Origin of the sequence: Phenylobacterium sp. NIBR 498073 (assembly GCF_027286305.1) — a bacterium.
GTDB lineage: Bacteria > Pseudomonadota > Alphaproteobacteria > Caulobacterales > Caulobacteraceae > Phenylobacterium.
Map to the genome: position 1 here is coordinate 3,699,080 of NZ_CP114599.1, position 55,810 is coordinate 3,754,889.

The 55,810-nt window shown below is 69.6% G+C and carries 54 protein-coding genes (1 of these 54 only partly in view); 24 read left to right on the plus strand and 30 right to left on the minus strand.

What is annotated here, in order from left to right:
• The first annotated feature begins 95 nt into the window (after nucleotides 1-95).
• Nucleotides 96-428 carry an SMR family transporter gene (locus O4N75_RS18475; RefSeq protein ID WP_269626909.1) on the plus strand — a complete coding sequence of 111 codons (333 nt, stop codon included), beginning with the start codon at nucleotides 96-98 and terminating at the stop codon, nucleotides 426-428.
• A 3-nt stretch (nucleotides 429-431) separates the two neighbouring features.
• Here O4N75_RS18475 and O4N75_RS18480 read toward each other — a convergent pair whose 3' ends face one another.
• The 4 genes from O4N75_RS18480 to O4N75_RS18495 form a co-directional block, all read right to left on the minus strand.
• Entirely contained in the window at nucleotides 432-896 is a 465-nt protein-coding gene (locus O4N75_RS18480) for an SRPBCC family protein (protein ID WP_269626910.1), read from the minus strand.
• Complete coding sequence (locus O4N75_RS18485) at nucleotides 893-1,234, minus strand: metalloregulator ArsR/SmtB family transcription factor (protein WP_269626911.1); 342 nt, start codon at nucleotides 1,232-1,234, stop codon at nucleotides 893-895. Before O4N75_RS18485 ends, O4N75_RS18480 begins: the two co-directional genes overlap by 4 nt.
• Nucleotides 1,231-1,899: a glutathione S-transferase family protein gene (locus O4N75_RS18490; RefSeq protein WP_269626912.1), complete on the minus strand. Its 669-nt coding sequence runs from the start codon at nucleotides 1,897-1,899 to the stop codon at nucleotides 1,231-1,233. The genes O4N75_RS18485 and O4N75_RS18490 overlap by 4 nt, the downstream gene beginning before the upstream one ends.
• A gap of 248 nt (nucleotides 1,900-2,147) precedes the next feature.
• A complete protein-coding gene (locus tag O4N75_RS18495) occupies nucleotides 2,148-3,083 on the minus strand; it encodes a prolyl oligopeptidase family serine peptidase (RefSeq protein WP_269626913.1) in 936 nt (311 codons plus the stop codon).
• Nucleotides 3,084-3,228: 145 nt separating this feature from the next.
• On the opposite strand from O4N75_RS18495, the gene O4N75_RS18500 reads away from it, so the two are divergent.
• From O4N75_RS18500 to O4N75_RS18510, 3 genes are all read left to right on the plus strand, one after another.
• On the plus strand, nucleotides 3,229-3,993 hold the full coding sequence (locus tag O4N75_RS18500; RefSeq protein ID WP_269626914.1) for a LytTR family DNA-binding domain-containing protein: 765 nt from the start codon (nucleotides 3,229-3,231) through the stop codon (nucleotides 3,991-3,993).
• Between the two features lie 82 nt (nucleotides 3,994-4,075).
• Entirely contained in the window at nucleotides 4,076-5,509 is a 1,434-nt protein-coding gene (locus tag O4N75_RS18505; protein ID WP_269626915.1) for a serine hydrolase domain-containing protein, read from the plus strand.
• A 411-nt stretch (nucleotides 5,510-5,920) separates the two neighbouring features.
• Entirely contained in the window at nucleotides 5,921-6,358 is a 438-nt protein-coding gene (locus O4N75_RS18510) for a DUF4145 domain-containing protein (protein WP_269626916.1), read from the plus strand.
• A 73-nt stretch (nucleotides 6,359-6,431) separates the two neighbouring features.
• On the opposite strand, the gene O4N75_RS18515 is transcribed toward O4N75_RS18510, so the two are convergent.
• Entirely contained in the window at nucleotides 6,432-9,248 is a 2,817-nt protein-coding gene (locus O4N75_RS18515; protein WP_269626917.1) for an ATP-dependent DNA helicase, read from the minus strand.
• A 68-nt stretch (nucleotides 9,249-9,316) separates the two neighbouring features.
• The gene (locus tag O4N75_RS18520; protein WP_269626918.1) at nucleotides 9,317-9,745 is read right to left on the minus strand and encodes a GFA family protein; all 429 of its coding nucleotides are present in this window, start codon (nucleotides 9,743-9,745) and stop codon (nucleotides 9,317-9,319) included.
• A gap of 152 nt (nucleotides 9,746-9,897) precedes the next feature.
• Here O4N75_RS18520 and O4N75_RS18525 point away from each other — a divergent pair, with 152 nt between their 5' ends.
• From O4N75_RS18525 to pdeM, 3 genes are read left to right on the plus strand one after another with little or no spacing between them, the layout of a single operon-like run.
• Nucleotides 9,898-10,485, plus strand: coding sequence for a hypothetical protein (locus O4N75_RS18525; RefSeq protein ID WP_269626919.1), 588 nt, complete (start codon nucleotides 9,898-9,900; stop codon nucleotides 10,483-10,485).
• 42 nt (nucleotides 10,486-10,527) lie between these two features.
• Complete coding sequence (locus O4N75_RS18530; RefSeq protein WP_269626920.1) at nucleotides 10,528-12,999, plus strand: ligase-associated DNA damage response DEXH box helicase; 2,472 nt, start codon at nucleotides 10,528-10,530, stop codon at nucleotides 12,997-12,999.
• Nucleotides 12,996-13,724, plus strand: coding sequence for a ligase-associated DNA damage response endonuclease PdeM (pdeM, locus tag O4N75_RS18535; RefSeq protein ID WP_269626921.1), 729 nt, complete (start codon nucleotides 12,996-12,998; stop codon nucleotides 13,722-13,724). The genes O4N75_RS18530 and pdeM overlap by 4 nt, the downstream gene beginning before the upstream one ends.
• A 36-nt stretch (nucleotides 13,725-13,760) precedes the next feature.
• On the opposite strand, the gene O4N75_RS18540 is transcribed toward pdeM, so the two are convergent.
• From O4N75_RS18540 to O4N75_RS18555, 4 genes are read right to left on the minus strand one after another with little or no spacing between them, the layout of a single operon-like run.
• Entirely contained in the window at nucleotides 13,761-14,228 is a 468-nt protein-coding gene (locus O4N75_RS18540) for a DUF3429 domain-containing protein (RefSeq protein ID WP_269626922.1), read from the minus strand.
• Nucleotides 14,229-14,232: 4 nt separating this feature from the next.
• Nucleotides 14,233-15,015, minus strand: coding sequence for a TIGR02186 family protein (locus O4N75_RS18545; protein ID WP_269626923.1), 783 nt, complete (start codon nucleotides 15,013-15,015; stop codon nucleotides 14,233-14,235).
• A complete protein-coding gene (locus O4N75_RS18550) occupies nucleotides 15,015-15,935 on the minus strand; it encodes a sulfite exporter TauE/SafE family protein (RefSeq protein ID WP_183772806.1) in 921 nt (306 codons plus the stop codon). Before O4N75_RS18550 ends, O4N75_RS18545 begins: the two co-directional genes overlap by 1 nt.
• A 23-nt stretch (nucleotides 15,936-15,958) precedes the next feature.
• Nucleotides 15,959-19,144 carry a peptidoglycan-binding protein gene (locus O4N75_RS18555; RefSeq protein WP_269626924.1) on the minus strand — a complete coding sequence of 1,062 codons (3,186 nt, stop codon included), beginning with the start codon at nucleotides 19,142-19,144 and terminating at the stop codon, nucleotides 15,959-15,961.
• 213 nt (nucleotides 19,145-19,357) lie between these two features.
• On the opposite strand from O4N75_RS18555, the gene O4N75_RS18560 reads away from it, so the two are divergent.
• Nucleotides 19,358-19,561, plus strand: coding sequence for a hypothetical protein (locus O4N75_RS18560; protein ID WP_267233898.1), 204 nt, complete (start codon nucleotides 19,358-19,360; stop codon nucleotides 19,559-19,561).
• A 42-nt stretch (nucleotides 19,562-19,603) separates the two neighbouring features.
• Here the strand turns inward: O4N75_RS18560 and O4N75_RS18565 are convergent, their stop codons facing one another.
• Nucleotides 19,604-21,277, minus strand: a complete 1,674-nt coding sequence (locus O4N75_RS18565) for a bifunctional lysylphosphatidylglycerol flippase/synthetase MprF (protein ID WP_269626925.1) — start codon at nucleotides 21,275-21,277, stop codon at nucleotides 19,604-19,606.
• A 163-nt stretch (nucleotides 21,278-21,440) separates the two neighbouring features.
• Between O4N75_RS18565 and O4N75_RS18570 the strand changes: the two genes are divergently transcribed.
• From O4N75_RS18570 to O4N75_RS18600, 7 genes are all read left to right on the plus strand, one after another.
• Nucleotides 21,441-22,664 (plus strand): acyl-CoA dehydrogenase family protein, encoded by a 1,224-nt coding sequence (locus tag O4N75_RS18570; protein WP_269626926.1) that lies wholly within the window; start codon nucleotides 21,441-21,443, stop codon nucleotides 22,662-22,664.
• A gap of 76 nt (nucleotides 22,665-22,740) precedes the next feature.
• Nucleotides 22,741-23,952, plus strand: a complete 1,212-nt coding sequence (locus O4N75_RS18575; protein WP_269626927.1) for an acyl-CoA dehydrogenase family protein — start codon at nucleotides 22,741-22,743, stop codon at nucleotides 23,950-23,952.
• Between the two features lie 75 nt (nucleotides 23,953-24,027).
• On the plus strand, nucleotides 24,028-25,236 hold the full coding sequence (locus O4N75_RS18580) for an acyl-CoA dehydrogenase family protein (RefSeq protein ID WP_269626928.1): 1,209 nt from the start codon (nucleotides 24,028-24,030) through the stop codon (nucleotides 25,234-25,236).
• A 97-nt stretch (nucleotides 25,237-25,333) separates the two neighbouring features.
• Nucleotides 25,334-26,539 carry an acyl-CoA dehydrogenase family protein gene (locus tag O4N75_RS18585; RefSeq protein WP_269626929.1) on the plus strand — a complete coding sequence of 402 codons (1,206 nt, stop codon included), beginning with the start codon at nucleotides 25,334-25,336 and terminating at the stop codon, nucleotides 26,537-26,539.
• A 43-nt stretch (nucleotides 26,540-26,582) separates the two neighbouring features.
• On the plus strand, nucleotides 26,583-27,719 hold the full coding sequence (locus tag O4N75_RS18590; RefSeq protein ID WP_269626930.1) for an acyl-CoA dehydrogenase family protein: 1,137 nt from the start codon (nucleotides 26,583-26,585) through the stop codon (nucleotides 27,717-27,719).
• A 324-nt stretch (nucleotides 27,720-28,043) separates the two neighbouring features.
• Nucleotides 28,044-29,597: a hypothetical protein gene (locus O4N75_RS18595; RefSeq protein WP_269626931.1), complete on the plus strand. Its 1,554-nt coding sequence runs from the start codon at nucleotides 28,044-28,046 to the stop codon at nucleotides 29,595-29,597.
• 101 nt (nucleotides 29,598-29,698) lie between these two features.
• A complete protein-coding gene (locus tag O4N75_RS18600) occupies nucleotides 29,699-30,466 on the plus strand; it encodes a hypothetical protein (protein ID WP_269626932.1) in 768 nt (255 codons plus the stop codon).
• Nucleotides 30,467-30,638: 172 nt separating this feature from the next.
• On the opposite strand, the gene O4N75_RS18605 is transcribed toward O4N75_RS18600, so the two are convergent.
• The gene (locus O4N75_RS18605) at nucleotides 30,639-32,462 is read right to left on the minus strand and encodes an aspartyl protease family protein (RefSeq protein WP_269626933.1); all 1,824 of its coding nucleotides are present in this window, start codon (nucleotides 32,460-32,462) and stop codon (nucleotides 30,639-30,641) included.
• 198 nt (nucleotides 32,463-32,660) lie between these two features.
• Here O4N75_RS18605 and O4N75_RS18610 point away from each other — a divergent pair, with 198 nt between their 5' ends.
• Both O4N75_RS18610 and O4N75_RS18615 read left to right on the plus strand, forming a co-directional pair.
• A complete protein-coding gene (locus O4N75_RS18610; protein ID WP_269626934.1) occupies nucleotides 32,661-33,530 on the plus strand; it encodes an alpha/beta hydrolase in 870 nt (289 codons plus the stop codon).
• Between the two features lie 92 nt (nucleotides 33,531-33,622).
• Nucleotides 33,623-34,375 (plus strand): glycosyltransferase family A protein, encoded by a 753-nt coding sequence (locus O4N75_RS18615; RefSeq protein ID WP_269626935.1) that lies wholly within the window; start codon nucleotides 33,623-33,625, stop codon nucleotides 34,373-34,375.
• 4 nt (nucleotides 34,376-34,379) lie between these two features.
• Here O4N75_RS18615 and O4N75_RS18620 read toward each other — a convergent pair whose 3' ends face one another.
• From O4N75_RS18620 to O4N75_RS18630, 3 genes are all read right to left on the minus strand, one after another.
• Nucleotides 34,380-35,222 carry a hypothetical protein gene (locus tag O4N75_RS18620; RefSeq protein WP_269626936.1) on the minus strand — a complete coding sequence of 281 codons (843 nt, stop codon included), beginning with the start codon at nucleotides 35,220-35,222 and terminating at the stop codon, nucleotides 34,380-34,382.
• Nucleotides 35,223-35,326: 104 nt separating this feature from the next.
• Entirely contained in the window at nucleotides 35,327-35,989 is a 663-nt protein-coding gene (locus O4N75_RS18625) for a lysoplasmalogenase family protein (RefSeq protein WP_269626937.1), read from the minus strand.
• 52 nt (nucleotides 35,990-36,041) lie between these two features.
• Entirely contained in the window at nucleotides 36,042-36,707 is a 666-nt protein-coding gene (locus O4N75_RS18630) for a Type 1 glutamine amidotransferase-like domain-containing protein (protein WP_269626938.1), read from the minus strand.
• Between the two features lie 119 nt (nucleotides 36,708-36,826).
• On the opposite strand from O4N75_RS18630, the gene O4N75_RS18635 reads away from it, so the two are divergent.
• From O4N75_RS18635 to O4N75_RS18645, 3 genes are all read left to right on the plus strand, one after another.
• Entirely contained in the window at nucleotides 36,827-37,780 is a 954-nt protein-coding gene (locus tag O4N75_RS18635; RefSeq protein WP_269626939.1) for an amidohydrolase family protein, read from the plus strand.
• 101 nt (nucleotides 37,781-37,881) lie between these two features.
• Complete coding sequence (locus tag O4N75_RS18640; protein ID WP_269626940.1) at nucleotides 37,882-38,334, plus strand: DUF4440 domain-containing protein; 453 nt, start codon at nucleotides 37,882-37,884, stop codon at nucleotides 38,332-38,334.
• 63 nt (nucleotides 38,335-38,397) lie between these two features.
• A complete protein-coding gene (locus O4N75_RS18645) occupies nucleotides 38,398-39,063 on the plus strand; it encodes a hypothetical protein (protein WP_269626941.1) in 666 nt (221 codons plus the stop codon).
• Here the strand turns inward: O4N75_RS18645 and O4N75_RS18650 are convergent.
• Together O4N75_RS18650 and O4N75_RS18655 are read right to left on the minus strand one after the other, a co-directional pair.
• Complete coding sequence (locus O4N75_RS18650) at nucleotides 39,011-39,901, minus strand: hypothetical protein (RefSeq protein ID WP_269626942.1); 891 nt, start codon at nucleotides 39,899-39,901, stop codon at nucleotides 39,011-39,013. The two genes, O4N75_RS18645 and O4N75_RS18650, sit on opposite strands and share 53 nt — an antisense overlap.
• Nucleotides 39,902-40,036: 135 nt before the next feature.
• Nucleotides 40,037-41,539 (minus strand): NAD(P)/FAD-dependent oxidoreductase, encoded by a 1,503-nt coding sequence (locus O4N75_RS18655; protein WP_269626943.1) that lies wholly within the window; start codon nucleotides 41,537-41,539, stop codon nucleotides 40,037-40,039.
• Nucleotides 41,540-41,747: 208 nt separating this feature from the next.
• On the opposite strand from O4N75_RS18655, the gene O4N75_RS18660 reads away from it, so the two are divergent.
• Nucleotides 41,748-42,542: an SDR family oxidoreductase gene (locus tag O4N75_RS18660; protein ID WP_269626944.1), complete on the plus strand. Its 795-nt coding sequence runs from the start codon at nucleotides 41,748-41,750 to the stop codon at nucleotides 42,540-42,542.
• Nucleotides 42,543-42,547: 5 nt separating this feature from the next.
• Here the strand turns inward: O4N75_RS18660 and O4N75_RS18665 are convergent, their stop codons facing one another.
• Complete coding sequence (locus O4N75_RS18665) at nucleotides 42,548-42,934, minus strand: group III truncated hemoglobin (RefSeq protein ID WP_269626945.1); 387 nt, start codon at nucleotides 42,932-42,934, stop codon at nucleotides 42,548-42,550.
• A gap of 396 nt (nucleotides 42,935-43,330) precedes the next feature.
• Between O4N75_RS18665 and O4N75_RS18670 the strand changes: the two genes are divergently transcribed.
• The gene (locus O4N75_RS18670; RefSeq protein ID WP_269626946.1) at nucleotides 43,331-44,128 is read left to right on the plus strand and encodes an outer membrane beta-barrel protein; all 798 of its coding nucleotides are present in this window, start codon (nucleotides 43,331-43,333) and stop codon (nucleotides 44,126-44,128) included.
• A 58-nt stretch (nucleotides 44,129-44,186) separates the two neighbouring features.
• Here O4N75_RS18670 and O4N75_RS18675 read toward each other — a convergent pair whose 3' ends face one another.
• From O4N75_RS18675 to O4N75_RS18685, 3 genes are all read right to left on the minus strand, one after another.
• A complete protein-coding gene (locus tag O4N75_RS18675; protein ID WP_269626947.1) occupies nucleotides 44,187-45,311 on the minus strand; it encodes a hypothetical protein in 1,125 nt (374 codons plus the stop codon).
• A gap of 105 nt (nucleotides 45,312-45,416) precedes the next feature.
• Nucleotides 45,417-45,605, minus strand: coding sequence for a hypothetical protein (locus tag O4N75_RS18680; RefSeq protein ID WP_267234189.1), 189 nt, complete (start codon nucleotides 45,603-45,605; stop codon nucleotides 45,417-45,419).
• Between the two features lie 217 nt (nucleotides 45,606-45,822).
• The gene (locus O4N75_RS18685) at nucleotides 45,823-46,587 is read right to left on the minus strand and encodes a hypothetical protein (protein ID WP_269626948.1); all 765 of its coding nucleotides are present in this window, start codon (nucleotides 46,585-46,587) and stop codon (nucleotides 45,823-45,825) included.
• Nucleotides 46,588-46,774: 187 nt separating this feature from the next.
• Between O4N75_RS18685 and O4N75_RS18690 the strand changes: the two genes are divergently transcribed.
• Nucleotides 46,775-47,266: a pyridoxamine 5'-phosphate oxidase family protein gene (locus O4N75_RS18690; RefSeq protein ID WP_269626949.1), complete on the plus strand. Its 492-nt coding sequence runs from the start codon at nucleotides 46,775-46,777 to the stop codon at nucleotides 47,264-47,266.
• Between the two features lie 230 nt (nucleotides 47,267-47,496).
• Entirely contained in the window at nucleotides 47,497-48,210 is a 714-nt protein-coding gene (locus O4N75_RS18695) for a Crp/Fnr family transcriptional regulator (protein WP_269626950.1), read from the plus strand.
• On the opposite strand, the gene O4N75_RS18700 is transcribed toward O4N75_RS18695, so the two are convergent.
• From O4N75_RS18700 to cobO, 9 genes are all read right to left on the minus strand, one after another.
• The gene (locus tag O4N75_RS18700) at nucleotides 48,207-48,806 is read right to left on the minus strand and encodes a sensor histidine kinase (RefSeq protein ID WP_269626951.1); all 600 of its coding nucleotides are present in this window, start codon (nucleotides 48,804-48,806) and stop codon (nucleotides 48,207-48,209) included. The two genes, O4N75_RS18695 and O4N75_RS18700, sit on opposite strands and share 4 nt — an antisense overlap.
• Nucleotides 48,807-48,990: 184 nt before the next feature.
• The gene (cobS, locus tag O4N75_RS18705) at nucleotides 48,991-49,773 is read right to left on the minus strand and encodes an adenosylcobinamide-GDP ribazoletransferase (RefSeq protein ID WP_269626952.1); all 783 of its coding nucleotides are present in this window, start codon (nucleotides 49,771-49,773) and stop codon (nucleotides 48,991-48,993) included.
• A complete protein-coding gene (gene cobT, locus O4N75_RS18710; RefSeq protein WP_269626953.1) occupies nucleotides 49,770-50,798 on the minus strand; it encodes a nicotinate-nucleotide--dimethylbenzimidazole phosphoribosyltransferase in 1,029 nt (342 codons plus the stop codon). The genes cobS and cobT overlap by 4 nt, the downstream gene beginning before the upstream one ends.
• Nucleotides 50,795-52,261 carry a cobyric acid synthase gene (locus tag O4N75_RS18715; protein WP_269626954.1) on the minus strand — a complete coding sequence of 489 codons (1,467 nt, stop codon included), beginning with the start codon at nucleotides 52,259-52,261 and terminating at the stop codon, nucleotides 50,795-50,797. The genes cobT and O4N75_RS18715 overlap by 4 nt, the downstream gene beginning before the upstream one ends.
• Nucleotides 52,249-53,169, minus strand: coding sequence for an adenosylcobinamide-phosphate synthase CbiB (gene cbiB / locus O4N75_RS18720; RefSeq protein ID WP_269626955.1), 921 nt, complete (start codon nucleotides 53,167-53,169; stop codon nucleotides 52,249-52,251). The genes O4N75_RS18715 and cbiB overlap by 13 nt, the downstream gene beginning before the upstream one ends.
• The gene (locus O4N75_RS18725) at nucleotides 53,159-53,935 is read right to left on the minus strand and encodes an ABC transporter ATP-binding protein (RefSeq protein ID WP_269626956.1); all 777 of its coding nucleotides are present in this window, start codon (nucleotides 53,933-53,935) and stop codon (nucleotides 53,159-53,161) included. Before O4N75_RS18725 ends, cbiB begins: the two co-directional genes overlap by 11 nt.
• Complete coding sequence (locus O4N75_RS18730; protein ID WP_269626957.1) at nucleotides 53,932-54,909, minus strand: iron ABC transporter permease; 978 nt, start codon at nucleotides 54,907-54,909, stop codon at nucleotides 53,932-53,934. The genes O4N75_RS18725 and O4N75_RS18730 overlap by 4 nt, the downstream gene beginning before the upstream one ends.
• Complete coding sequence (locus tag O4N75_RS18735; protein ID WP_269626958.1) at nucleotides 54,906-55,757, minus strand: ABC transporter substrate-binding protein; 852 nt, start codon at nucleotides 55,755-55,757, stop codon at nucleotides 54,906-54,908. The genes O4N75_RS18730 and O4N75_RS18735 overlap by 4 nt, the downstream gene beginning before the upstream one ends.
• Nucleotides 55,758-55,762: 5 nt before the next feature.
• Nucleotides 55,763-55,810 carry the 3' end of a cob(I)yrinic acid a,c-diamide adenosyltransferase gene (cobO, locus tag O4N75_RS18740; protein ID WP_269626959.1) on the minus strand. The gene runs 570 nt beyond the window's last position, so the window shows 48 of its 618 coding nt (coding positions 571-618); its start codon lies off the right edge, out of view — the gene reads right to left on this strand; its stop codon occupies nucleotides 55,763-55,765.

Below are 55,810 nucleotides of genomic sequence, written 5' to 3' on the forward strand. Positions count from 1 at the left end.
CGCCTCTTGGGAGCGGGCGCTCGTGACCCCGACCGGCTATATGCTTCCACCCGCTTGGCGATCTGCACAAGCGCCGAGTTCGATGAGGAGCAGGGATGAACGGATACGCTTGGCTGGGCCTGGCCATCGTTGCGGAGGTGATCGCCACCAGCGCGCTGAAGGCGTCCGACAGTTTCACCCAGCTGGTCCCGTCGCTGATCACCGCAGTCGGCTACGGCGTCGCCTTCTACTGCCTGTCGCACTCGATGAAGACGGTGCCGGTCGGGATCGGCTACGCGATCTGGTCGGGCGTCGGCATCGTGCTGATCACCATCATCGCCTGGGTGCTGTTCAAGCAGCGGCTCGATCCGCCGGCCATGGTCGGCATGGGCCTGATCCTCGCCGGCGTGCTGGTGATCAACGTCTTCTCCAAGAGCTCGGCCCACTGATCCTCAGTGGGCGCCGCCCGCCTCGACCTCCAGCGCCAGCCGCTCGATCCCCTCGCGGGTGCCGTGGATGCGGTCCTCCAGGTCGTCGTGGCCGTCGAAATAGGCCAGCTGCTCGGTCATCCGCATGAAGGTCGCCTCGCCCTCGCCGGTGAACTCGACGGTCACCAGCGAGGCCGACAGCCGCCGGCCGCCGATCTCGACGTCGTAGGCGAAGACGATCCGCGCATCCTGCACGATGTCGAAGAACACCTTCTCGACCCGCTGGCTAACCCCGCTTGGCAGCTGCGCGCGATAGCTCTCGCGCCCGCCGGGCCGGAAGTCCATTGTCAGCTCGGTCTCGCCCTCGTCGACGTGGCAGTCCGACCAGCGCTTCTTGGCCTCCAGGTCGGCCCAGGCCCCGAACACCGCCGCCGGCGGGGCGGCGAACCGGCGCTCGATCACGAAACTGGTGTGGCTCGCCGAGGTCATCGGTCGTCTCTGCTCTTGGTCTGCGCCAGATAGGCGTCCAGCCGGTCGAACTGCGCGTTCCAGGCCCGCTTGCGCTGCGCCACCCAGGCCTCCAGCCCGGCGAAGGCGTCCGGCGCCAGGCGATAGGTCCGCACCCGCCCGGCCTTCTGCGAGGAGACCATGCCGCTCGCCTCCAGCACCGCCAGATGCTTCATCACCGACGGCAGCGCCAGGGTCGTCGGCGCCGCCAGCTCGCTGGCCGAGGCCGGGCCGCTGGCCAGCCGGTCGATCATCGCCCGCCGCCCCGGATCGGCCAGCGCCGTGAACACCCGGTCCAACCCCTCGCCGCCCCCGTTCACGCCTCCTCCAGGAAGCGCGCCGGCATCAGCTCGCGATAGGGGAAGTAGTCGAAGAACGGTTGCGCCTCGGCCAGCGTCCGCGCCACCGACGGCCGCGCAATCAGCCGCTCGAAATAGGCCCCCAGCTCGCCCCGCTCCTCGCCCCACGGCTCAACGATCCCGGCATAGAACAGCGCAGGGCTCGCCGCGCAGTCGGCCAGGCTGAAGGCCTCGCCCGCCGCCCAGGTCCGTCCGGCCATATGCCCGTCGATCAGGCCATAGGCCATCTGCAGCATGTCGCGGGCGTTCTCGACCCCGCGCGGGTCCTTCTCGCCGTCGGCCCGCATCCGGTCGGCAACGATCTTCTGCATCGGCGTCATCACGTACTGGTCGAACAATCGGTCCCACAGCCGCGCCTCCAGCCGCGCCTCAGGATCGGCCGGCAGCATCGGCGGGCCCGGATAGCGGGTGTCGAGATACTCCAGTTGGATGCTGGTCTCCGGCACCACCCGCTTGCCGTCGACCAGCAGCGGGATCTTCGCGGTCGGCCACAGCGCCGCGAACTCGCCCGCCGTCTGCGAAAGGTCGACCACCCGCGCCTCGAACGGCGTGCCGCGCTCATAGAGCCCGATCAGCACCTTGTGGCAGTAGGACGACAGCGGATGGAAGTGCAGCACCAGGCTCATCGGCTCGGCTCCAATTAGTTTCCGCACTAGCTAACTATCTGAGACCGCGCCTGGCAAGAAAAAGTTTCCGTAAAAGCTAAGTGTTACACCCCCGCTGTCATCCCGGTTTCGGCGCAGCCGAAGACCGGGACCCATAGACACCGGATGGACCAGGCCCCGGCTCGGCCGCGCCCCATTCTCCCGCTCCAGCGCGAATGGGTCCCGGACAAGCGCTGACGCGCCTTCCGGGATGACACCTCCGCCGGCCCTCAAAGCCGCGTCTTCAGGAACCGCACCACCTCCGCATTGAACCGCTCGTGAAACTTCGCCCGGTCGAACCCCGGGGTCGGCGCGCACACCGCCGGCGCGGCGGCCGCCAGCTGCGGCGTGCAGGGCCGCAGGAAGTCGAAATGCCCCGCCCCTTCGACCTGATGGAACTCCGGCGCGGTCGGCAGCGCCGCGCGGACCGGCTCGACATACCACGGCGCCGGCAGCACCTGGTCGCCGCCCGCCTGCCAGAGCTGGACCGGCTGCTTCACCCCGGCCAGACCCTCGCGGGTGAACGCAAAGCCCAGGGCGGGCGCTGCGACCACCGCCGCCTTGATCCGCGTATCGCGGGTCCATGCCGGGCTGCCTTCCGCCACCGGCCGCGCCGCGATCAGCCGGCAGTCATAGAAACCCGGGTTCGCCTGGCAGTGCTCGCCGATGCGCGAGACGTCCGCCTGCCCGCCCGCCGCCGTCAGCACGGTGAAGCCGCCGGCCGAGAACCCGAACGCGCCGACCCGCTGCGGATCGATCGCGACGCGCCCGGCCCAGCCGGTCAGCATGTAGTCGATCAGCACCGACAGCTGCCGCGGTCGGCCGGCCACGTCGGTGGCCCGGCTCTGGTCGCGCCAGTTGTCGCCGGTGTGCGTCAGCGCCGCGACCACGAAGCCGGCGGCGGCCAGGGCCTGGGCCGTGTCCTCATGGCTGCGGAAGTCGCCGCCGTTGCCGTGCGAGATCACCACCAGCGGCAGGCCGCGCCCTCCGCCGGGCGGCGTCCACACCCCCGCCTCGATCGCCAGCCCGTCGCCGTCGGGCACGGTCAGTCGCGAGAACGCCGCCGCGTCGGCGGGCCTCGTCGTGACCGCCGGCGCCTGCATTGGGGCGGCTTCCGGCGCAGCGGAGGCCAGGGCGAGGGCGGCGATCAGGGACAGCAGAGGCATGGGCGAGAACTCTCGAAGGGTACGTTGGGGGCCCAGCGATGCCTCCGATCTCGCCCTGCGCCAGTGGTTCTGCGTGAACGGGCGAACGGGTTCGCGGCCGGGCGACCCGGCTGCGGCTGCGGCCCTCCTTTGCTAGGGTCAGCCTATGGAATCGGCGGGCGGCGATCGGGCGAAATGGCGGACGGCGGCGACAGGCTTCGCCGCGGCGACCGCGCTCGGTCTCGTCCTCGGCGCCATCGGGCCGTTCGGCAGCTACCTCAACGACTCAGCGCCCGTGCGCATGGCCTACTGGGTCGCCAACCTTTGGGTCGGCTGGCTGGCCTTCGGGTTCAGCCTGCCGCGCCTCTCGGCCTGGGCCGCCCAGCGCGGCGTCCCGCTCTGGCTCTGGACGCCGCCGGCGGTCGCCCTGCTGGCCGCGCTCCCCGCCGTGGTCAGCCGCACCCTGGCCCTGCGTCTCTGGCCGGTCGTCGGTCAGGTCCATTGGCTCGAATGGTACGCCCAATGCCTGCTGATCAGCGCCTTGATCACCGCCGCCGTGCTCTGGGCGACCCGCCCGCGCGCCGCAGCCGGCGGACCGAACCCGGCCTCGGCCGACCCGCGCGAGCGCCTGCCGCCGCAACTGGGCCGCACGGTGCTCTGCCTGCAGATGGAGGACCACTACGTCCGCGTGCACACGCCCCAGGGCTCGGCCCTGGTGCTGATGTCGCTCTCCCAGGCGATGGAGGGCCTCAAGGACCTCGAAGGCGCCCAGACCCACCGCTCCTGGTGGGTCGCCCGCTCGGCCATTACAGGCGTCGTCGAGGACGGCCGCAACCTGCGTCTGAACCTCAAGGGCGGCCTGCAGGCCCCCGTCTCCCGCGCCCGCGTCGGCCGCCTGCGCGAAGACGGCTGGCTCGCGGGCGGCCAGTAGCCCGATACGCGACGGCGGCGCCGTTGACGCGCTCGCCCCAGCATTGCAACGATCCAGCTTCACCACCAAAACTGGAGACCTCATGCGGGGCCCTGCGATCGTCCTGGCCGCCACTCTCGCCGCCTCGGCGAGCTCTGCTGCGCCCGCGCCCGGCCAGGCGCAAGCCGACAGCTTCGCCCGGCTCTATGTCGATGCGGTCAACAGCGACGCGGGCTTCGAGCGCTTCATGCTGCGCGACGCCGAGCCCGTACCCCGCGAGGCGATTCAAGGCTTTTTCAAAGACCAACGCTGGATCAGCGGCGGCGGCGTCGATCTGATCGGCGCCCGGATGCGGCCGGGCGATCCGCGGCTGGTCGAGATCGCAGTGCGCAACCGCATCTATGGCGGCGTGCAGGGCGTCGAGCTGAGGCTCGACTCCGCCGCGACCCCGCGCGTCGCGGCCTTCGAGCCCACCCCGGCCCCGGCCTGGGCCCTCCCGCGGGCCAAGCCTCTGAGTCAGGCCGAATTCACGGCCCGGGCCTCGGGGCTGATCGACAAGGGCTGCGCGGCCGGCGTGTTCTCCGGCGCCGTCCTGATCGCCGCCGGCGAGAAGGTGCTGGTCGAGAAGGCCTGCGGCGAAGCCAGCCGCCGCTACCATGTCGCCAACACCACCTCGACCCGCTTCAACATCGGCTCGATGGACAAGATGTTCACGGTCGTGGCGGCGATGCAGCTGGTCGAGGCCGGCAAGCTCTCGCCGGACGCCACGCTCGACCGCTACCTCGACGCATCCTGGCTGGCGCCCGAGATCGCCCGCCAGGTCACCGTCTGGCAACTCATGACCCACACCAGCGGCCTGGTCCCGGACGTCGCCGATGAACTCGACACCAAGCCCCGCTTCCGCCTGCGCGAACTGGACCATTTCAAGCCGCTGGTCCGCGACTCGCGGCTCGCAACCAAGCCCGGCGAGACGTTCAACTACAGCAACACCGGCATGTTGCTGCTCGGCGCGGTGATCGCCCAGGCGTCGGGCGAGGACTACTACGCCTATGTCCAGCGCCACATCTTCGCGCCGGCCGGCATGACCGCGACCGCCAGCGACCTCATCGACGATCCGGTCGAGAATATCGCCATCGGCTATACCCGTGTCCCGGGCAGCGCCTACGGCTGGCGCGAGAACTCGATCCGCATCATGCGCCGCGGCATCCCGGCCGGCGGCGGGTACTCCACCGTCGGCGACCTCCACCGCTTCGCCCTGGCGCTGCAGTCGAACAAGCTGATCTCCCAGGCGTCCCTGCAACGCCTGTGGGCTGACGAAGATCGCGACAACTACGCCGCCGGGTTCGAGATCGGCCACGGCGCGGTCGGCGCCGCCGCCGGCCACTCCGGCCTCGACGCCGGCGTCAGCACCCGCATGCGGCTCTACCTGGATCGCGGCTACGTCGCCGTGCTGCTCGCCAACATCGACCGCGCCGCGCCGCCGCTGCTCGACGCCATCGAGGGCGAACTGGTCCGCGCGCCCACAGCGGCGCGATAACCTCCACCGTGTCATCCCGGTTTGCGCAGCAAGATCGCCGGATGGATCAGATCTCAGCCCGGCCGCGCCCCGCGAGCGTCCCCAGACAAGCGCTACACGCTTGCCGGACACCAAAGCCATGACGTCGTTCCCGCGTTGGCGAATGGCTGGCGGACGCGTCGAGGTCCTTTAGGATTATAAGATCGGCTCGAAGGAGATTCGTTCGTGGGGTTAATTCAACGCGACTGCCCGCACTGCCTTACGGCGCGTGTCGCCTTTAGCATTCCATACAGTTACTCCCGCAACGCCGAACAACATGAATTTGGCGCGATTGGCGTCTGCGCCGGCTGTCACAAGCCAATCTCATTTTTGGCCTCGAATAGAGTCAACGGCCTGTCACCCCAGCAGTTCAGCGGGAACATTGAGCCGACCATGAGTGTGCTTGATGTGTGGCCTTGCACGATCGCTTCCGAGGCTCCCCCGCACACTCCGCCAGCGGTCGCCAAGCGTTTCGTCGAGGGGGAAGACGCTTACCTGCGAGGCAGCTGGAACGCGGCCGTGGCGATGTATCGGTCTGCCCTCGACATTGCCACGAAGGCGGTGGATGGAATTCCGCGGGGAACTTTCTATGCCCGCCTGCAATGGTTGCACGAGCACCGGCTCATCACGCCCGACATGAAAGACTGGGCAGACCATGTCCGGGTCGAGGGCAACGATGCGCTTCACGATCCCGACGAGTTCACTGAGGATGACGCCAAGCCTCTTCGCCTCTTCAGCGAGATGTTCCTGCGCTACATGTTCGAATTGCCGGGGGAGGTCGCGGCGTTCCGCGGACGTACGGCTGAGGTTGCGGAGACCGCGGCGCAGTAAGGGTCAAGCGCATTGGCCTGAACCTTGGGGATCAGCCTGCTCTGATGGGGCAGGCGTCGCCTAAGCAGTATCCCTACTCGGCCGGGTCCGTCTCCACCCCCGGCCCCAGGAACTCCGTCACCGCCTCGATGACCTCGACCAGGCCCAGCCGGTCGACGCGCACGCCTTCGGGCAGGCCGGAGAACAGCCGCGTCGGGGCGGCGGCGTCCAGCATCACGAACACGCCCTTGTCGTCGGCGCGGCGGATCAGCCGGCCGAAGGCTTGGCTGATACGGGCGCGGGCGACGTTGTCGTCATAGACCTTGCCGCCGAACCGGGCGCGGCGGGCCTTGTGCAGGATGTCGGGCCGCGGCCACGGCACCCGGTCGAAAGCCAGCAGCCGCAGCGAACGGCCGGGCACGTCGACCCCGTCGCGCACCGCATCGGTGCCCAACAGGCAGGAGTCTTCCTCAGCCCGGAAGATGTCGACCAGCGCGCCGACCTCCAGCGGATCGACGTGCTGGGCGTAGAGCGCCAGCCCCTTGTCGGCCAACGGCGCGGCGATCCGCTCGTGCACCGCGCGCAGCCGCCGGATGGCGGTGAACAGGCCCAAGCCCCCGCCGCCGGCCGCCAGGAACAACTCGCGCATCGCCGCGGCCACCTGGCGCGGGTCGTCGCGGCCGATGTCGGTGACCACATAGGCCCGGGCGTTGGCGGCATAGTCGAACGGCGAGGCCAGCTTCAGGGTCTTGGGCCGGTCGGGCAGCCGCGCGGCGCCCGTGCGCATCTCGGCCAGGGCGAACGGGTCGTCCAGGGTCGGGTCGGTCAGAGTGGCGCTGGTCACCAGCACCCCATGCGCCGGAGCGATGACCGCGTTGGTCAGCGGTTCGGTCGGGTCGACCCAGTGGCGGCGGCAGGCGGCGTCCACCACCCGACCATAGAGGAACGTCGCGTCGAACCAGTCGACGAAGTCCGGGTCGTCCTCGGCGTCCTCGTCGATCGCCCTCAGCATCGAGCGCCAGGCCGGCAGCAGCATGCGGCAACGGCGGTCCAGGCCGCGCAGCGCCCCTTCGAACTGGCCGCGGTCGCTGGTGACGATCTGGCTGGCCTCTTCGTCCAGCAGATCTTCCAGGTGCCGCGCCAGGGCCAGCAGCGGAGCCTCGATCTTGGCCAGCGCCGCGGCGGCCTCGCGGGCGGTGGCCCGCACCAGGTCCAGGGCCGGGCGGGCGGCGCACTCCATGCCGACGTCGGACGGCGCGGCCCGCGCCCGCAGCTGTTCGATCACCGCCACCAGGAAGGACTCGATCGGCCCGATCGGGTTGACCTCGCCGTTCGGCGGCGCGATCCGACCCGACCAGCCCTCGCCCGGCAGGGCGGCGGCGGCCTGGATGGCCGAGATCAGCGCCTCGCGCGCATCCTCGCGGTCGCCCAGCATGTCCATCAGCCGCGCTTCCAGCCCGCGGCCGCGACGACCGCGGCCTTCCGGCCCGCGGATCCAGCGGCGCAGCTCGGCGGTCTCCTGCCCCGACAGCGCCGCGGCGAAGGCCGCGTCCGCGGCGTCGAACAGGTGGTGGCCCTCGTCGAAGACGATGCGCTTGAGCTGGGTGGTCTCGCCGTCGGCCTTGGAGCCGCGCGCCGCACGGGCGCCGTCGAACGCCGCCTGGGTCAGCACCAGGGCGTGGTTGGCGATCACCAGGTCGGCCTTGCGCGAACCACGGATCGCCTTCTCGACGAAGCAGGCCCGATAATGCTGGCAGCCGGTGTGCACGCACTCGCCGCGCCGGTCGACCAGGTTGGCGGCGCTCGCCTGACCCGCGGCCGGGACCGCGAACAGGGTCGGCAGCCAGGCCGGGAAGTCGCCGCCGGTCATGTCGCCGTCGCGGGTGGCCCGCGCCCAGCGCGCGGTCAGCGCCATGCCGATCAGGTCGGCCCCGCCGAGCTGGGCGGTGTTGGCCAGGTCCTGGAAGTTCAGCAGGCAGAGGTAGTTCTCGCGCCCCTTGCGCACGACCGCCTTCTTGGCGCGCACCTTGGGGTCGGGAAAGATCGAGTGGCTCTCGCGCTCGATCTGCCGCTGCAGCGCGCGGGTGTAGGTCGAGACCCAGACCGACGGGCCGTTGGCCTCGGCCCACAGCGAGGCCGGCGCCAAATAGCCGAGGGTCTTGCCGACCCCGGTCCCAGCCTCGGCCAGCATCATCCGCGGCTCGCCCTCGCGCTCGCGCGGGGCGAAGGCGAAGGCCGCCTCCTGGGCGTACTCGGCCTGGGCCGGCCGGGTTTCATCCAGGCCCGAGCGTTGCAGCAGCTCGGCCAGCCGCTGGCCGGCGTCCTCCGGGACGACGGGCCGCGAACTGGCCTCGCCGGGCGGCGCTTGGTCCTCCCACTCGGCGATGCGGGTCCAGACGTCCATGCCCGAGGTGCGGAACTGGTTGCCGACCGGAGCCGATCGCAGGGCCGCGACCACCGAGGGCCCCCAGGCCCAGCCGGCGCGCATCATGGTCTCGGCCAGGGCCAGCGCCTCCTCGCGGCTCGGCTGCGGGCTGGCGGCGATCTCGTTCAGCAGCTGCGTGCAGGCCGCGCGCAACGCCTCGGCCTGCGCCTGCGCGCCCTTCGGTTCGGGCTGGCCCAGCGCCAGGGCCAGACCCACCGCCGACGGCGCGCAGAAGGTCGCCGGCCGGGCGAAGGCGTAGAGCTCGAGGGCGTCGAACAGCCCGGGCATCCGCGGCGGCGCATTGAGCCCCAGTCGCCGCGCCGTCATCGAGGCGTGGGCGACGAGCACCGGGCCGCGCTGCAGAAGATCACGGGCGTCGGGCGCGCGGATCGCCTGGCCGCCGGTCGCATCGGCGACGCCGCCCCGCGGCCCTGGCAACACCACCAGGGCGGGCGCAAGATCCAGACTCGGTGCCGGGGCGTTCACACCGCCTTGCTAGCGGCTTTCGGCAGGAAACGGAAAGGGAACGTTGAAAACCTGCCGATCGGCCGCATTTACTCGCCGATCGCCTCGCCGGAGCCGCCGAACTCGGCCGGGAAGTCTTTCAGTTTCGGCAGGCCATCCTTCATCCGCAGCACGGTCTCGGCATAGTTGACGTGGACGCCCGGCTCGAATTGAAGCGTCGGAATCGTCGCGGCGAACACGTCGACCAGCTTCAAGGGCGGATGATTGGCCATCAGGTGGCCGCCGCATTTGCTGCAATACTTGCGTTCGCTCATCTCGGTCTTGGCGAAGGTCGCCACGTATTCCTCGCCGGCCGTCACCTTGACCGCCGATGGCTCCCAGAGACTGAAGGCGTTGACGGGCCCGCCCGACCACGAGCGGCAGGATCTGCAATGGCAATAGCCCATGGCTGCCGGTTGGCCCGTGACCTCGATTTTCACGGCGCCGCAAAAGCACTCACCCGGATACGACTGAGACATGCTCGGCTCCTGTCAGCTTATGCGCGACGGGCGCAAGTCTACGCCCTCCGCGTGCGCCGACCACCGACTCAGGGGCGTCGCTGCGCAACCCAAACTTGACTCGAACAAACCCGGAACTTACGACTGGTTGCGCAATTCAGACGGGTGGGCACATGGGGTTCGCGCTGGACTTGGCTTCGATCGAGGGGCTCGACAAGGACGAGGCTCTGAGACGCCTGGGATATATCGACACCGGCCGGAGGACCGACCGCATCGGCCGTGACGTGGCGTGGGCCGCCACCTCCAAAGGCCGGGTTGTTCTCATCGCGCGATACGGCTGGCTCGAACCTGCTCGTCTCGCGGACCTCTCCGGGGGCGCCTCGCTGGTGGCCGGACGGTTCGAGACTCATGTCGGCGACAGCAACGCCTGGGGCTACCGCGACGGAGCCTGCGTCTGGTCGGTCCTGTACCCCGCGGAAGGCCGAGGCTTGACGGTCAAGGGCGCGCCGCCGCCGGAGTTCGCTGTGATCCGCGACCGCCTGTTGGCCGAACGCCAGGCCGAAGCCAACGAAGACGACGAGGCCGACGAAGACTTGTTCGATCTGCCCGAGGCCTTGGTCGACGCCATCGGCGGCTGGACTCCGGAAGGCGAAGGCAGCGAGGATTTGCAGTTCTTCATCGCGGCCGCGGACCGGGCCGCCGATCAGCGCTCCCCTGGCGTGATCAGTCGCTTGCTCAAGGTCTTCGGCCGTTCCCGGTAGGCGACGCTTGCGCGAAACGTAACGCGAACATCATATGGGGCGATGGCTGACGCAGCAGCGCTCCCGACCGACCTCCTGCCCGACAAGTTCGCCGCCTGGTTCGCAGACCGCGGCTGGCGCCCGCGCGCGCACCAGCTGGACATGGTCGCGCAGGCCCGGCGGGGGCGGGACGCGCTGCTGATCGCGCCGACCGGCGGCGGCAAGACCCTGGCGGGCTTCCTGCCCAGCCTGATCGAGCTCGCCGAGCGCCCGCCGGCCAATGCACCGCGCGGGATCCACACGCTCTACATCTCGCCCCTGAAGGCGCTGGCCGTCGACGTCGAGCGCAACCTGATGGCCCCGATCCTCCAGATGGGCCTGCCGATCGTCGCCGAGAGCCGCACCGGCGACACCGGAGTCTCACGCCGCCAGCGCCAGCGGGTGAAGCCGCCGGACATCCTGCTGACCACGCCCGAACAGCTGGCGCTGTTCTGCGCCTGGGAGGGCGCGCGGCTCTATTTCGAGAGCCTGTCGTGCGTAGTCCTCGACGAGATCCACACCCTGCACGGCTCCAAGCGCGGCGACCTGCTGGCGCTGGATCTTGCGCGGCTGCAGCAGTTCGCGCCGAACCTGCGCCGCGTCGGCCTCTCGGCGACGGTCGACGATCCCGACGTCATCCGCCGCTGGATGGGCTATGGCAGCGCCGCCGACACCCACGAGTCCATAGCTCTGGTCCGCGGCCCCGCCGGCGCGGCGCCGATCGTCGACATGCTGCTGTCGGAGGGCAAGGTCCCCTGGGCCGGCCACACCGCCAAGCACGCGATGGACGAGGTCTACGAGGCCATCAAGGGCGCCCGCACCGCCCTGGTCTTCGTCAACACCCGGTTCCAGGCCGAGTTCGCCTTCCAGGAGCTCTGGCGGCTGAACGAGGACAATCTCCCGATCGCCCTGCACCACGGCAGCCTGGCCGCCGAGCAGCGCCGCAAGGTCGAGGCGGCGATGGCCCGCGGCGAGCTGCGCGCCGTGGTCTGCACCTCGACCCTCGACCTCGGCATCGACTGGGGCGACGTCGACCTGGTCATCCAGCTGGCCAGCCCGAAGGGCGCCAGCCGCATGGTCCAGCGGATCGGCCGCGCCAACCACCGCCTGGACGAGCCCTCGCGCGCCCTGTTCGTGCCGGCCAACCGCTTCGAGATGCTCGAGTGCCAGGCCGCCCGCGAGGCCATCGCCGAGAACCGCTTCGACGGCGAGGCCAGCCGCGTCGGCGCGCTCGACGTGCTGGCCCAGCACGTCATGGGCTGCGCCTGTTCCGAGCCCTTCGACCTCGTGGCCCTCTACGACGAGATCACCAGCGCAGGGCCCTATCGCGACCTGCCCTGGGAAGACTTCGAGCAGGTCGTCGATTTCGTCTCCACCGGCGGCTACGCGCTGAAGACCTACGACCGCTTCCGCCGGATCGTGAAGACCCTCGACGGGCGCTGGACCGTGCGCAACGCCGAGACCGCCCAGCGCCACCGCCTCAACGTCGGGGCCATCGTCTCGCCGGCCATGCTGGCGGTGCGGATCTCGATGGGCCGCGGCCGCGCCGGCCGCAAGATCGGCGAGGTCGAGGAGGGCATGCTGGAGATGCTCGATCCCGGCGACGCCTTCGTCTTCGCCGGCCAGGTCTGGGCCCTGGTCGCGGTCACCGGGACCGAGGTCCTGGTCACCCCGGCGACCCACAAGGACCCGAAGATGCCCTCCTGGGGCGGCTCGAAGTTCGCGCTCTCGACCTTCCTGGCGAGCCGCGTGCGCGAGCTGATGTTCGACCAGGCGCACTGGACGGTGCTGCCGGCGGACGTGCGCGAATGGCTGGAAGCCCAGCGCGACCTGTCGCTGATCCCGCCGCCCGAGGAGATGCTGCTGGAGACCTTCCCGCGCGGGAAGCGGTTCTTCCTGGTGGTCTATCCGTTCGAAGGCCGCCTCGCCCACACCACGCTCGCCATGCTGCTCACCCGGCGGCTGGAGCGGCTGGGCGCCGCCCCGCTCGGCTTCGTCTGCAACGACTACGCCATGGCGATCTGGGCGCTGAAGCCGATGGACGGCCTCGATTTCGACGAGCTGTTCGGCGAGGACATGCTCGGCGACGACCTGGAGGCCTGGCTCGCCGAGAGCTTCATGATGAAGCGCGCCTTCAAGGGCTGTGCGATCATCTCCGGACTCATCGAGCGGCGCTTCCCGGGCCATGAGAAGACCGGCCGCCAGGTGACCTTTTCGACGGACCTGATCTACGACGTGCTGCGCCGCCACCAACCCGACCACCTGCTGCTGCGCTGCGCCCGCCAGGACGCCGCCACCGGCCTGATCGACGTCGCCCGCCTTGGCCAAATGCTGGCGCGGATCAAGGGCGCGATCCGCCATGCGCCCCTGGCGCACCTGTCGCCGTTCTCGGTGCCGATCCTCTTGGAGATCGGCAAGGAGCGCTCGCCCGGCGACGCCGCCGAGATGATCCTGGCCGAGGCCCAGGACGACCTGATCGCCGAGGCCATGTCGTGAGCGCGCTCGCCGCCCCCGCTCCCTACGCCTTCGCGCCCAGCCCGTGCGGCGGCCTGCGCACCGCGCTGAACGGCGCCGCCGTGACCTTGCGCCCCAGCGGCGCGCTGTGGATCGAGGCCGCGCGGACGCTGGTGGTCGCCGACCTCCACCTGGAGAAGGGCTCGGCCTACGCCATGCGCGGCCAGATGCTGCCGCCCTACGACACCCGCGACACCCTGCGCCGGCTGCAGGCCGAGGTGGTCGCCGCCCAGCCGGCCGCCGTGGTGCTGCTCGGCGACACCTTCCACGACCGCGCCTCCGAGGACCGCCTGGCCCGCGACGACGCCGAGGGCCTGCGCGCGCTGTCGGGCCTCGCCCGCCTGGTCTGGGTGGTCGGCAACCACGACGCCGAAGGCCCGCGGCGATTACCCGGCGAAGTGGTCGACGAGGTCGCGCTCGAGAGCCTGGTCCTGCGCCACGAGCCGACGCCCGGCCGCCAGGACGGCGAGGTCGCCGGCCACCTGCATCCCTGCGCCCGCGTGGTCGCCTCGCGCGGCAGCGTGCGCCGCCGCTGCTTCGTCACCGACGGCGCGCGGATGATCGTCCCGGCTTTCGGGGCCTATGCCGGCGGGCTCAGCATCCGCGACGAGGCGTTTTCAGGACTGTTCGCACGCCCGCCGCTGTGCGGAGCGTTGGGGGCCGGGCGGGTGCACGCCGTCGGCTGGCGCTCCGTCGCCGGAGACTGAGTTCAGAAGATGATCGAAGTTCGACTTCGATCAGGGCTACAGCCGCATCGCCTGTTCGAGCGCCAGGCCCAGCGACAGGCAGGCGCCGAGGGTCAGGCTGGTCATCAGCCGCGGATAGCGGGCCGGCACGTCCGGCGCGGCGTGGTCGTACAGCCACTGCAGGATGAACGCCGCCAGGAAGCCGCACAGCAGCCAGGCGGTCTCTACCGAGCCGCGGGCGAAGATCAGCGTCCAGGCCACGGTCGGCGAGACCACCGAGGTCGCCAGCCGCGTCCAGCGCGGGGTCGCCCGTCCGCTCTCCAGCCCCCAACGGATGCCGCCCAGGAACCCGAGCACGATCGCCGACCAAGTGAGCAGCACGGTCAGCGCAGGGCCGCTCATATCGGCGTCGCCATAGACATAGGTCAGGGCGGAGATCGGGAACGGCGCCAGCCCGAGCAGCGCGATCCCCCAGAGCGGGCGCGGCGCGGAGGTCTCGGCGTGCACGTGGCCGTCGGTTTCCAAGCGGTCAGTTCCTCCGGAAGGCCACCGAGGCCGCCCAGCCCGCGGCCAGGGCGATCGCCACCGAAGCCAAGCCGTACGACCATGGCCTTTGATGGGCGAACAGGTAAAGCGCCCGCTCAATACCGGCCTTCTCGACGGTCAGGCCGCGGGTCCGGCTCGACACCGGCTGTCCGTCCTGGAACAGGAAGATGTCCGCCGAATAGACCCCGATCGGCGCCCCGGTCGGCAGGTCGATCTCGGCCTTGAACAGGCCCTTGTCGACGAAGCTGACCCCGCGGGAGTCGGCGGCGTAGAGGCCGCTGGCCTCCTTCAGCCGCACCACGGCCCGTCGCCAGTCGAGATAGTCCGCCCCCAGACCGCTGACCACCACGTCGCGCACGCCGTAGCGCGTCTCGATCCGCTGCTCCATCGGCGCGTTGATCCGCAGGTGGTCGATGCCCGCCCCCAGCCGCCGCAAGGTGCTGAAGCTGGCGATTTCGTTCAGCGGACGGGTCGAGGCGGCCATGTAGAAGCCCGGCGCCCCCTCGAACACCACCGGCCGCGAATTGACCCAGACGCCGGCGATGCGGGTCTTGCGCGCCATGCGGACCGGCGCGTCGGGCCCGCGCACGATGACCACGACGTCGCTCGGCTTCTGGCTGGGATCGAGCACCGCGCCGTAGAGCACGATGCGCGCGCCGCGGAAGCTGGAGGTCACCCGGACATTGGTCGTGGTCAGCGCGGCCGAAACGGCGGCCGCCGGCGGTGTCGGAGGTAGGGATGGGGGCGGGGCGGCGTCGATCGCCATCAGCCGTTCCCCGCCATCAGCACGAAGGGCTCGGAGGGCGTGAAGAACAGACCCAGCCCCATCCGCAGGCCCACCGCCAGCACGATCAGCGCCAACAGCGCGCGCAGTTCCTCCGCGCGGAACCGCGACGAGGCCCGCGCCCCGACCTGCGCACCCAGCACGCCGCCGATCAGCAGCAGGGTGGCCAGCACGACGTCGACGGTCTGATTGCGCCCAGCCTGCAGCACGCTGGTCAGCGAGGTGGTGATGATGATCTGGAACAGGCTGGTGCCGACCACGACCCCGGCCGGCATGCGCAGGATATAGACCATCGCCGGCACCAGCACGAAGCCGCCGCCGACGCCCATGATCGCCGACAGGATACCGACGAACACGCCCAGCAGGATCGGCGGAATGACGCTGATATAGAGCCGTGAACGCGGAAACCGGACCTTGAACGGCAGGCCGTAGAGCCAGGGCGGGCGCCGGTCCTTGCGCGGCTTGGGCGCATCACCCCGGCGGCGGCGCAGGATCGAGCCCAGCGACTCCCACAGCATCAGCGCGCCGATGACGCCCAGGAAGATCAGATAGGACAGCGAGACCACGAGGTCGGCCTGGCCGAGCAGCCGCAGCCAGCGGAACACCTCGACGCCCAACAGCGACCCGACCGCGCCCCCGGCCGCCAGCACCCCGCCCATGCGGAAGTCGACCGCCTTGCGCCGCGTGTAGGAGATGACGCTGGAGGTCGAGGAGGCGGCGACGTGATTGGCCTCGCTGGCCACCGCCACCGCCGGTGGAATCCCTAGGAACACCAGCACCGGCGTCATCAGGAAGCCGCCGCCGATTCCGAACAGGCCTGAAATGAACCCCACCGCCGCGCCCAGCGCAATCAGCAGGGGCGCGTTCACCGAGACTTCCGCAATGGGGAGGTAGAAATCCAAGGGCGCCCCTTACCCGGCGCGCGTCACCGCGTGAAGACCTGAAGCCGCGAAAGCGTGACGGGATCGAGCGAGCCGGTCGCCGCCATGCCCTGATGCCGCTGGTAGGCGGCGATGGCCATGGTCAGGGCCGGCGAGACATTGCCGTCGGTCGGCCCCTGGTAATAGGCGAGCCGCGACAGCGCGCGCTGGGCGGTGGCCACGTCGTTGCTCGCGGCGGCCGGCGCCGCGGCGGCCGACACGGCCGGCGACACTGGCCGGAATCCCTGGGCCGAGCGCTCGGAAACCGCGCGCGCCTCGGCCGACAGGCCCGCGCGCACCCGCGCGGCGTTGTCCAGCGCCAGCTCGTCGCGGCTGCGGGCCGCGATCAGGTACCACTTGTAGGCCTCGGCGGCGTTCTGCGTGACCCCGCGCCCCTGCTCGTAGAGGACGCCCAGATTGTACTGGCTGTCGACGAGGCCGAGATCGGCCGCCTTGCGGAACCACTCGGCCGCCAGGGTCAGGTTCTTCGGACCGCCCTGCCCCTGGGCGAGCGCGATGCCGAGATTGTGCATGGCCGCGCGGTTGCCGCCCTCGGCGGCCCGTTCGGTCCAGCGACGGGCCTCGACGGGGTCCTTCTTCAGGCCCGCGCCGCCGTCGGTGTAAAGCTTGGCGAGATAGAACTGCGCCGGCGAATGGCCGAGGTTCGCGGCCTTGCGCAGCTTGTCGAGGCCGCCCGGCTCGGAGGCCTCGAGCGCACGCAGCGCCTCAGCGTAGAGATTGGAGACCGCAGCGGGATCCCCCGCCGGCGCGGCCGCCGGCAGGCCCGAAGGTTGCGGCGCCAGCGCCACGGCGGCGCGGACGTTTGTCGGGTTCGGCGTGGTGTCGGCCTCGCCGCCGGCGATTTCGCCGGCCTGGTCGCTGGCGAACACCGCCAGGGCGTCGGCCACCCGCTGGGGCGGGGCGCCGCCGGGTTCGGCGTCGGTCACGAAATAGCTGGCCGCCGCCAGGCCCAGGAACGCCGAGCCGCCCGCCACCAGCAGGGCGGTCTGCAGCGACGAGGAGCCCACCGCCCGCTTGCGCAGGCCCAGGCCGGAGAACAACGAACGACCGCCCTCCTTGCCCTTGCGCGGCAGCTTCTCGATCTTGCCGCCCTTGCGCTTGGGCTCGCCCGAACTGGAGGCGGCGCGCGCCGCGGCCCGCGCCTGCTCGATGACCTCACGGGTCGACAGCGGGCGCGCCGGCTCGGCCTCGGCCTCAGTCCCAGCCTCGGCCGCAGGCGTTTCGAAGTCTTCGAGGGCCTCGAGCGTTTCGACGGCTTGCGCCTCGGCATCCGGTTCGCCCGGCGACGTCCAGGCGCTCTGGGCGAATGGATCGGCGGCCGGATCGGCGAAATCCTCGCGCTCGTCCAGTTCGTCCCCGAACGGGTCGTTCGCCTCGGCCTCGGCTTCGACCTCGCTCTCGCTCTCGCTCTGCGCGGCCGCCGTCGCGATCGGCTCGAAGCCGTCGGCGGCCTCGAAATCGACGGCGTCGAACACCGGCGCATTCGTCGTTCGCGGGAACTCGGCGACGACCGCCGCCTCGTCGGCGTCGTCGGGCTCGGCCTCATCGGCGGGCTCGGCCTCGTCGAACGCGGCGGCCGACGGCTCAGACGCGGCGAAGGCCTGCAGAGCGAGCCCTTCCGGGCTGGCCTCCGCCACCGGACCAAGCTCGCGGAACGGATCGTGGTCGAACGCCGCCCCCGCAGGCTCGTCGCGGGTCAGGCGCTGCGCGTCCGGAGCGGCGGCGGCCAGGGCCTGCTCGCCGCTGCGGCGATGCGACTCGGCCAGGCTGCGGTCGATCGTCGCGCGCGCCTCGTCGAGCAGACGCGCGGTGCGCTCCTCGCTCTGACGGATGCGCTCGGCGAGGTCTTCGCCTGAGCGCTCTTGGCGTTGAGTGATCCGCTCGCTGACCCGGGCGACCTGCTCGCCGACGTCGTCGATGGCCTGGGCGGCGCGGCGCTCGGAGCTGCCGATCCGTTCGGTCAGGCGATCGGTGATGCGGCCGATTTCCGCGCCCAGCTTCTCCAGGGCTTCGGCATGCGCGCCTTCCGAGCGGCCCAGCCGCTGCTCCATCGCCTGGGCGATGCGGGCGACTTCGCCGCCGACCTGCTCGATCGCGTCGGCGCTGCGGTGTTCGGCGGCCTGCACCTGGCGGTTCAGGGCGTCGGCCATCGTCAGGACCTCGCGGCCCATGCGCTCGATGGCCTCGCCCGTGGCCTGCTCGGATTTGCGCACCGTCTCGGCCACTTCGCCGAGCTGGCGCTCCAGGCGATCGACCCGACCGCCCCCGGCGTCACCCGCCCCCTTGGTGATCTCGCTACGCACGTCCTCGACGCGGCGCGACAGGGTGGCGGCCAGCTCCTCGATCTTGCGCTCGACTTCCGGACCTATGGACTTTTCCGCCGCGCCCATCCGGCCATCGAGATTGGCGAACGCCTGGCCCAGATTGACCAGCGCCTCCGAGGTCCGCGTCTCGGCGTCGGTCAGACGGGCGTCGACGCGGTCGACGATTTCCTCGAGCAAAGTGGCCGGATCGCCGCCGCCGGAGGCGAAGATCTGCTCGATCCGCCGTTCCATGGCCTGCAGGCTGTCTCGCGTGCGGCCCTCGCCCTCGTAGAGATGGTTGGCGACCTTGCCGAGCGCCGCCTCCAGCGAGCGCAGCGCCTCGGCCGAACGCGGCCCGGCGGCCTCGGACTCGACCCGGCGCAGCCGCTCGGCCAGGCGGGTGTTTTCGGCGCGGGCCTCCTGCACGGCGCCCTCGAAGCGAGCGGCGACGGCGACGGCCTCACGCTCAGCGGCCTCGATGCGGGCCACGGCTTCGCGAAGCACGGTCTCGGCGGCGATGGATTCAGGCGTCACCCGCGGCGCGGCGCGATCGGATTTTCCGCTCAGGCGCTCAAGCGCCATCGCCACGCGGCCCTCGCCGCCGGAATGGCCCGCCCCGAAGCGGCCATGCGCCGGTTCGATCACTGCGGCGCCAGCGGCCTCCGCGGCGCGCGGCGCGCGCTCGCTGCGAGTGGGCCGCTCCTCGAAATAGGACTGAGAGGTGATTTCCTCGGGCGCGTCGTCCTCGAGGATCATGCGGTTCAGCCATTCGCCGAGGGTCATGCCGGACCGGCGTGCGAGGTCCTTCGCGACCTCCCTCGCCTTAGGGTCGATCCCCTTGACGCTCCAGGGCGCACCCGACGTCATATCGAATCGTTCTCCCAGCCCATCCCGGACGCTACCACCGATCCCTGGTGTGTAAACGGAAGGTTAACACTAGATATTGGGCCAACCGCGAAAGTCTGTGGATGGCGCCCCTTCCCCTTGAGAAAACAAGCGTCAACATGGTTAAAGGCCCGTTAAGTCTTATCGACGGCTTCACCTTTGCGCCGGCCGGGCGCCTGCTGTAGGCGCAGCGGCATGGATTTGAACCTGACCCTGGCGCTATGCGGCGTCCTGCTCGCGCTCGCCGCCTTCGCCGGCTGGAGGGGCTCCAAGCCGTCCGACCCGATCAAGGGACCACGGATGATTCCCTGGCGCTTCATCATGGTGACGGCCAGCGCGTTCGCGCTGTTCATGATCGTCCACGCCGTGAACCTGCTAGGGGTGACGACCGGCCGCTGAGCGACGCCGCGCTGGAGCAATTTCCGCCGAAACGGCCATCGCCTAGGCCGCGGTCGGCAATCCGGCGGACTCCTCGGTTTTCTTCGGACGCTTGGCCAGGCCGGCCACGCCGCCCGAGGTCAGCAGCCCCATGTCGGCCAGCAGCAGCGGGATCGCCCACTTGTTGGGCGCCGCCATGTAGCGCGGCCGCCAGACCGGATCGTACTTGCCCTTGTAGGCCCGCACGCCCTGGAAGTTGTAGATTTCCTCGCCGCGCTCGAAGATCAGCGCCCCTACCCGCGACAGCACCGGGGCCAGCGGTCGGTCATCCAGTCCCGACAGCGGGGCCATGCCGAACTCGATCGCCTGGTAGCCCTCACGACGGCCCCACTCGATCAGTTCGACGAACAGGTAGTCCATGATCCGACGCGGGCCTTCCTCGATGTACCGCATCAGGTCCATGGAGAAGGCGCTGCGGTTTGCGGTGACCCAGAGCGTGGCGAAGGCGATGATCTTGCCCTCGAACCGCACGATGCCGACCGGAAACTCGGCCACGTAGGACGGATAGAAGCCGCCCATCGAGAAGCTCTTGTCGCCGCCGGCGTGATGCACCAGCCAGGCGTCGGAGATCGCCTGCAACTGCGGCATGATCTCGTGCACCCGCTCGGGCGGCACGACCTCGAAGGTGGCGCCGGCCTCCCCAGCCTGGCGCCAGGCCCGGCGCAGGTTGCCGCGCTTGGTGCCCTCGATGGTGAACGTGTCCAGGGCGACCGCCGCGCTCTCGCCGACCTTGGCGATTGCAAAGCCCAACTCGACCACGTCGGGCAGGTCGTCGGCGTCCAGCCCGTAGAAGCCCGGGCGCGCGGCGTGGGCGTCGGCCAGTTCGCGGAAACGCCAGAGCAGATCCATCCGCTCGTCGCGGCGGCCGACCGGGGCGCCGAGCGAGATCCACGAGCGACCACGGACGCCGAACATCAGGAAGCTCTCGCCCGACGGGGAGAACAGGAAGCGCTTGTCGCCCAGCAGGGCGAGGTTCGATCCGGGCTCAGCATCCTCCGCCTTGGCCAGGACCGCGCGCACGCGGCCCAGTTCAGGGTCGTCCTCGCCGACGACCTTGGGGGTCGCAGCCGAGGCGAACAGCCGCCAGATCCCGAACGCCAGCAGCAGGATCGCCGCGCCGACCCAGCCGCGGATGGCGCGGGCAGCGTCGGCGTCGGCCATCACCACCCAGAACGGCTTGTCGCCGTAGTCGGCGTGCTGGAACGACCACAGGCCCAGCAGTCCGGCGCCGACCATGACCGCGAAGGCCGAGATCAGCCAGCCCGGCGTGACCTCCATGCTGAGCAGCCGCGCCTTGCGCGGGAAGGCGCCGTGGAACGGCAGCAAGAGGGCGGCGAACAGCGCCAGGGCCAGCGCCTCCTCCCAGGCGAAGGCCTTGAGCAGGGCCAGCGGACTGGCGACGATCAGGGTGACGAGCGTGGCCCACCACGCCCCGTCCAGCCTGGCCCGCAGCCCGAAGGCCAGCAGCACCAGCACCAGGCCAAGGATGCTGGACAGGAAGTGGCTGACTTCGATCAGCACCACGGGGCTGATCTCGTAGATCTGGAAGAAGCGGTCTGGGATGGTGGGCGTCGCGCCCGAGGCGAGGAGCATGATCCCAGCCAGCAGGGCCAGGATGGCTGCCGTTGACGGCGCCGCGGCGAAGGCCGCCGGCTTCAGTTCACGCCAAAACCTCATCCGCCCTCCAAATGGCCGCCCCTGGGGCCCGTATATATCGTGATTTGCGCCATGGGCAGGGGCGACGGGGCCAGTCAAACAAGCGTTTCGTTCCGCTTGCTCTTGCACCGCCGCTCGCTAATGTGCCCGCGCGTAAAGGCGCTTCTGTTTGCGGGAGGAATTCATGGCCGACTTTGGCGGCGGCGATCTCGACGCGTTCCGCGACGAGGTGAAGGCCTGGCTCGAAGCCAACTATCCCCCTGAACTGCGCGATCGGAACGCCAAGACCGACGAAGAGGCGGTCTGGGGCGGCCGCGCCTTCGCCGGCTCCAGCGATCCGCAGATCGTCTGGATGCAGCGGATGGCGGACAAGGGCTGGACCGCGCCGACCTGGCCGCAGGCCTATGGCGGGGGCGGCCTCTCGCCGCAGCAGGCCCGCGTCCTCGACCAGGAGCTCAGCGCCGGCCGCTACCGCCAGCCGCTGGCCTCGTTCGGGATCTGGATGCTGGGCCCCGTGCTGCTCGAATACGGCTCCGAGGCGCAGAAGCTGGAATACCTGCCCAAGATCGTCCGCGGCGAAATCCGCTGGTGTCAGGGCTATTCCGAGCCGGGCGCCGGCTCGGACCTCGCCGGCCTGCAGACCAAGTGCGAGGACAAGGGCGACCATTGGCTGATTAACGGCCAGAAAATTTGGACTTCCTACGCCAACAAGGCCGACTGGTGCTTCTGCCTGGTCCGTACCGATACTTCGAAAAAGCACGAAGGAATCTCCTTCGTCCTTATTGATATGAAGACCCCGGGCGTCGAGACCCGGCCGATCCAGCTGATCTCGGGCGAGAGCCCGTTCTGCGAGACCTTCTTCACCGACGTGAAACTCGCCAAGGACGCCCTGGTCGGCAAGGTCAACGGCGGCTGGGAGATCGCCAAGCGGCTGCTGCAGTACGAGCGCCAGAACATCTCCGGCGGCTTCGGCGGCGGCGGCGGCGCGGGAGGCGCGGCCGGCGACCTGGGCCAGATCGCCAAGACCTATGTCGGGACCGACGAGAGCGGCGCCCTGGCCGACAGCGACCTGCGCACCCGCATCACCAAGAACAAGATGGACTTCGACTGTTTCTACAAGACCATCGCCCGCGTGGCGGCGGAGTCGAAGGCCTCCAACGGCCCCAGCGCCGCCACCTCGATCATCAAGTACGCCGCGGCGACCTTCGCCCAGGAGCGTTCGGAGCTGATGGTCGAGGCCATGGGCGCCCAGGGGCTGGGCTGGGAGGGCGAGGCCTACGCCCCGCTCGAACTGACCGCCACCCACGGCTGGCTGCGCTCGAAGGGCAACTCCATCGAGGGCGGCACCTCCGAGGTGAACCTCAACGTGGTCTCCAAGCGGGTGCTCGGCCTGCCCGACCCCAAGTAAGTGTGAACGACGGCGCCCTGTTCTTCGGGCCCCGTCCTTGATTTGATCGAAGCGATTTCGAGAGGCGAGATTTCCCATGGCTGACTTCGGCGGCGACGACCTGCAGGCCTTCCGCAGCGAGGCGGCGGCCTGGCTCGAGGCGAACTTCCCCAAGGCCCTGGCCGCCGATCCGGCCGCCCAGGTCGCCAAGGCGAGCGGCGGCGAAGAGACGCCCGACGCGCTGGCCTGGCGCAAGGCCATGGGCGCGAAGGGCTGGGGCGTCCCGACCTGGCCGGCGCAATACGGCGGCGGCGGCCTGAGCCTCCAGCAGGCCCGCGTCCTGCACGAGGAAATGGCCAAGATCGGCGCCCGCAACCCGATCGGCGGCATGGGCGTGATGATGTTCGGCCCGACCCTGATCGAGTACGGGACCGAGGAGCTGAAGCGCCAGCACCTGCCGGGCATCGTCAGCGGCGACGTCCGCTGGTGCCAAGGCTATTCCGAGCCGGGCTCCGGTTCCGACCTCGCCTCGCTGCAGACCCGCGCCGAGGACAAGGGCGAGACCTACCTCGTTAACGGCTCGAAAATTTGGACAAGCGGCGCCAATCTCGCCGACTGGTGCTTCTGCCTGGTGCGGACGGACACCTCGAAGAAGCACGAGGGCATCTCGTTCCTGCTGATCGACATGACCACGCCCGGCGTCGAGGTCCGGCCGATCCTGCTGATCAACGGCACCTCGCCGTTCTGCGAGACCTTCTTCACCGACGTGGTCGTCCCCAAGAACCAGCTGTTCGGCCCGCTGAACGGCGGCTGGACGGTAGCCAAGCGCCTGCTGCAGTTCGAGCGCGACAACATCTCGGCTGGCCTCGGCGGCGGCTCGATCGGCGCGCCGGTCAACGCCCTGACCGTCAAGAGCGCGGCGACCAAGTATGTCGGCCTGGACGAGAGCGGCCGGCTGGCCGACAGCGACCTGCGCCGGCGCATCACCGAACACCTGATGGAGGTGCAGAGCTTCCAGCAGACCGTCCGCCGCGCCGCCGACGAAGCCAAGGCCGGCAACGGCCCGTCGGCCGCCACCTCGATCATGAAGTACATGGGCGCCAAGGTGGCCATGGACCGCAACGAACTGATCGTCGAGGCCCTCGGCACGGCCGGCGCCGGCTGGGGCGGCGAAGGCTACGAAGACCCCGAACTGGCCGCCGTCCGGACCTGGCTGCGCTCGAAGGGCAACTCGATCGAAGGCGGCACCTCGGAGATCAATCTGAACGTCGTTTCAAAACGAGTGCTGGGCCTGCCCGATCCCAAGTGATTTTATAGTCCCGCCCGGAAACGGGAGCGCGAACCATAATCGTCGCTAAGATAATGATTATTAGGGAGAATTTTCATGGCTGACTTTGGCGGCCCCGATTTGGAAGCCTTCCGCGCCGAAGCCAAGGAGTGGCTCGAGGCGAATTTCCCGAAGTCCCTGGGCAAGGACGTGGCCGGTCAGACCGCCGCGCTGATGAGCCCGGACAAGCCCACCGGCGACCTCGCCGTGTGGAAGGAACGCATGGGCGCCAAGGGCTGGGGCGTGCCGACCTGGCCGAAGGCCTATGGCGGCGGCGGCCTCAGCGCGCCCGAGGCCCGCGTCCTGGCCCAGGAGATGGGCAAGATCGGCGCGGTGAACCCGATCGGCGGCATGGGCGTGGGCATGTTCGGCCCGACGCTGCTGGAATACGGCACCGAGGAACAGAAGAAGAAGTATATCCCGGACATCGCCACGGCGAAGGTCCGCTGGTGCCAAGGTTTCAGCGAGCCGGGCGCAGGTTCCGACCTGGCCTCGCTGCAGACAAAGGCAGAAGACAAGGGCGATCACTGGATCGTAAACGGCTCGAAGATCTGGACCAGCGGCGGCCAATACGCCGACATGATCTTCTGTCTTGTCCGCACCGACCAGACCCGCAAGCATGAAGGCATCTCGTTTGTTGTCTTCGACATGCACCAACCGGGCGTCGAAGTCCGCCCGATCAAGCTGATCGCCGGCAACTCGCCGTTCTGCGAGACCTTCTTCACCGACGTGAAGGTGCCGAAGGAGAACCTGGTCGGGCCGCTGAACGGCGGCTGGACGGTGGCCAAGCGCCTGCTGCAGCACGAGCGCAGCGGCATGAACGGCGGCCGCGCCGGCGGCGGCTCGAACGCCTCGCTGGGCGTGCTGGCCAAGAAGTACGTCGGCGAGGACGAACAGGGCCGCCTGGACGATCCGGATCTGCGCACCCGCATCATCCTCAACGAGATCGACCAGCGCGCCGTGGCCCAGACCGTGGTCCGCGCCGCCCTGGAGTCCAAGGGCAATTCCGGCCCGTCGGCGGCGACCTCGATCATGAAGAACGCCTTCATGAAGGCGACCCAGGACCGCGCCGAACTGACTCTCGAGGTCATGGGCCACCAGGGCCTGGGCTGGGAGGGCGACGAGTTCAGCGAGGAGGAGCGCACCGCGGTCCGCACCTGGCTGTCGGGCAAGGCCGGCTCGATCTACGGCGGCTCGAACGAAGTGCAGAGCAACATCATTTCCAAGCGTATCCTGGGACTCCCGGACCTGACCCAGAACCACTAGGGTGCATCCGAACCAGGCCGTTTGCGCCATGTCATTTCGCATGGCGCAGGCGGCCGCGAGTTTTCAAACGACCTGATTTTTCTAGGAGACTATTTCAATGGCAGATTTTGGCGGCGGCGATCTCGACGCCTTCCGTTCGGAAGTGCGCGGCTGGGTCGAGGCCAACTTCCCCGCTTCGCTGAAGGGCAAGCCCAACCCGATGATGCGCGAAGAGCGCAGCAATCCGAGCCCGGACCAGGACGCCTGGCGCAAGGCGGTCGGCGCCAAGGGCTGGGGCACCCCGACCTGGCCGGCCGAATACGGCGGCGGCGGCCTGTCGGCGGCCGAAGGCCGTGTGATCATGCAGGAATTCCAGCGCGCCGGCGCCTATAACCCGATCGGCGGCATGGGCGTGATGATGTTCGGCCCGACCCTTCTGGAATACGGCACGGACGCACAGAAGAAAGAGCACATTCCGCCGATCTGCCGCGGCGAAATTCAGTGGTGCCAAGGTTTCAGCGAGCCGGGCGCCGGTTCCGACCTCGCGTCTCTTCAGTGCAAGGCTGAAGATAAGGGCGACCATTACCTGGTTAACGGCCAAAAAATCTGGACTTCCGGCGCTCAATACGCCGACTGGTGCTTCTGCCTGGTGCGCACTGACACCAGCAAGAAGCATGAAGGCATCTCCTTCGTGCTGTTCACCATGCACCAGCCGGGCGTCGAAGTCCGCCCGATCCCGCTGATCGCCGGCAACTCGCCCTTCTGCGAAACCTTCCTGACCGACGCCCGCGCCGAGAAGAAGGATCTGGTCGGCCCGCTGAACGGCGGCTGGACCATCGCCAAGCGCCTGCTGCAGCACGAACGTTCGGGCCTGTCGGGCGCCGGCGGCGGCGGCTACGCCGGCGGCCGTTCCCTGCCGAAGCTGGCCAAGGACTATGTGGGCGTCGACGAGCAAGGCCGCCTGGCCGACAGCGACCTGCGCACCCGCGTCATCCTGAACGAGATCGACGGCCGCGCCTTCCAGCAGACCGCCGTGCGCGCGATGATGGAAGCCAAGGGCAATTCCGGCCCGTCGGCGGCGACCTCGATCATGAAGAACGCCGGCACCCGCTGGATGCAGGACAAGGCCGAACTGACCCTCGAGATCATGGGTCACCAGGGCCTGGGCTGGGAAGGCGAGGCCTTCACCGGCGAAGAACTGGGCGCCGTGCGCTCGTGGCTCGGCGGCAAGGCCACCACGATCTATGGCGGTTCGCAGGAGGTGCAGAACAACATCATCTCCAAGCGCATCCTCGGCCTGCCGGACCTGACGCAGAACAATTAACCCTCAGAACAACCAACGAATTTTCGAGAATAGGATTTAAGACATGGCCGTTCTGAACGAAGAACAGAGCATGCTCCGCGACGCGGCGAAGAGCTGGGTCCAGGAAAAGAGCCCGGTCACCGCCTTCCGCAAGATGCGCGACTCCGGCGTCGAGCTCGGCTACGACGCCGCCGCCTGGAACGAGCAGGCCGAAATGGGCTGGGCCGGGGTCATCATCCCGGAAGACTTCGGCGGGTCGAACTTCGGCTACCTGTCGATGGGCCTGATCCTTGAGGAGATGGGCCGCACGCTCACCGCCTCGCCGCTGCTGGCCTCGGGCCTGGCCGCCGCCAGCGCCCTGATCCTGGGCGGCGACGACGCCCAGAAGGGCGAGTACCTGCCGAAAATTGCCGACGGCTCGCTGGTCGCCACGCTCGCCGTTGACGAAGGCGCCCACCACGCCCCGGAAAAGGTCGCGCTGGAAGCCAAGAAGTCGGGCGCCGGCTACACCCTGAACGGCAAGAAGACCTTCGTGCTCGAAGGTCCGGGCGCCGGCCTGCTCATCGTCTCGGCCCGCACCAGCGGCAAGCCGGGCGACAAGGACGGCATCAGCCTGTTCCTGGTGCCGGCCGACGCCAAGGGCGTGACCAAGCAGAACCTGAAGCAGGCCGACAGCCGCGGCGTCTCGAACATCTCGTTCGACAACGTCGAGGTTTCCGCCGACGCCCTGCTGGGCGCCGAAGGCAAGGGCTGGGACGTGCTGGAAGCGACCCTCGACCGCGCCCGCGCGGGCGTGGCCGCCGAAATGCTCGGCGCCGCGGTCCAGGCCTTCGAAACCACGCTCGACTACCTGAAGGTCCGCGTTCAGTTCGGCCAGGTCATCGGTTCGTTCCAGGCCCTGCAGCACCGCGCGGCCAAGATGTTCACCGACCTGGAACTGGCCCGCTCGGCCGTCGAAGCCGCCCTGGCGGCGATCGACGCCGGCAGCCCGGACGTGCCGGAGCTGGTGTCGCTGGCCAAGGCCAAGATGGGCGACGTCTTCCACCTCGTCTCCAACGAGATGGTCCAGATGCACGGCGGCATCGGCATGACCGACGCCCACGACGCGGGCTTCTACCTGAAGCGCGCCCGTGCGGCCGAGGCGGCCTATGGCAGCCAGTCGTACCACCGCGACCGCTACGCCCGCATCCAGGGCTACTAAGACCTTGAGCTTCGCGCCCCGGCCCGCCGGGGCGCGGGGTCATGGAGAGCAAACGAAGCCCCGCCAGCGCAAGCCGGCGGGGTTTTTGTTTGGGGGCTAGCGGCGGCTGCTGGCGCCGGCCGCCAAGCCGCTCCGCCGCATCAGGGACATTTTCGTTAGGCCCCAGCGCGCATGACGAGCAACGTCTCGCCAGTCTACATGCTGTGTCACACAACGACACAGGACGGCCCGTCAACGAACATAGTTGGCGTGACTATTGATTTGTACTGGTCGCTAATATTACCACCGAGGAATAGAAATCCGGGACGAGTCGGAGGGGAAGCTATGTCGTCTGAGTTTTTGAGGAACTTTGGTTTCGACGAGGACCCTTTCGCCTCCACCAATGCCGCAGACGAGCCACTCATTGGGCAATACTTCGTTGAGCCGCCCTTTTTTCCAGCTGTTGTGGGGGACCCTAGGGTCCCAAAGAGCAACGTCGTCTTTGCGCCGCGCGGCGGGGGAAAAACCGCACAAAAGATAATGATCGAGCGCAAAAGCGCGGATGCAAACGAAAATTTCCTTTGCATTTCGTACGACAGCTTTCCTGTCGATAACCTACCCAAGGACAAGCTGGTTCCGGTCGAATTTCACCTCAACAACATATGTAGAACATTACTACTCGCAATATTATTGCGAATAGAGGACGCGAAACTTCCTCCGGGCGCGCTCGACAAAACTGACAAGATGCTCATCGTTTCAATGTCACGAGAGCTTTTAGGGCCAATAACTTCGGAGAAGTTCAGAGATTCTCTTAATTCCATAAAGTCCATGGGCGACAAGGCCGCGGACGCCTGGAATCGATACGGCGGAGTGATTGTAACTCTCGTAAATGCCATTTCGGCACGATTTGATTTCGGAAAGCTTGAACCCGCGCACTCCGAATTTCAACCAAACAGCGAGAGCATTCGATTCAAGTTCGCCTCGTTGATTTCTCTCGCGAGGAAAATTGGATATTCATCGACTTACATACTTGTCGATAGAGTCGATGAAATTGTCTTTACGGCTAGAGACGCAGAGCGTGCCTTCCAATTCCTCGAGTCGCTCCTGATAGATTTGCCCCTGCTCGAAACGCCAGGGGTCGCCTTCAAGTTCTTTCTTTGGGATCAAATGAAAGAGCATTATCAGAGCGCGGGCGGCCGCCCAGATCGCCTTTTGGAATACACGCTCAATTGGTCCGTCGAGGAGCTCGCACGCGTACTTCAACGTCGACTTCAAAGTTATTCAGCAGGGAAGGTTTCACGCTTTGATGAACTCCTGGCTGAAGACACGCCGTACGACGTTCATAAGCTCGTCGCATACTTCGCTCACGGCTCCCCCCGGGACATGGTGCGCATTTGCAAGAAAATCACAGATGAGCATACTAGATCCGGCAAGTTTTCCGCGAAAATTGAGTTTCGCACGGTGAAATCGGCCATTATGGCGTTCTCAACCGAACGAGCACGCGAGCTATACGGCGAGCACTTCTCTGAAATTAGAAAAGTTGACGGCCTCAACTTTACCATTAGCGCCCTCGCGAGCTCTGTATTCCGCGTTTCTCAGCAGGCGGCGCGAGCAAAGGTCCAGAAATGGCTTGCATCGGGCGCAGTTGTAAAAATCGGCGACGTTCCGAATCCGGGAAATCGTCCACAATATTTGTACGGCATTGTTGATCCCCGCTTGGCGGTTGCGGTCCTATCAGAGGCAAGCATCGAAGAAGCCGTCGAGGATTTCTTGAAAATTTGCCCCCACTGTCAGAGCCTCCGGATTGCAGTCGAAGGCGACATCACTTGTCCCGATTGTCAGGGTAACTTCAAAAGTGATGGCGCGACGACGCTCGCAGATGTCATTACTCGACACTAGTCGAGCATCGTAGCGGGAGCTCGACCTAAGCCAAATTGCTCAACGAGGGGCAAGGGGCGCCACGTCCGCTTCCGACGCCCCGGCGCGCGATGCTCCGCGCCATGGCCCGGCCTCCCTCCCCGCCCCTGCCCGTCATCGACCACAAGGGCGGCGCCAAGGCGAGCCAGTACCACCCGAACCTCGGCTGGGAGATCTGCCAGCGGATCTGCGACGGGCTGACGATCAAGGAGATCGCCGCCGATCCGGCCATGCCGTCCTACGCCACCATCTTTCACTGGCGGAAGATGCACCCGGAGTTCGCGGCGATGTACGACGCCTGCCGCGACAAGCTGGCCTGGAAGCGGCAGATGGAGGCCGCCTCGCTCGCGCGGGCGAGCGCGGCGCGGCGTGAGCAGGAGGTGGCGCGCGGCCTGCGCCGGCGGCGGCCGGCGGGGGCCGGGCGCAAGAGCACCTTTACGATGGAGGCGGCGCTGGCGGTGTGCGTGCGGCTGGCCGCCGGCCAGGCGCTGAGCGCCATCTGCGCGCGCCCGGACATGCCGTCGCTGAAGGCGGTCTATACCTGGCTGAAGCGGTTCCCGGTGTTCGAGGCCATGTACCTGACCGCGCGCGACGAACAGCGCATGTGGCTGGAGCTGAAGATCGAGCACGTGATCGGCTCGTGCCACTGGACGCAGTTCGAGGCGGCCAAGGCGCAGGTGGCGCAGCTGCAGGAACGGCTGGGGCGGCTGACGCCCAAGCACTATCGGCCGGGCGGGCGGGCGGCGCCGGTGACGCTGGAGGGCGAGGCGTTTTCCGGCCCGCTGTTCGGCGACCACAGCGGGCGGGTCACGCGGGGGCCTTGGCTGAACGGGGTGCTGGACGAGGATTGAGCCTGCTCGCGTGTCATCCCGGAAGCCGCGCAGCGGCTGTCCGGGATCCATTCGCGGCGACGCCGGCAGGATGGGCCGGGGCCGAGCCGGGTCCTGATCCATCCGGTGTTCATGGGTCCCGGTCTTCGGCCTGCGGCCGAAACCGGGATGACAGTCGTGGGGGACGATTGGCTCAGTAGTAGTCCTTCAGGGTCAGCGGGACCTGGGTTCCGTCCTGCAGGGTGAGGGTCAGGACCTGGCCGGCCGGGGCGGTGCGCAGCGGCGTGAAGCCGGCGACGCCGAGCTCTGCGGCCGGGCGACCGTCGATCGCGGTGATCAGCTGGCCGGCCTTGAGGCCCGCGGCCTCGGCCGGCGAGCCGGGCGCGACCAGGGCGATGGTGAGACCGCCCTCGGCGGGGCGCGCCAGGGCGCCGGCGCGGTCCTTGACGAACGGGGCGGCCAGGGCGTCGGCGCGCGGGGTCAGCAGCAGGCGGTTTCGCGCGTAGTCGGTGGTCAGGCCGAAGCGGCTGAGCACCGGCATGCCGACGTTGCCGGAGGTGTGGCCGATGTTGAAGACGCTGTTGTCCTCGTCGCCGAACACGGCCGGGACGTCGCGCACCGCCATGCCGCCGATGGCGATGGTCTTGACCGTGGCGATGGTGCGGGTGCGCGGGCCGCCGGCCCCGACGCCGCCGGAGAGCACCTTGGAGGCTGGGCGATCGGCCAGCATCGCCTGCGGCTTCCAGTAGTTGGGATAGACCAGCATCGGCGAGCCGTTGCCGAGGTCGAAGTGCATCAGCACCGGGTCTGCGCCCTCGATCGAGACGGGGATCGCGTGCAGGCCGCCGACATTGCTGACCGGCACGGCGACGGCGCCGGCCGGGGCCTGATAGGCGGCGGGGTCGTGGAAGGTGATGGTCTTGCCGGCGAAGTCGAGCTGGACGGTCAGGGCGTTCAGCACCTCCTTGCCGAGGATGGCCGGCAGCGGGCGGCCGACGCCGGCGGCGATCGGCGACAGGTCCATGAGCGCGACGGTGATGTCCTTCAGCTCCACCTCGCCCAGCTTCAGGGTGACGCCGCTGGCCAGCTCTGCGACGTCGCGCCCGCCGGTGCCGAGGGCGGCGACCAGGCCGGTCGGCTTGATCCCCAGCTTTTCGGCATAGGCCTTGTCGAGCACGGTGACCTCGGCCCCGCTGTCGAGCATGACCGGGGTCTCTGCGCCGTTGACCGCGGCCGGGATGACGATGCGGTTGCCGAGGAACAGCTCGAAGGCCAGCGGCGTGGTCGCCGCGCGGCCCTGCGGGAAGCTGTAGATCCGCCGCGAGGCTGGCCGCGCGAAGGCGGCCGCGTCCGGGGCCGGGTCGATGTCGACCGAGGTCAGGACGGTGGTCAGGACCAGCGGCTCGCCCTGCGTCTGCTGGACCTGGCGGAAGGCCATGCGCACGCCCTCGACCATGCGCCAGTCGTCGTAGCGGGTGAGCGTGGGCACGCCCTCCTCGGTCGTGCGGTCGGCGAGCAGGGCGCCGCTGGCCGGGTCGAGCAGCAGCTCGTAGGCCGCGCCGCCGGCGAAGGCCACGCGCAGCACCTGAACGGTCTTGCCCTCGAAGGTCTCGTCCGGAGCCAGGGTCACCGGGCCGTGGGCGCCGTCGAAGGCGTCGTCGAAGGCGGTCAGCCGGCGGCGCGCGGCCTCCTGGGCGGCGGGCTCGCCGGCGTCCTCGACCTGGCCGCTGAGGGTGATCGTCCAGCCGCCGTCGGCGGTCAGGGCGCGGCGCATGTCGGCCGAGCCGACGGCGATGTGCTCGGCGGTGCGGCCCGGCTCCATGCGGCGCTGGACCGTGCCCTTGAAGCGGCCGTTGTCCATGGTTCCGGCCACGGCCAGCCCTTCGGCCTTCGCGAACGGCGCGCCGCCGCGCCAGGCGACGTAGCGGGCCAGCGCGTCGGCGGCCGGGTCGGCGTGAGCGGCGGCGGCCGGGGCCAGCAGGGCGATGACCGCGGCGGCGGCGAGCAGGGACTTCATGGCTAGGGCTCCTGAAACAGCGCCGTCATTTGCGCCGCCGGGGCATGCCTCGTCCAATTAAGCTGCGGTAAGGATTGGCGTTTTCGGCCGATTTCGTCGTACGGGCGGCGGGCTTGGTCGATCAGCCGCCGCGCGCGGCGGTGGAGCGGCCGGCGCCGGGGATGCTAAGGGCCTTGCTTCCGACCACGGAGAGTTCGCATGCACGGGCCGACGTCGCACTTCTACTTCTCGCAGCGCCTGCGCCTGCACTATGTCGATTGGGGCAACGAGGGGGCCCCGCCGCTCTTGCTGGTGCACGGCGGGCGCGACCATTGCCGCAACTGGGACTGGGTCGCCGAGCGGCTGCGCGAGCGCTACCACGTCATCGCCCCGGACCTGCGCGGGCACGGCGACAGCGCCTGGGCGATCGGCGGCGGCTACGACATGAGCGCCTATCTCTACGACATCGCCCAGCTGGTGCATCAGAAGGCGATGGCGCCGGTGACGATCATCTCGCACTCGATGGGGGCCGGGATCTGCCTGAACTACTGCGGGGCGTTCCCCGACCAGGTGAAGAAGATCGTCGCCATCGAGGGGCTGGGCCCCTCGCCGAAGGTGATGGCCGAGCAGTCCAAGAAGGGCGTCGATGCGCGCCTGCGCGACTGGATCGCCGACCGCCGCGAGAACTCGGGCCGCGCGCCGCGCCGCTACGCCAGCCTGGACGAGGCGACGGCGCGGATGGCCGAGGAGAACCCGCACCTGTCGGCCGAGCAGGCCCGCCACCTGACCGTCTATGGCGCGCACCAGAACGAGGACGGCACCTTCTCGTGGAAGTTCGACAACCACGCCCGCTGGGGCGGGGTCGGCGGGCTGTCGCACGCCGACCAGCACCAGCTGTGGCGCAACATCACCTGCCCGGTGCTGCTGATGCGCGGCATGGAGTCGTGGGCCTCGGACCCGGTCGAGGACGGGCGGATCGAGAACTTCGCCAACGCCCGGCTGGTCAATTTCGAGGGCGCCGGCCACTGGGTGCACCACGACAAGCTGGACGAGTTCATGCGCGAGACCGAAGCTTTCCTCGCCGAGTGAGGATGCAGCCGATGCGCAGGTGACCACCCTGCCGGGTTTGCTGTAAGGGCTGCGCACCGCTGCGTGTGTCCGGCGGGCGTTCGGGGCGTAGCATGCAGTCGGTGTCTCTGGGGAGTTGGTTCGGAGGCGACGGCGATCCGCAGGCGCCCTGCGACGCGGCCGTGGTGATCCCGACGGTGCTGCGGCCGGCGCTGCTGGCCAGCCTGGAGTCGGTGTTCCGCCAGGACCTGGACGGCCGTATCCAGGTGCTGATCGGGGTCGATGCGCCGCGGCCAACGCCGCCGGCGCTGCTGGGGCTGATCGCCCGGCGGCCGGCGAACGTCTCGGTGCTGCTGCTGACCCTGCCCTACTCGACCTCGGTCCGGCACGGCGGCGTCCATCGGGCGACCGACGGCGGGTCGCTGCGCTCGATCCTGACCTTCATGGCCGCCAGCCGGCATGTCGCCTATCTCGACGACGACAACGCCTGGGAGCGCGACCACCTGTCGAGCCTGCGCGCGGCGATCGCCGGCAAGGCCTGGGCCTACTCCCTGCGGATGCTGGTCGACGAGGCCAGCGGCGAGGAGCTGGGGATCGACCGCTGGGATTCGGTCGGACCGGACCGCGGCCGCTTCGCCGCGCGCGGCGGCTTCGTCGACCCCAACTGCCTCATGATCGACAAGCTGCTTGCCCTGCCCACCCTGGGCCGGTGGTCGCAGGGGCCGGGCATGCAGTCGGACCGCGCCTTCTTCGACGCGATCCGGCGGGCCGCGCACGGCCACGTGCCGCGACCGACGACCCGCTACTCGGTGCGGCCGGACAACGACGTGTTCCGCGGCTTCATAGCCGAGGGCGTGGAGTTCTAGTTCACTAGCGCCGCAGCGTCTTGCCGTGGGTGACCGCCGAGCGGGCGTGGATCAGGTCGCTCCAGGTCCAGTTGCTGTCGCCGAGCGCGATATGGGCGCCGCCCGCCCCGTCGCGCAGCGAGATCAGCACCAGGCCGCGGACCCGCTCGGCGCGGCAGGCCTCGGGCGCATAGGCGATCTCCCAGGTCATGATTTCGCGCACGGCGGCCAGGCCGCCGCCCTCCTGGCCCGGATGCACCACCCAGTCGCCGTTCCAGACCATGACCGGCCGCCCGCGATGGGCCCCGGCCATCGCCGCCTGCACCCGTCGGTCGCTGCGCAGCTTGGCCTGCAGCCATCGCAGCATGTCGCACTCGCCGCCGCCGGCGCCGTCGCCCGACCCGGAACCGGACCCGGCGCGCGCCGCGCCGGCGATCTGGGCGTCGGTCAGCTCGACGCCGGAGCCGACGCTGGTCGTCTCCACCCGGCTGGCGGGGACGGTGATCACCTCGGGCGGCGGCGGGCGCGGCGTCGGGCGGCGCTTGGGCGGCGGCTTGGCGGGGGTCGGCTTGGGGGTCTCGACCGGCGCGGCGGCGGGGGCCGGCGAGGGTTCAGGATCGGGCGCGGGCGGCGAGAGCACCGGGATCGGCTTGGGGATCTCGACCAGTTGCACGACCATCGGCGGCGGCTCAGGCTCGATCGGCTCGGAGGGCGCCAGGATCATCGGCAGCACGATCAGCACGTGCGCCAGCGTGCTGAGCACGACGACCAGCGGGCGGCGATGACGCGAGGCCCAGGCGCGCAGGCGCAGCTCCGCGCCGGCCCAGGACGGCAGGTCGTCGGTGATCCTCGCGCCGTCCCCCGCCAAACGTGCCTCCACACCGCGTCAACAACTCGACACAACCTGCATTGACGCCGAAAGGGGCGGATTGTGGGCGGGGCGGAAACGTCGCACCCCGCCCTCTGGTTGCACTAGAGCCGTCGTCCGCGGGTGGCGCCGCCGACCACCCCGACGCAGATCAGGAACTGGCCGAAATAATAGAGGCCCCAGATCGCCAGCCCGACCCAGGCCGCCCCGGCCAGCGGCCCGGCCCGGCCGAAGATCAGCAGGTCGGAGACCACGAACATCAGCGCGCCGAGGCCGACCAGGATCCGCGGAAAGCGGCTGGCCCAGGCGCAGGCGGCCATGATCGCCAGGCCGAGCGAATAGAGCGCCGCCCCGCCCCCGAGCGCCCGGTCGGCCGGCAGCAGGTAGGCGGCGATCGCCGTTCCCGGCACCAGCACCGCGATCAGCAGCTTGTCGGCGAGCGTCAGCCCGCGGCGGCGATTGCGCAGATAGAGGACGATGGCGACGATGTGCCCGACGAGGAAGGCGACCGCCCCGACATTGAGGCCATGGGTCTCGAGCAGCACGTCGCCGAGCGCGCCGAACGCCATCACCGCGCAGATCAGCCAGCCGTCGAGGCTACGCGCGCGCAGGCCGGCATAGACCGCCAGCAGCGCGACGCCCGCGCCCTTCCAGGCCGTGGAGCCCCATTCGGGAAAGCCGGCCAGGTTCCAGGAGGCGACATAGCTGACCCCCGCGATCACCGACGCGGCCAGCACCAGCCAGGCCAGCGGATTGTTCCGCTCCATTCGTCCCTCTCCCGTCGTTTTGCGACAGTCTAGCTTTGGGACAGGGGGCTCGTCACCACCGGGACTGGCGCCCCACGACCTCCATCGCCTCCCCCACGCGCACGATCGCCTCGCCGTCGCGCAGGGTGCGGTGGGGGATGTCCCGTTCCGCCAGCCAGGCGGCGGCGACCGTCGCTGCGTCGGCCTCGGGGTGATCTGATGCGAAGTGAGGGACGATGACAAAGTCCACGAGGGCGAGGCCATCATAGATCGGGGCGGGATCGTAGCCCGCGGCGACCTCGTCCGGCGCGTCCATCAGGTCGATCCCGCACAGGGCTGAGCCGGCGACGCAGGCCCCGGCGCTCCAGCCGCCATAGGCGATGCTGTCGTCGGCCAGGCGACGGTGGAGGACGGCGTCGAGGCCGCTCTGGGCCATGGCCCGGCGCAGCAGGAAGGTGTTGCCGCCAACGGCCCAGACCATCTGCACGTCGGCCAGTTCCCGCTCCAGCCCGGCCGCATCGCCGAACCAGCGCCGCAGGTCGAGGTCGAACGGCGAGAGGCCCATCTCCGCCAGATCGGCCAGCGGATCGTGGACGTTGCGCGCATAGGACCTGCGCGACTCGTCCGGGATCAGGTCCAGCGCATTGGAAACCACCGCCACCCGCGCCCCAGCCGGGACCAGGGCGGCCAGTCGGTCGACCGCCGATCCGAAGCGATAGGACGAGAGGTAGAGGCGCATGGCCCCAGGATGAGCCGGGGGCGCCCGTAACACCACCCCTTCCCCACCGCCGCTGACCGGCTAGGGTGCCCCGCATAAGAGCCCCAAGGCTCACCGATTCATTAGGACCGAAACACCCCATGATGATCATCGATTTCGAGTGCGACACCCCGACCAAGGAAGCGGTCGAGGACACGGTGCGGCTGATCAAGTCCGGCCGCGGCTTCGACAAGGAAGGCTACGCCCAGCACATGGCCCCCGGCTGGGCGGCCCAGATCGGCATGAGCGTCGACGAGTTCAACGCCGCCAAGGAGCGCGACGGGCTGACCAGCCTGGCCCTGAAGCTGTGCGAGGTCGACATGACCCGGGCGATGAGCCACGAGCAGGTCATCGGCATGCTGGACGTGGCCCAAGTCCGCTACGCCTGCATCGGCAACGCCGGCCGCCGCGCCAGCAACGAGGACGTGGCCAAGTTCGCGGCCGAATATCCCGACCGGCTGATCCCCTGGTTCCGCATCTGGGGCGACGAGGGCGAGGACGGTGTCGCGGCGCTGGAGCGCGGCGTGCGCGAGTGGGGCTGCAGGGGCTTCGAAATCTCATCCTATCGCGAAGGGCGCTACATCAACGATCCGGCCTACTGGCCCTTCCTGGCCAAGTGCGTCGAACTGGACATCCCGGTGCGGATCACGGTCGGCCTGCACCTGCTGTCGGACCGCCCCTACGACTACGCGCACCCGAAGTACCTGGACGAGGTCGCAGTGCGCTTCCCGGAGCTGAAGATCGTCGCCGGCCTCACCGGTTGGCCGTGGGTGGACGAGGCCTGCGCCATCGCCTCGCGCCACAAGAACATCTACATCGACTTCGCCTGCAAGCGCGTGAAGCACCTGCTGGCGCCCGGCGCAGGCTATGAGGCGCTGATCTACTACGGAGCGCGCAACCTGCAGGACAAGATCATCTTCGCCACCGGTTGGGGCACCCAGATGGTCCCGCTGCACCAGCTGGTCGCCGAGACCGACGAGCTGCCGCTGAAGCAGTCGGTGCGCGAGAAGTGGATGGGCGGCAACGCGGCCCGCGTGCTGGGGCTAGACCACTGACGCTTTTCTCCCGCTCGTCCCGGCGAGGTCCCAAGCGGCCCCTCCGCCGCCACGGCCGCACGTCGGCTTGGGCCGTGGCTTTCGCCGGGACGAGCGGGGTTTTGGCCATCACCCTGGCGTCGCCCGCCCTCACTGCGCCGAGACTGACCGAGGCGCAGGCGCGGGCGTTCGCCCAACGCCAGGAGGCGGCCTGGAACGCACGCGACCTGGACGGCTACTTCGCCCTCTTCACCAAGGACGCGGTGTTCATCGACCAAACCCGCGACATCAAGCACGGCGGCATGATCCCCTATGGGACCAGCACCCTGCCCCAGGCGCGCGCCCAGGCGACCAAGTTCCTGGCCGGCGCGACCTCGACCGAGCGCGGGAGGATCGACAAGGTCGAGATCGCGCGCGACGGGACCAGTGCGCGGCTGGTCGGCCGCGAGGTGACCACCATCCAGAGCAAGGGCCGCACCCGCAAGGCCTGCGCCGACACCGAGCAGACCCTGGTGCTGGTCGGCGGCCAGATCCGTTCGAAAGGCCAGACCGACACCATCACCCGCTGCCGCTAGGAGCGCTGGCGAAGCGGTCGCCGGCAAGGCTAAGCTTGGCCTTAAACCGAGGGGCGGGACCAAGTGCAGAAGATCAGTCTGGGGCTCAGCCTGGCGTTCGCGTTGGTGACGTCGGCCGGCGCCGAACCGTCAACGGCCGAGCAGTTCAGGCCCTACTACCCGCCTGAGGCCCTGGCCGCCGGCCTGAACGGCGAGGCCACGCTTCGCTGCAACATGTCGCCTGCGCTTGTGCTCGAGAAGTGCCGCCTCGTGTCCGAGACGCCGGCCAAAGCCGGATTTGGCGCCGCCGCATTGCGGTTGGCCGCTCTATCGCAGCCCAACCCGCACGCGGCCTTCCCGCCGGAGCGCAACCGGATCATGACCTTCCGGTTCACGGCGAGCCCGCTCGGCATCACGCCCGACACGCTGAAGCCGTTAGTGGTCGTGAAGAATCCCGACTGGGTGCGCCTGCCGACCCCCGAAGAGTCCAGCCGAGTGTTCCCCAGCACGGCGACCGCCGATCAGGGCCGGGCGGTCGTCCAGTGCCATGTGGCCGTCGACCAGACCATGGCCGACTGTCGGGTGGTGGCGGAGACGCCGGAGGGACAGGGCTTCGGGCCGGCGGCGCTTGAGCTGACGAAGGTTTTCCGGATGACGCCGAAGACCTATGACGACGTACCGGTGGCCGGCCACCCTGTCATCGTGCCGATCGTGTTCCAGCGGCCGCCGCCGGCGAAGTCCCGGGACTAGCCGCCGAAGCCGATTCCGGCGGCAGCCAGCGGTCGTAGGTGGCCGGCGGGGTGGTCTTGAGGGTCTGCAGCGTCCACTGCATGGGCAGCTGGCTCTCGCGGATGCCGCCGCGGGTCGGGCGGTCGATATCGACGATCAGCAGCATCGACATCCAGAGCAGCCCCAGCATGAACACCGCCGCGGCCCGGCCGCGCGGGCCGGAGAATACATAGCCGAGCACCCCGGAGGTGACGGTCAGATAGACCACCAGGACGATGAACACCTCGGTCGGGACCCGCACCGTCCGCGCCGCCTTGCGCGAGGTGTCGAGGTCGATGAGCGTGTTCATGCTGTCGATGTAGGCGCTGGAGAAGTCGAGCCCCTTGACCGACTGGAAGCCGGCGGCAGTCGCGGCCCAGAGGTCGGTGACGATCCGGTTGTTCGTGGCCAGCATCTGCGGTTGCTCAGCGGCCGAGCTTTCGCCGAGCGCAACGCGGTTCGCAGTGTAGTCGATCAACAGGGCGCTGATTCGCTCGCGGTGCGGCTGGGGCAGCAGCTGGGTGCGCAGATAGGCCGTGCCGATCGCGTTGGCTTCTTGCAGCACCAGGGCGCGGCGCGTCTCGAAACGATCGACGGCCAGGGCGAAGGTAAAGCCGAGCAGCAGGGCCAGCAGGCCCAGGACCGCCGAGACGACGTAGCCTTCCTGGCCGTCGTCGTCCCGCGGGGCGCGGCGATCGTCACTGTCGTGGCGACGGCGGACCCAGATCCCGACCGCCAGGCCCGCGACCAGCAACAACAGGACGACGACACCCAGCACCAGCAGCGGCGCGCCGTCCACCCAGCCCTTGAGAACGTCCATGCGCGCCTCCTGAAGCGGGAGGCAGGATCATGCGGTCAAGCCTGAAGGCCTATCGGGCGAAACCCGGAGAAGGCGGCTCAGCCGACCGGGCCCGCATGAAAAGCGGCGCCTCCGGGGGGAGGCGCCGCGGCCGGATCAACCGTAGACGAGGGCTGATTCGTCGAGGTCCACCTTCGGCAGTTCGTCCTTCTCGGACCAGTAGTCCTGGGTGTGGCGCCATTCCGGCTTGTCGATGCTCTTGGGCATCAGGTGCAGGCCGCGCATCAGGTAGCCGGGGTTGAAGTTCTCCGGGTCGATCCAGGTCGTCAGTTCGTCGGCCTTGTCCTCGGGGCGCAGCGCCGGGACGACGGTTTTGTAGCCCTTGTCCTGCATGTGGGCGAGCAGGCGGGCGATGAAGTCGCCCATCAGGTCGGCGCGGAGCGTCCAGGAGGCGCGGAAGTAGCCGAACACCCAGGCCAGGTTCGGCACGCCGGTGAACATCATGCCGCGATAGGTGACCGTGTCGGACCAGTCGACCGGCTTGCCGTTCACCTGGAACGGGATGTCGCCCATGACGGAAAGGTCGAAGCCGGTGGCGCTGATGACGATGTCGGCCTTCAGCTCCTCGCCGGACTTCAGCAGGATGCCGTTCTCGGTGAAACGCTCGATCTCGTCGGTGACCACCGAGGCCTTGCCCGAGGCGATGCCGCGGAACAGGTCGCCGTCCGGAATGAAGGCGATGCGCTGGCGCCAGGGGCGGTAGCGGGGGGTGAAGTGCTTGTCGACGTCGAACTGGTCGCCCAGGAACATGCGCACGCCGGCCAGCAGCTCGGCCTTGACCGCCTCGGACTCCTCGACCGCGCGCTTGGTGAAGGCCGCGCCGTCGAACAGGCGCTTGCGGCGGACGATCTCGTGGACCCAGGTCTCGTCGATCTCGAGCTGGCGCAGGGTGTCGGCCAGTTCGTCGACGTTGCGGCCCGGCACGAAGTAGGTCGGCGAGCGCTGCAGCAGGGTCACGTGAGCGGTCTGGTCGGCGATGTTCGGCACCAGGGTCGCGGCGGTGGCGCCCGAGCCGATGACGATGACGTTCTTGCCCTTCAGGTCGATATCGTCAGGCCAGGTCTGCGGGTGGACGATGCGGCCCTTGAAGTCGGCCATGCCCGGCCAGTCGGGCGTGTAGCCCTGGTCGTGCTTGTAGTAGCCCTGGCACATGAAGAGGAAGTTGGTGGTGAACTGGGTCGTGGTCCCGTCGGTGCGGGTGACGTCGACGGTCCAGAGGTTGTCCTCGCCCGACCAGCTGGCGTTGGTGATCTTGTGGCCGTAGCGGATGTGCTGGGCCAAGCCGTTTTCGTCGATGACCTCGTTCATGTAGCTGAGGATCTCGGCGGCGGTGGCGATCGGCGCGCCGGTCCAGGGCTTGAAGCGATAGCCGAAGGTGTAGAGGTCGCTGTCCGAGCGGATGCCCGGGTACTTGTGGGTCACCCAGGTGCCGCCGAAGGTGTCCTTGCTTTCCAGAACCACGAAGCTGGTTCCTGGACGCTGGGTCTGCAGGTGATAGGCCGCGCCGACGCCGGAGATCCCGGCCCCGACGATGAGGACGTCGAAATGCTGGACGGCGGCGGCGGCCGGACGCTCGGCGATCATGTCGGTGGCGGTCATCTGTTTCCTTGCCCTGGGTGAGACCGCTCGTGGCGGCTTCTAACTTATCGATGATAATGAACAAGCCGCGGACTTCGCGTCAAGCGGCTGCGTGACGCAGGACAAACCGATTTTTCGAAATTGAGGCTCCGTGGGGTCAGGCTTTCGCCGTCGCCGCCGGCGGCGCTAAGCTCGTCGCCAACCAAGGGACGGAACAAGGAAGAGCAGCATGACCCAGGAACTGGCGGGCAAGACGGCGTTCGTGGCGGGCGGATCGAGCGGGATCAACCTGGGGATCGCCAAGCGGTTCGCCGCGGCCGGCGCCAAGGTGGCGATCATCAGCCGCAGCCCGGAAAAGATCGAGGCGGCCGCCAAGGAAGTCGCCGCCTTCGGCCCCTGCATCGGCATGGCCGCCGACGTGCGCGACTATGCGGCGGTCGAGGCGGCCCTGAAACGCACCCACGACGAGCTGGGACCGATCGACATCGTGCTGTCGGGCGCGGCCGGCAACTTCGTGGCCCCGGCCCTGGGCATGAGCGCCAACGGCTTCAAGACGGTGGTCGACATCGACCTGATCGGCACCTTCAACGTGCTGCGCGCCTCGTTCGAATTCCTGAACCGGCCGGGCGCCTCGCTGATCTCGATCACCGCCGGCCAGGCCGAGCGCGCCTCGATGTTCCAGGCTCACGTCTGCGCGGCGAAGGCCGGGATCAACATGCTGACCAAGTGCCTGGCGCTGGAGTGGGGCCCGGCCGGGGTGCGGGTCAACGCCATCTCCCCCGGGCCGATCGCCGACACCGAGGGCATGGCCCGCCTGGCGCCGACGCCGGAGGCCGAGGCCCGCGTCACCGGCCGCAATCCGATGCGCCGCTACGGCCAGAAGGACGAGATCGCCGACATGGCCATCTTCCTGTCGACGCAGAAGGCCGCCTATGTGAACGGCGCGATCATTCCGGTCGACGGCGGCAGCGGCGTCGGCGACGCCAGCGGCAACGCGCTGGGGAACTACGCGGCGGTCTACTGAGCCGCCTATCGGGCGACCGACGTCCGATCCTCGGCCGGCCGATAGAACATGCCGAGCTTGAAGCTCTCGGCGATGCGGCCGGCTCTGGCCTGCAGCGCCTGGGCGATCGGCGGGGCATAGGTCTCGTCGGTCGCCTCCTTCCACAGCGCCAGCCAGCGGTCGAACATCGGCGGGGTGATCGGCTGGCGCATGTGCTTGGCCATCGGCCGGCCGGTGAAGCGCCCGACCCCGAGCAGGCCCGCGGCCCAGAACTGGGCGATGTGGTCCAGGTGATGGTCCCAGTCGTCGATGGCGGCGTTGAACACCGGACCGATCAACGCGTCCTCACGCGCCCGGCCGTAGAAGCGGCCGACCAGCTCGCGCAGGTTCTCGGGCGTCACTTGCGTATGCATGATCGCCAGATAGGGCGCGGGGCGCGGCGGCGGTAGTCCGGAATTGTCCTGGGGCGCGGCGGCGGCGAGCGCCCCGCCTCAAGCGTCCCGTCGATTTTCCGCGCTCGTTTAATATCAAACGACCGATCCGTACGGTTTCTCGCAGGCGAGGCCGGCGCGGACTTGCGAGGCGGCCGGCGCGGGCGCGTCGAACCGACGGCTTTCGAGGCCGAAACTTGCCGTTTCGGCGCCGGCCATAGGTCGGCGAAATTGCATTTCAAGGGGCCCGGCGCGGACTGTGACTGACCGGTCACACCACTCGCAGACCGGTGAAATGCAAGGGCTTCAGCCATTGTGACAGGGCGATGACGGGCATAGCTGGGGCTCAGTGTTTCAAGCCCAAAAGGGGACAAGAACGTGAAGACCCAACTGATCGCGACGGCCGCCGCGGCCGCCTTTTTCGCGCTGACCGGCGCCGCCCAAGCCCAGACCGTCGGCCATGTCGGCGCCAACTATAGCCGCGCCGAAATCGACGCCGGCGCGCTCGGCGACACCGACGCCGACGTCTTCCAGGGCGAAGGCGCGGTGGCGTTCGACGTCGGTTCGTCGCTGCGCGGCGCCGTCGATGGTTCGGTGACGAACTTTGACGCCGACGGCGGAGACGCCACCACCTGGGCCGTGACCGGCCACCTGAACAAGACCTTCGAAGGCGGCCTGGCCGGCGGCTTCGTCGGCGTCAACAAGAGCGACGACGTGACCCTGTGGGGCGTCGGCGCCGAGGCCCAGTACAACGTCTCGCCGAAGACCACCCTCTACGGCCAAGTCGGCTACGGCCAGTCGGACGACCTCGACGACGTGGACTTCTGGGCCGGCCGCGCCGAGCTGCGCTACTTCGTGACCGACAACTTCAAGGTCCAAGGCACCGCCGGCTACACCAAGGCCGACGCCAAGGGCGGCGACCTCGACATCTGGAACATCGGCGCCGACGCCGAGTACCAGTTCGCGGGCACCCCGTGGAGCGTGACCGGCGCCTACGAGCACGGCGAAATGGACGACGCGGACCTGAAGGCCGACATCTTCAAGGTCGGCCTGCGCTACACCTTCGGCGGCAGCCTGCGCGACCGCGACCAGGCCGGCGCGTCGCTGGGTTCGACCACGAACCTGTTCGGCGGCACGCTGGGTCAGAGCGTGATCGCCGCCGCCGGCGCGTTCTAAGCCGGACGCTCCAGATCGGACGCAAGGGCGCTCCCGGCTTCGGCCGGGGGCGCCTTTTTCATACGTGGTGCAGCGGCTCCAACGCGACCGTGTTCAGACTGGCCTCGAAATCCATGAAGATGTCGATCAGTTCGTCGACGGCGATCCGCGGCAACTGGCCGGCCGGGAAGCGGAACCGCCAGAAGCTGGCGACGTGCTCGATGGCCGACAGCCGCTCGCCCAGGCTGGAGAACATCGCCGGCGCACGCAGCAGGAAATCGCGAAACGCCATCGGTTCGCTGCGCTGGGTCAAGGCCGCATAGGCGGTGTCGTAGGCGGCCAGGGACTCGGTCACCGCCCCGCTCGCCGCGAAGATCCAGCCGCGCAGGTCCTTCTTGATGCGGGTGATGTAGACCCGGTCGTCCGGCTCCATCGCCCCGACCGGACGGATGACTGAGATCTCGTCGACCACCTTGCGGATCCGCGGCAGCAGGTCGCGCAGCTGCCATTTGTAGTACAGGAAGGCCTTCCAGCAGAACACGCCCTCGCGGAACTGCTGGGCGTCCATGTTCATCACCCGACGCAGCGGCTCCAGCTCGGCGCTGCCGGCGTCCGACAGCAGCTTGGAGAGCAGGGTCGCCGACTTGGCCGCAAACGCGTGGCCGTCCCCGAACGACATGCGCACCAGCGGCTCCAGCTCCAGCCGCGCGGAGGAAGACATCCGCTCGACGTCGCCGTCGGAGAGGTTGAAGTAGCAGGCCGCCGGACTGAAGCCGTTGGTCTTCAGGCTCTCGCGCATCAGGAACGGGTCTAGCGAGGGCAGGCTGGAGATGATGTCGAGCACCAGCCGGTCGCGGGAGCCGCGTCGCAGGTCTTCGGCGAAAGAGGCCGCGGCCACGTCCTCGAAGTCGCGTTGGCCGACGAACAGGAAGCGCGCGCCATAGCGCAGTTCGCGCTCAGCGATCGGAAGCAGGATCTTGGTCGCCGTCTGCACCGGATAGTCGAAGAGGTCGGCCTCGCTGCCGCGCACCCGGTGCTTCAGGATCATCGCACGGTTCAGCAGCGTGTTGCGGAAGAAGGGGTTCTCCTGGTGCTCGGGCCTCGCGCCCTCACGCTGGGCGATCTGCCAGAGATTGAGCACGCGGGAGGTCGCGGCGCTTTTCCTCAGATACTCGAGGCTGCGATAGGTACGGTCACGCGACACGGTTAATCCCCCAGACTCCGCGTCGTAGGATCGCCCGCGGTCCTCTTCAAGTCGCAATCAACAATTGCAACGATGCATGCAACCGCTCGCCAGCGGGCGGAGCGGTCAGATGCGAACGTCGAAGGTTCGGCCTTCTTCGCGGCTCTCAAGCGGGCGGCTGGGCACGACCCGGGCCTCGTCGGCGAACCCAAGGTCCTGGAGGGTCTTGGCCAGATGCGTGGCCGCCAACTGGGTCATCGGCGCGGCGCGGGCCCAGAGCCCCTCTCCCAGGAAGTGAAACTCCACCTTGAACATCGGACGACCCTTCTAGTCGTGACGCCGGGGAAGCTTGCGCCCACATGGTTAGCGAGGCGTTAAATATACGGAAGTTCTGCGAACTTTGTTCGCTGAGCGCCGTCAGCGTGGCCGGCGCGACACATATGGAAAGGGGCCCGGCCGCCGGCCAAGCCCCTTGCAGCGCGCCGAATTCACGGCGCGCCGACAGCTGAACATGCTCGACGCGCGCGGCGCCTTAGGCCTGCTGCTTCGCCCCAAGCGGCAGCGGCATCGGGGCGCCAGGCGGGCGGCCGATCCAGATCTGGCCGGAGCGGGCCATGACCTCGCCCGCGCCATCGAACAGCGCGACCCCGGCGAAGTGCTTGCGGCCCTCGACCTCACGAGCCCAGGCGACGACGACATAGGACTCGCCCGCCTTCGGCTTGCGCAGGACTTCGCCGGCCATGGTGCCGAGCAGCCCGACCGGCGAGCCGGACTTGATCCACCAGGCCATCGAGCCCGAGCAGTCGAGCGCGCCCCAGGTCACCTCGTCCGGAATGTTTCCGTGAGCGTCGGCGAAGTTGGCGTGCGGGGTCCAGACCCCGGCGCAGTGGCCGGCCGGGGCGCCGTCGATCTGGCCGACGAACACGCCCAGGCCCTCGCCGGCCTCGCGCTCGACGCAGCATGAGAAGCAGCCGCGGTGCAGCGAGCGGGTCGCGAACGGCGAGGCCGCGCCGAAGGCGCGGGCCTCTTCGAGGGTCGGCGGCGCCGGCGGCGGATTGGGAATCTGGCTGTCGTCGGCCGGTCGGGCCGAGCCGAGGACGGCGCCCTCGTTGTTGACCAGCAGCACGCCTTCACCGTCGCCGGGGGTCAGGCTGACCGCGGTGTCGAGCGGCACGCCCGCGCGCAGCATCGCCACGCCGCGGCCCCCGACCGCGCCGGCGAGCAAGCCGCAGATGTAGCCGCCATTGGCCGTGAAGGGAGGTCCCCGAAATTGGCGGGGAACGACGATCTCGCTCATCGAAATGATCTCAACTTTGAATCGGCAGTCGAAAGAATTCGGACATCATGGCCTAGGCGGCCGCATCCTGGGAAGCATGACGCAAGGGAAAGAAGTCGGAACCGCGGCTGTGATTTCGGGTTCAAGCTAGGGCGCGCCGAGTCCGATCGGACGATCGACGCCCGTTTGAACCGTCGCAGGAGCCGTCATGAGCATCGACATGAACGACCGCGCCGCCGTCGAGCGTAGGCTGTGGGACGACATCGAGCGCCACCAGACCGGGATGTTGGGCTTGGCCGAAGAGACCGCCCTCCAACCAATGACCGCCTTCGTGGAACGCGAAGGAGAACGGCTATGGTTCTTCGCCCGCAGCGACACTGAGCTGGCGCGCCGCATCGGCCAGGGCGGCGAGGGCATGTTCGTGTTCCAGCAACGTGACCTGCAGGCGACGATCACCGGCCAGCTGAGCGTGAAACGCGACGAGGCGCGGATCGCCAAGTACTGGAACGCGGTCGTCGCGGCCTGGCATCCGCAAGGCAAGAGCGACCCGCGCCTGACGCTGATCTGCCTGGACGCGCGCGACGCCCAGGTCTGGTGCTCGCAGGCCGGGCCGGTGACCTTCGCCTGGGAGATCGCCATGGCCAACGCCCGAAAGCACGAGCCGCACCTGGGCGGACGGGCGAACCTGCACTTCCATTGAGGCGCCATGGCCGCCCCGGCTAGGATGATACGGTTATACTTCAGTCCAATCTGAAGTTTCCAAGAACGGCGGTCTATATTCGCCAGTTCTCGACGCCTGTTTTCAGCCGGCCGCCGCACGACCGCAAAGTTGTGTCGAGTTCACGACAGTCATAAAGCAGCGCACGGACTAGGTTAACGACAAGCCGCAAGGCGACGCGTGATTCTCCGCTGCGAAGGTCTCCGAGTTCAGTGCAAAATCGCTTACTCGCCGCACTGCCTCCGGAGGACTACGGCCTCCTCGCGCCGCACCTCACCCACATGGACCTGGAGCGCGCGCGCCTGTTGTACGATCCGGGCGACCGGATCGACGTCGTCTACTTCCCTCACGACGGCGTCGTCTCGATGATGACCTTGATGGAGAACGGCGCGGCGATCGAGAGCGCCACCATCGGCTGGGAAGGCGCGGTCGGGTTGTCGGCGGCGGCGGCCCCGCGTCATTCGCTGTCGCGGGCGATCGTGCAGACGCCCTGCCGCTGTTCGCGCATCGGCTCGAGCCAGCTGCACGAGGCCTGGGCCAAGAGCCCGCGCATCCGCGAGATGGTCGACCGCAACGGCGAGGCGCTGCTGGCGCACACCGCCCAGTCGGCGGCCTGCAATGCGCTGCATTCGGTGGAGGCCCGGTTCTGTCGGTGGCTGCTGACCTGTCATGATCGGATTTCGACCGACACCGTGGCCCTGACCCAGGAATTCCTGGCCGACATGCTGGGGGTGCAGCGCACGACGGTGACCGCCGTCGCCCGCAGCCTGCAGGACAAGGGCTGGATCCGCTATCGCCGGGGCATCGTCGATATCGTCGACCGCGACGGCCTGCAGTCGGCGACCTGCGAGTGCTACGAGGCGGTCCGCCGCCAGTACGAACGGCTGGCGCCGCCCCCGCCGCGGGTCGAGGCGGGCCGCGCCTAGAGGGAAAACAGCAACTGGGCGCAGACCCCGTCGCGAGTGTCCAACTTCAGCTCGCCGCGGACCTGGGCCGCCAGGCTGCGGACGAACCACAGGCCGAACCGCTCGCGCCCGCTCGGCGAGGACGGATCGAAGCCTCTGCCATGATCACGGACCACCAATTGGTAGCGCTCGCCGTCCTCGGCCCTCGACAGGCTGACCTCGACCTGGCCGGGCTCGCCCTCCCGATAGGCGTGGGCCAGGGCGTTGGAGACCAGCTCGTGCACGATCAGCGCCAGGGTGGAGGCGGCCTGGTCGGGGACGATGACCGGCTCCATCGCTACCGCCACCTCGATCGGCGCGGCGGTGTGGCGGCGACGCCAGACGGGAGCCATCTCCAGCAGGTAGGCCTGGAAGTCGACGCCGCCTTCGCGGCGATGGCGCTCCAGCGCGCCTAGGGCGCCGATCGCGTCGGCCATCCAGACCAGCTGGCGGCGGGCCTCGGGTTCGGCCGTGCGCTGGCCACGCATGCGGGCCAGGGCGGAAATGAGCTGGAAGGTGTTGGCGGCGCGGTGGCGCATCTCCGCCGCCCGGACGTCGTCCTGGCCATCGTCCGTCATGGTCTCGCTCGACGCCCCACGTCCTCGCACCCTAAGATGAGTATTGTCGCATCCGAGCCCGCCGTTTCGGCGCCTAGCGACAGTTGTCTCAGGGACTCACACAGCATGAACTACAGTATGCGGCGCCCAGGCGCCGCGAAAGCTGAATAGTTCGCGCTCAGGTGGAGCAATCTGATCGCGACTCTCAGCGTTCGGAAGCCGGCCAAGCCAGGGCGGCGGCGACGCCCAGCGTAAAGCCAAGCTCGAAAACCTGCTCGACCGCCCCCAGCACGTCGCCGGTGTAGCCGCCCAGCAGCCGGCGGGCGACGAGGACCAGGACCAGCGCCAGCAGGGCGCCGGCCAACAGACCCTGGAACACCACCCCGGCCGGGGACAGGGCCAGCGGCAGGGCCGCAAAGGTCAGGGCGGCCAGCACCTCCCAGAAGCCGAGGTCGGAGGGCGCCGGCTTCCACTTGCCGCCGTCGACGTCGCGCACATAGGCCAGGGCGCGCATGGTCAGCACCGAGGCCCCGCGGCCGCCGGCATGGGCGGCGACCAGAGTCCAGGCGCCGAGGCCCGCCGGCAGGGTGGCCAGGGCCGAGACCTTGGTCGCCAGCACCAGACCCAGGGCGAGCGCGCCGTAGGTCCCAATGCGGCTGTCCTTCATGATTTCCAGGCGGCGCTCGGGCGTGCCGCCGCCGCCGAGGCCGTCGGCGGTGTCAGCCAGGCCATCCTCGTGGAAGGCGCCGGTGACCAGAACCCCCGTGCCGATCGCCAGCAGGGCCGGCAGCGCCCCGCTCCAGAGCTGGGAGGCGGCCCAGAACACCGCCGCGCAGACGCCGCCGACCAGCAGGCCGACCAGCGGGAAGTAGCGGGCGCTGCGCGAGATCCAGTCCGGCTCGAAGCCGGAGAGCGTCGGCGTCGGCAGGCGAGTGAGGAACTGCACCGCGCAGAGAAACAGCCGCAGCTGGCGGGCGAGCCAGCTCACAGGCGTCCGGCCAGCACGTCGTCGAGGCTGGCGACCTCGCGCAGCAGGGCCGCGGCGGCGCGGACCATCGGCAGGGCCAACAGCGCGCCGGTCCCCTCGCCCAGCCGCATCGAGAGGTCGAGCAGCGGATCGGCCCCGGCCGCGGCCAGAACGACGGCGTGGCCCTTCTCGGCCGAGCGGTGGGTGAAGATGCAGAAGTCGGCGCAGGCCGGGTCAAGCCGGATCGCCGCGAGCGCGGCGGTCGAGGCGATGAAGCCATCGATCAGCACCGGCGTCCGCGTCGCCGCCGCGCCCAGGATCGCGCCGGCCATGGCGATGATCTCCAGCCCGCCGAACTGCGCCAGCACCTCGCGCGGGTCGGTCGCATCGGTACGGGCGGCGGCGGCGGTCAGCACCGCATGCTTGCGGGCCAGGCCCTGCGGGTCGTGGCCGGCGCCCAGGCCGATGCAGTCGGCCAGCGGCGCGGAGGCCAGGCGGTGCAGGACCAGGGCGGCGCTGGCGCTGTTGCCGATGCCCATCTCGCCGACCGCCAGCACCTGCACGCCATCGGCCTCGACGGCGTTGCGGGCGATGGCGCCGCCGTGGGCCAGGGCGCTCTCCACCTCGGCGGGCGTCAGGGCCGGGCCATGCTCGGCGTTGCGCGTGCCCTTGCGGACCTTGGCGTCGATCAACGCCGGATGCGGCGGCAGGTCGGCGTCAACGCCCGCGTCGACCACCATCACCCGTGCGCCGACCGCGCCGGCGAAGGCGTTGGCGCTGGCCTTGCCGGCCAGCAGGGTGGCGACCATCGCCGTGGTGACGGCCGACGGATAGGCCGAGACGCCGGACTCGTTGAGGCCGTGGTCGCCGGCGAACACCAGCAGCAGCGCCTTGTCGAACGTGGGGTCGGGCCGGCCGGCGATCAGCGCCAGACGGACGGCGAGATCCTCAACCTTGCCCAGGGCCCCCGGCGGCTTGGCCTTGCCGTCGACCAGGGCGCGGAACGCCGCCTCCTGGCTGCGGTCGAGCGGAACGATCGGGGTCATGCACGGGGCTCCAGGCCGGCGATGGCCGCCAGGCGGGGGATATCGAAGGCGGACTGCAGGACAGCGGCGATCTCGTCCAGCGCCGCGTCCACCCGCGCGATCTGGTCGAGGCCGTCGGACGCCGCCCCAAGCTCGGCCAGCAGCGAGGCGCGCGCCTGGGCGCCGTCGAACAGGCCATGGACATAGGCGCCGGCGATCCTGCCGTCGGCCGAGACTGCGCCCTCACCCGCCCCGTCCTGGCGGACCAGCAGCGGGCGGCGCAGACCGGGCCCGGTGGTGCGGCCGACGTGGATCTCGTAGCCGGCGAACGGCGCGCCTGAAACCAGTCGGCCGGCGGCCGGGCGCAGCACCTTGTCGCCGGTCAGCACGGTCTCGACGTCGAGCAGACCAAGGCCTTCGGCCGCGCCGGGGGCCCCCTCGACGCCGTCGGGATCGGCGATGGAGCGTCCCAGCATCTGGAAGCCGCCGCAGATGCCCAGGACCCGCCCGCCGCGGCGCGCGTGCGCGGCAAGATCGATGTCCCAGCCCTGGGCGCGCAGGAAGGCCAGGTCGGCGATGGTGGCCTTGGTCCCCGGCAGGATCACCAGGTCGGCGTCGCCGGGCAATGGCGAGCCGGGCGGCACGAAGCCGAACTCGACCTCGGGCTCGGCCCGCAGCGGATCGAAGTCGTCGAAGTTGGCGATGCGCGAGAGCATCGGCGCGACAATCTTCACCTTGCGGGCGGCCCCAACGCCGGCACGCTCGAGCACCACCGCGTCCTCGGCCGGCAGCCCGCGGGCGGCGGCCAGCCAGGGGGCCATGCCGAGGTCGGCCCAGCCGGTGCGGCGGGCGATCTCTGCGCGGCCGTCGTCGAACAGGCTGGGATCGCCGCGGAACTTGTTGATCAGGAAGCCGGCGATCATCTCGCGGTCCTCCGGCTCCAGCACCGTGTGGGCGCCGACCAGGGCGGCGATCACGTGGCCGCGGTCGATGTCGCCGACCAGCACGACGGGCACCTGGGCGGCGCGGGCGAAGCCCATATTGGCGATGTCGCCGGCCCGCAGGTTGATCTCGGCCGGGCTGCCGGCGCCCTCGACGATCACCAGGTCGCTCTCGTCCTTCAGGGTGCGGAAGCTCTGCAGCACGACGTCTAGCAGGGCAGCCTTGCGCGCCTGGTAGCCGCGCGCCTGCCAGGTCCCGGCCATCCGGCCGCGAACGACGAGCTGGGCGCCGACGTCGCTCTGCGGCTTGAGCAGGACGGGGTTCATGTCGACGGTCGCCGGGGTGCGGCAGGCGATGGCCTGCAGGGCCTGGGCGCGGCCGATCTCGCCGCCGTCGATGGTGACCGCGGCGTTGTTCGACATGTTCTGCGGCTTGAAGGGGCGCACGCGCAGGCCCTGGTTGGCGAACACCCGGCAGAGGCCGGCGACCAGCACCGACTTGCCGACGTCCGAGCCGCATCCCTGGATCATCAACGCGGCCACAGCAGTCCTCCGACGGCGAGCGCGGCGGCGAGGACCGCGCAGGCGCGCAGATAGAGCCCAAGCCCCCGCGTCAGGTCCAGGGCCGACGGCCGCGGCCCGTCACCGAAGCTCGGGCGGTCGTGGGGAACGCCGTCATAGCTGGCCGGGCCGCCGAGCCGCACGCCCAGCGCGCCGGCCATCGCCGCCTCGGGCCAGCCCGAATTGGGCGAGGCGTGCTTGCCAGCGTCGCGCAGCATGACCTTCCAGCCGCGGCCGGCGACGAGGGCGATCAGGCCGCCGGCGATGCGGGCCGGGATCAGGTTCATCAGGTCGTCGGTCCTGGCGGCGGCCCAGCCGAAGCAGCGATAGGGCTCCTCGCGGTGGCCGATCATGCTGTCGGCGGTGTTGACCGCCTTATAGGCGAAAAGGCCGGCGAGACCGCCGAGCAGGAACCAGAACAACGGGGCGACGACGCCGTCGTTGAAGCTTTCGGCCAGGCTCTCCAGGGCCGCGGCGGCGACGCCGCCTTCGTCCAGGGCGGCGGTGTCGCGGCCGACGATCATAGCCACGGCGGCGCGGGCGGCGGGCAGGTTCGTGTCAGGGTCCAGCGCCTTGCTGACCGCCGCCACGTGGTCGTAGAGGCTGCGGGCGGCGAGGCCCGTGGAACCCAGCGCTATCGTCAGGATCAGCGCCCAGCCGTGCAGGGACCTGTCGAGGCACCAGCCGGCGCCCCCGGCCAGCCCGGCGACGATCAGCAGGGTCAGGACCCCGGCGAGCCGCCGACGGACGTCGCCGCCGCGGTTGAGGGCGGCGTCCAGCCGGCGCAGGGCCGCGCCGATCCAGACCACCGGATGCGGCAGACGCCGCGGATAGCCGAAGACGCCCTCGACCGCGGCGGCGGCCAGCACGATCCAGGGATCAGCCGCCACGCCCGACGATCTCGATCAGCGGGCCGCCCTGCCCCTCGACCACGCGGGCGCGGACGCCGTAGGCGCGGGCCATGACCTGCGGCGACAGCGCCTGCGCCGGCGGACCGTCGGCCAGAACCTGGCCGGCCGCCATGACGATGATCCGGTCGGCGATGCGGGCCGCCAGCGACAGGTCGTGCAGGGTGACGATCACGCCCTTGCCCTGGTCGTGGGCCAGGCTGCGGAACAGCTCGCCGGCGTCGAGCTGGTGGCCGGGATCGAGGCCGGTCAGCGGTTCGTCGGCCAGCAGCCATTCGGGTTCGCCGGCCAGGGCGCGGGCGATCAGCACGCGGCCTCGCTCTCCGCCCGACAGGGTGGTGACGTCGCGGTCGGCCAGCTCGACCACGCCGGCGGCGGCCATGGCCCGGTCGATGGCGGCGGCGTCCTCGAGCGACAGGCCGCTGGAGCCGATGAACGGCGTGCGGCCGAGGCCTACCAGGATCCGCGCCTCGACCGCCCAGGCGACCTCCTGGGTTTGCGGCAGCACGCCGATGCGGCGGGCGCGGGCCCGCGGGGCCATGGCGATGACGTCGTCATGATCGAGGGCGACCTGGCCCGCCTGCGGCCTACGCAGACCGGCCAGGCAGCTGAGCAAGGTCGATTTGCCGGCGCCGTTGGGGCCGAGGATGGCGGTGACCGTCCCACTGTCGAAGGCGGCGGTGACGCCGTCGACCACGGCCTTGCCGCCGAGGCGGACCTGGACGCCGTGGGCTTGCAGGCGGCTCATGCGATCCTCCGGCGCAGGGAGAGCAGCAGGGCGAAGAAGAACGGTCCGCCCAGCACGGCCATGGCGACGCCCAGCTTCACCTCGCCGGCGGCGGGGGTCAGCCGCACGGCGATGTCGGCGGCGAGCACCAGCACCGCGCCGCCGAGCGCGCTGGGCCACATCAGGCCGCCGGGCCGCGCCCCGACCAGCGGACGCAGCAGGTGCGGCACGATCAGGCCGACGAAGCCGATGACGCCGGTGACCGCCACGCTGGCCCCGGCGGTGAAGGCGACGCCGAGCGCCAGCATCCAGCGCACCCGGCTCATATTGACGCCGAGCGAGCGGGCGCCCGTCTCGCCCAGGGTCAGGGCGTCGAGACTGCGGCCGGTGGCCAGCAGCAGGAGACAGCCGAGCACGATCAGCGGCAGGGCGGTCTGCACCTCGGGCAGGCTGCGGTCGGCGAGCGAGCCCATCAGCCAGTTGACGATCTCGTTCACCGCCCAGGGGTTGGGGGCCAGGCTCAGCGCCAGAGCGACGCCGGCGCCGGCCATGGTCTGCAGGATCACCCCGGCCAGGATGAAGGTGACGATGCTGGAGGCGCGGCCCGAGAGGGCCAGCAGCAGGAACACCGCGACCAGGGCGCCGAGCATGGCGAAGGCGGTGATCACCCAGGGCTCGGCCGCGCCGGCGCCGAGATAGAGGGTCAGCACCGCACCGAGCGCGCCCATCGAGGAGACGCCCAGGGCGCCGGGATCGGCCAGCGGATTGCGCGTGTAGCCCTGCATGGCCGCGCCGGCCATGCCGAGCGCCGCGCCGACGGCGACGGCCAGGATGGTGCGCGGCAACCGCAGCTCGAAGATGATCGACCAGCGCGGATCGGCGGGGTTCAGCCAATCGGATAGCGGCACCCAGACCCGGCCGGCGGCCATGCTGACCATGGACAGCAGCACCAGTAGGCCGCCGAGGGCGATGAGAGTCGCGCGTCTTTTGCTCATGCTCCCCTCCGCTTGGCCAGCGCGTCTCCGCGGGCCTTGGCCAGCATGCGGGCGGTCTCGATCAGCACCGGGCCGCCGCAGAAGGTCAGCTGCTGGGGGAAGGTCGCGCGGTGCATGCGGGTCGCGACCCGCGACAGGGCCGGATGGGTGAGGACACGGTCGGCCCAGGTCGGGGCGCCGGGCTCGGCCTGTCCGGCCAGCAGCACGTCCGGCGGATCAGCGACCAACAGTTCCAGCGGCACGTCGCCGGTGCGCTTGAGGCCATAGCGGGCGGCGGCGTTGTCGAGCCCGCAGCGGCGCATCATCTCGTCCATCATGGTGCCCGGCGCGGTCGCAAAGCCGCCGGCCTGGTAGGTCAGCGCCGAGAGCCGCGGCGTGCCGGGCGGCGGCGTGGCGGCGGCGAGCGCGGCGCGGACCTGGGCGACCACCGCCTCGCCGCGTTTGGGGCGATGGACGGCGCGGGCCACCTGGCGCACCTGATCGAGGCTCTCCTCGACCGTGTTGGGGACGGCGAACAGTTCAGCGCGGATGCCCAGGCGTTTCAGCGCCGCGCGGGTGGCCGGCGAGGAGTGGCGGCCGGTCAGCACCAGGTCGGGCCGCAAAGCCAAGACCTCCTCGGCGCTCTCGTAGGTGAAGGGATAGGTCGCGCCGGCCGGACCGATGCTGGAGGAGCTGGGCTCGTGCGAATAGTGGCTGATGGCGGCGATCTGGGCGCGGTCGGCGACGTGGACCAGGATCACGTCCAGGCAGGGATTGAGCGAGACCACGCGCCGCGGCTCACGCGCCGTCGCCGCCCCGCCGAGGCCCACCACGGCGCCCGCGGCGAGCGCCGAACGCCGGGTGAGCATCCAGCTCAAAAGTCGATGCCCCGCTGAGCCTTGACGCCCTGCTCGAACGGATG

Coding starts and splice junctions, on each gene's coding strand:
- O4N75_RS18475 (WP_269626909.1), top strand. CDS start 96: ATGAACGGATACGCTTGGCTGGGCCTGGCCATCGTTGCGGAGGTGATC.
- O4N75_RS18480 (WP_269626910.1), bottom strand. CDS start 896: ATGACCTCGGCGAGCCACACCAGTTTCGTGATCGAGCGCCGGTTCGCC.
- O4N75_RS18490 (WP_269626912.1), bottom strand. CDS start 1,899: ATGAGCCTGGTGCTGCACTTCCATCCGCTGTCGTCCTACTGCCACAAG.
- O4N75_RS18495 (WP_269626913.1), bottom strand. CDS start 3,083: ATGCCTCTGCTGTCCCTGATCGCCGCCCTCGCCCTGGCCTCCGCTGCG.
- O4N75_RS18500 (WP_269626914.1), top strand. CDS start 3,229: ATGGAATCGGCGGGCGGCGATCGGGCGAAATGGCGGACGGCGGCGACA.
- O4N75_RS18505 (WP_269626915.1), top strand. CDS start 4,076: ATGCGGGGCCCTGCGATCGTCCTGGCCGCCACTCTCGCCGCCTCGGCG.
- O4N75_RS18510 (WP_269626916.1), top strand. CDS start 5,921: ATGAGTGTGCTTGATGTGTGGCCTTGCACGATCGCTTCCGAGGCTCCC.
- O4N75_RS18520 (WP_269626918.1), bottom strand. CDS start 9,745: ATGTCTCAGTCGTATCCGGGTGAGTGCTTTTGCGGCGCCGTGAAAATC.
- O4N75_RS18525 (WP_269626919.1), top strand. CDS start 9,898: ATGGGGTTCGCGCTGGACTTGGCTTCGATCGAGGGGCTCGACAAGGAC.
- O4N75_RS18530 (WP_269626920.1), top strand. CDS start 10,528: ATGGCTGACGCAGCAGCGCTCCCGACCGACCTCCTGCCCGACAAGTTC.
- O4N75_RS18545 (WP_269626923.1), bottom strand. CDS start 15,015: ATGGCGATCGACGCCGCCCCGCCCCCATCCCTACCTCCGACACCGCCG.
- O4N75_RS18555 (WP_269626924.1), bottom strand. CDS start 19,144: ATGACGTCGGGTGCGCCCTGGAGCGTCAAGGGGATCGACCCTAAGGCG.
- O4N75_RS18560 (WP_267233898.1), top strand. CDS start 19,358: ATGGATTTGAACCTGACCCTGGCGCTATGCGGCGTCCTGCTCGCGCTC.
- O4N75_RS18565 (WP_269626925.1), bottom strand. CDS start 21,277: ATGAGGTTTTGGCGTGAACTGAAGCCGGCGGCCTTCGCCGCGGCGCCG.
- O4N75_RS18570 (WP_269626926.1), top strand. CDS start 21,441: ATGGCCGACTTTGGCGGCGGCGATCTCGACGCGTTCCGCGACGAGGTG.
- O4N75_RS18575 (WP_269626927.1), top strand. CDS start 22,741: ATGGCTGACTTCGGCGGCGACGACCTGCAGGCCTTCCGCAGCGAGGCG.
- O4N75_RS18580 (WP_269626928.1), top strand. CDS start 24,028: ATGGCTGACTTTGGCGGCCCCGATTTGGAAGCCTTCCGCGCCGAAGCC.
- O4N75_RS18585 (WP_269626929.1), top strand. CDS start 25,334: ATGGCAGATTTTGGCGGCGGCGATCTCGACGCCTTCCGTTCGGAAGTG.
- O4N75_RS18590 (WP_269626930.1), top strand. CDS start 26,583: ATGGCCGTTCTGAACGAAGAACAGAGCATGCTCCGCGACGCGGCGAAG.
- O4N75_RS18595 (WP_269626931.1), top strand. CDS start 28,044: ATGTCGTCTGAGTTTTTGAGGAACTTTGGTTTCGACGAGGACCCTTTC.
- O4N75_RS18600 (WP_269626932.1), top strand. CDS start 29,699: ATGGCCCGGCCTCCCTCCCCGCCCCTGCCCGTCATCGACCACAAGGGC.
- O4N75_RS18605 (WP_269626933.1), bottom strand. CDS start 32,462: ATGAAGTCCCTGCTCGCCGCCGCCGCGGTCATCGCCCTGCTGGCCCCG.
- O4N75_RS18610 (WP_269626934.1), top strand. CDS start 32,661: ATGCACGGGCCGACGTCGCACTTCTACTTCTCGCAGCGCCTGCGCCTG.
- O4N75_RS18615 (WP_269626935.1), top strand. CDS start 33,623: ATGCAGTCGGTGTCTCTGGGGAGTTGGTTCGGAGGCGACGGCGATCCG.
- O4N75_RS18625 (WP_269626937.1), bottom strand. CDS start 35,989: ATGGAGCGGAACAATCCGCTGGCCTGGCTGGTGCTGGCCGCGTCGGTG.
- O4N75_RS18630 (WP_269626938.1), bottom strand. CDS start 36,707: ATGCGCCTCTACCTCTCGTCCTATCGCTTCGGATCGGCGGTCGACCGA.
- O4N75_RS18635 (WP_269626939.1), top strand. CDS start 36,827: ATGATGATCATCGATTTCGAGTGCGACACCCCGACCAAGGAAGCGGTC.
- O4N75_RS18650 (WP_269626942.1), bottom strand. CDS start 39,901: ATGGACGTTCTCAAGGGCTGGGTGGACGGCGCGCCGCTGCTGGTGCTG.
- O4N75_RS18655 (WP_269626943.1), bottom strand. CDS start 41,539: ATGACCGCCACCGACATGATCGCCGAGCGTCCGGCCGCCGCCGCCGTC.
- O4N75_RS18660 (WP_269626944.1), top strand. CDS start 41,748: ATGACCCAGGAACTGGCGGGCAAGACGGCGTTCGTGGCGGGCGGATCG.
- O4N75_RS18665 (WP_269626945.1), bottom strand. CDS start 42,934: ATGCATACGCAAGTGACGCCCGAGAACCTGCGCGAGCTGGTCGGCCGC.
- O4N75_RS18680 (WP_267234189.1), bottom strand. CDS start 45,605: ATGTTCAAGGTGGAGTTTCACTTCCTGGGAGAGGGGCTCTGGGCCCGC.
- O4N75_RS18685 (WP_269626948.1), bottom strand. CDS start 46,587: ATGAGCGAGATCGTCGTTCCCCGCCAATTTCGGGGACCTCCCTTCACG.
- O4N75_RS18690 (WP_269626949.1), top strand. CDS start 46,775: ATGAGCATCGACATGAACGACCGCGCCGCCGTCGAGCGTAGGCTGTGG.
- O4N75_RS18700 (WP_269626951.1), bottom strand. CDS start 48,806: ATGACGGACGATGGCCAGGACGACGTCCGGGCGGCGGAGATGCGCCAC.
- cobT (WP_269626953.1), bottom strand. CDS start 50,798: ATGACCCCGATCGTTCCGCTCGACCGCAGCCAGGAGGCGGCGTTCCGC.
- O4N75_RS18725 (WP_269626956.1), bottom strand. CDS start 53,935: ATGAGCCGCCTGCAAGCCCACGGCGTCCAGGTCCGCCTCGGCGGCAAG.
- O4N75_RS18730 (WP_269626957.1), bottom strand. CDS start 54,909: ATGAGCAAAAGACGCGCGACTCTCATCGCCCTCGGCGGCCTACTGGTG.
- O4N75_RS18735 (WP_269626958.1), bottom strand. CDS start 55,757: ATGCTCACCCGGCGTTCGGCGCTCGCCGCGGGCGCCGTGGTGGGCCTC.